The 57,671-nt window shown below is 53.2% G+C and carries 51 protein-coding genes and 1 riboswitch (2 of these 52 running past the window's edge); of the genes, 19 read left to right on the top strand and 32 right to left on the bottom strand.

Annotated features, from left to right (window positions below; all coding sequences use genetic code 11):
• Both aceE and pdhR read right to left on the bottom strand, forming a co-directional pair.
• On the bottom strand, window positions 1-1,158 hold the 5' end (the start) of the coding sequence (aceE, locus tag FE839_RS17105; protein WP_138361978.1) for a pyruvate dehydrogenase (acetyl-transferring), homodimeric type. The gene continues 1,506 nt to the left of window position 1, outside the view; only the first 1,158 of its 2,664 coding nucleotides appear in the window; it begins with the start codon at window positions 1,156-1,158; the stop codon falls past the left edge of the window.
• A gap of 240 nt (window positions 1,159-1,398) precedes the next feature.
• The gene (gene pdhR / locus FE839_RS17100; protein ID WP_138362058.1) at window positions 1,399-2,178 is read right to left on the bottom strand and encodes a pyruvate dehydrogenase complex transcriptional repressor PdhR; all 780 of its coding nucleotides are present in this window, start codon (window positions 2,176-2,178) and stop codon (window positions 1,399-1,401) included.
• A 651-nt stretch (window positions 2,179-2,829) separates the two neighbouring features.
• On the opposite strand from pdhR, the gene aroP reads away from it, so the two are divergent.
• Window positions 2,830-4,200: an aromatic amino acid transporter AroP gene (gene aroP, locus FE839_RS17090; RefSeq protein WP_171034907.1), complete on the top strand. Its 1,371-nt coding sequence runs from the start codon at window positions 2,830-2,832 to the stop codon at window positions 4,198-4,200.
• Window positions 4,201-4,276: 76 nt separating this feature from the next.
• Here the strand turns inward: aroP and ampE are convergent, their stop codons facing one another.
• Both ampE and ampD read right to left on the bottom strand, forming a co-directional pair.
• Complete coding sequence (gene ampE, locus FE839_RS17085) at window positions 4,277-5,131, bottom strand: beta-lactamase regulator AmpE (RefSeq protein ID WP_138361976.1); 855 nt, start codon at window positions 5,129-5,131, stop codon at window positions 4,277-4,279.
• A complete protein-coding gene (ampD, locus tag FE839_RS17080) occupies window positions 5,128-5,691 on the bottom strand; it encodes a 1,6-anhydro-N-acetylmuramyl-L-alanine amidase AmpD (protein ID WP_138361975.1) in 564 nt (187 codons plus the stop codon). The genes ampE and ampD overlap by 4 nt, the downstream gene beginning before the upstream one ends.
• 201 nt (window positions 5,692-5,892) lie before the next feature.
• On the opposite strand from ampD, the gene nadC reads away from it, so the two are divergent.
• The 4 genes from nadC to hofC all read left to right on the top strand — a co-directional run bounded on the left by nadC (window position 5,893) and on the right by hofC (window position 9,992).
• Complete coding sequence (gene nadC / locus FE839_RS17075; protein ID WP_138361974.1) at window positions 5,893-6,786, top strand: carboxylating nicotinate-nucleotide diphosphorylase; 894 nt, start codon at window positions 5,893-5,895, stop codon at window positions 6,784-6,786.
• Between the two features lie 183 nt (window positions 6,787-6,969).
• The gene (ppdD, locus tag FE839_RS17070) at window positions 6,970-7,401 is read left to right on the top strand and encodes a prepilin peptidase-dependent pilin (RefSeq protein ID WP_138361973.1); all 432 of its coding nucleotides are present in this window, start codon (window positions 6,970-6,972) and stop codon (window positions 7,399-7,401) included.
• A 10-nt stretch (window positions 7,402-7,411) separates the two neighbouring features.
• Window positions 7,412-8,797: a type II secretion system protein GspE gene (gene gspE / locus FE839_RS17065; RefSeq protein WP_138361972.1), complete on the top strand. Its 1,386-nt coding sequence runs from the start codon at window positions 7,412-7,414 to the stop codon at window positions 8,795-8,797.
• Window positions 8,787-9,992: a protein transport protein HofC gene (hofC, locus tag FE839_RS17060; RefSeq protein ID WP_138361971.1), complete on the top strand. Its 1,206-nt coding sequence runs from the start codon at window positions 8,787-8,789 to the stop codon at window positions 9,990-9,992. The genes gspE and hofC overlap by 11 nt, the downstream gene beginning before the upstream one ends.
• 29 nt (window positions 9,993-10,021) lie before the next feature.
• Here hofC and FE839_RS17055 read toward each other — a convergent pair whose 3' ends face one another.
• The gene (locus FE839_RS17055) at window positions 10,022-11,065 is read right to left on the bottom strand and encodes a GMP reductase (protein ID WP_138361970.1); all 1,044 of its coding nucleotides are present in this window, start codon (window positions 11,063-11,065) and stop codon (window positions 10,022-10,024) included.
• Window positions 11,066-11,410: 345 nt separating this feature from the next.
• Between FE839_RS17055 and coaE the strand changes: the two genes are divergently transcribed.
• From coaE to yacG, 3 genes are read left to right on the top strand one after another with little or no spacing between them, the layout of a single operon-like run.
• Window positions 11,411-12,034: a dephospho-CoA kinase gene (gene coaE / locus FE839_RS17050; RefSeq protein ID WP_138361969.1), complete on the top strand. Its 624-nt coding sequence runs from the start codon at window positions 11,411-11,413 to the stop codon at window positions 12,032-12,034.
• Window positions 12,034-12,777, top strand: a complete 744-nt coding sequence (zapD, locus tag FE839_RS17045; protein WP_138361968.1) for a cell division protein ZapD — start codon at window positions 12,034-12,036, stop codon at window positions 12,775-12,777. The genes coaE and zapD overlap by 1 nt, the downstream gene beginning before the upstream one ends.
• 12 nt (window positions 12,778-12,789) lie before the next feature.
• On the top strand, window positions 12,790-12,984 hold the full coding sequence (gene yacG / locus FE839_RS17040; protein WP_138361967.1) for a DNA gyrase inhibitor YacG: 195 nt from the start codon (window positions 12,790-12,792) through the stop codon (window positions 12,982-12,984).
• A 54-nt stretch (window positions 12,985-13,038) separates the two neighbouring features.
• Here the strand turns inward: yacG and mutT are convergent, their stop codons facing one another.
• From mutT to FE839_RS24685, 24 genes are all read right to left on the bottom strand, one after another.
• Window positions 13,039-13,440, bottom strand: coding sequence for an 8-oxo-dGTP diphosphatase MutT (mutT, locus tag FE839_RS17035; RefSeq protein WP_138361966.1), 402 nt, complete (start codon window positions 13,438-13,440; stop codon window positions 13,039-13,041).
• Between the two features lie 60 nt (window positions 13,441-13,500).
• Entirely contained in the window at window positions 13,501-16,206 is a 2,706-nt protein-coding gene (gene secA, locus FE839_RS17030; protein WP_138361965.1) for a preprotein translocase subunit SecA, read from the bottom strand.
• A gap of 60 nt (window positions 16,207-16,266) precedes the next feature.
• Window positions 16,267-16,776 carry a secA translation cis-regulator SecM gene (gene secM / locus FE839_RS17025; RefSeq protein WP_206665978.1) on the bottom strand — a complete coding sequence of 170 codons (510 nt, stop codon included), beginning with the start codon at window positions 16,774-16,776 and terminating at the stop codon, window positions 16,267-16,269.
• Between the two features lie 245 nt (window positions 16,777-17,021).
• Window positions 17,022-17,939, bottom strand: a complete 918-nt coding sequence (gene lpxC, locus FE839_RS17020) for a UDP-3-O-acyl-N-acetylglucosamine deacetylase (protein ID WP_138361963.1) — start codon at window positions 17,937-17,939, stop codon at window positions 17,022-17,024.
• Between the two features lie 110 nt (window positions 17,940-18,049).
• Window positions 18,050-19,201 carry a cell division protein FtsZ gene (ftsZ, locus tag FE839_RS17015; RefSeq protein ID WP_138361962.1) on the bottom strand — a complete coding sequence of 384 codons (1,152 nt, stop codon included), beginning with the start codon at window positions 19,199-19,201 and terminating at the stop codon, window positions 18,050-18,052.
• Window positions 19,202-19,389: 188 nt separating this feature from the next.
• Window positions 19,390-20,646, bottom strand: coding sequence for a cell division protein FtsA (gene ftsA, locus FE839_RS17010; RefSeq protein WP_138361961.1), 1,257 nt, complete (start codon window positions 20,644-20,646; stop codon window positions 19,390-19,392).
• The gene (ftsQ, locus tag FE839_RS17005; RefSeq protein ID WP_138361960.1) at window positions 20,643-21,476 is read right to left on the bottom strand and encodes a cell division protein FtsQ; all 834 of its coding nucleotides are present in this window, start codon (window positions 21,474-21,476) and stop codon (window positions 20,643-20,645) included. Before ftsQ ends, ftsA begins: the two co-directional genes overlap by 4 nt.
• Window position 21,477: 1 nt before the next feature.
• The gene (locus tag FE839_RS17000) at window positions 21,478-22,398 is read right to left on the bottom strand and encodes a D-alanine--D-alanine ligase (RefSeq protein ID WP_138361959.1); all 921 of its coding nucleotides are present in this window, start codon (window positions 22,396-22,398) and stop codon (window positions 21,478-21,480) included.
• The gene (gene murC, locus FE839_RS16995) at window positions 22,391-23,866 is read right to left on the bottom strand and encodes a UDP-N-acetylmuramate--L-alanine ligase (RefSeq protein ID WP_138361958.1); all 1,476 of its coding nucleotides are present in this window, start codon (window positions 23,864-23,866) and stop codon (window positions 22,391-22,393) included. Before murC ends, FE839_RS17000 begins: the two co-directional genes overlap by 8 nt.
• Before the next feature lie 47 nt (window positions 23,867-23,913).
• Window positions 23,914-24,984, bottom strand: a complete 1,071-nt coding sequence (gene murG, locus FE839_RS16990) for an undecaprenyldiphospho-muramoylpentapeptide beta-N-acetylglucosaminyltransferase (RefSeq protein WP_138361957.1) — start codon at window positions 24,982-24,984, stop codon at window positions 23,914-23,916.
• Window positions 24,981-26,231, bottom strand: coding sequence for a cell division protein FtsW (gene ftsW, locus FE839_RS16985; RefSeq protein WP_138361956.1), 1,251 nt, complete (start codon window positions 26,229-26,231; stop codon window positions 24,981-24,983). Before ftsW ends, murG begins: the two co-directional genes overlap by 4 nt.
• Window positions 26,231-27,547, bottom strand: coding sequence for a UDP-N-acetylmuramoyl-L-alanine--D-glutamate ligase (gene murD, locus FE839_RS16980; RefSeq protein WP_138361955.1), 1,317 nt, complete (start codon window positions 27,545-27,547; stop codon window positions 26,231-26,233). The genes ftsW and murD overlap by 1 nt, the downstream gene beginning before the upstream one ends.
• 2 nt (window positions 27,548-27,549) lie before the next feature.
• A complete protein-coding gene (mraY, locus tag FE839_RS16975; RefSeq protein WP_138361954.1) occupies window positions 27,550-28,632 on the bottom strand; it encodes a phospho-N-acetylmuramoyl-pentapeptide-transferase in 1,083 nt (360 codons plus the stop codon).
• Entirely contained in the window at window positions 28,626-29,984 is a 1,359-nt protein-coding gene (gene murF / locus FE839_RS16970; protein WP_138361953.1) for a UDP-N-acetylmuramoyl-tripeptide--D-alanyl-D-alanine ligase, read from the bottom strand. The genes mraY and murF overlap by 7 nt, the downstream gene beginning before the upstream one ends.
• Window positions 29,981-31,468, bottom strand: a complete 1,488-nt coding sequence (gene murE / locus FE839_RS16965; RefSeq protein ID WP_138361952.1) for a UDP-N-acetylmuramoyl-L-alanyl-D-glutamate--2,6-diaminopimelate ligase — start codon at window positions 31,466-31,468, stop codon at window positions 29,981-29,983. The genes murF and murE overlap by 4 nt, the downstream gene beginning before the upstream one ends.
• Entirely contained in the window at window positions 31,455-33,221 is a 1,767-nt protein-coding gene (locus FE839_RS16960) for a peptidoglycan glycosyltransferase FtsI (protein ID WP_138361951.1), read from the bottom strand. Before FE839_RS16960 ends, murE begins: the two co-directional genes overlap by 14 nt.
• A 15-nt stretch (window positions 33,222-33,236) precedes the next feature.
• Window positions 33,237-33,602 (bottom strand): cell division protein FtsL, encoded by a 366-nt coding sequence (gene ftsL, locus FE839_RS16955; protein ID WP_138361950.1) that lies wholly within the window; start codon window positions 33,600-33,602, stop codon window positions 33,237-33,239.
• Window positions 33,599-34,540 (bottom strand): 16S rRNA (cytosine(1402)-N(4))-methyltransferase RsmH, encoded by a 942-nt coding sequence (rsmH, locus tag FE839_RS16950; protein ID WP_138361949.1) that lies wholly within the window; start codon window positions 34,538-34,540, stop codon window positions 33,599-33,601. Before rsmH ends, ftsL begins: the two co-directional genes overlap by 4 nt.
• Window positions 34,541-34,999, bottom strand: a complete 459-nt coding sequence (gene mraZ, locus FE839_RS16945; RefSeq protein ID WP_138361948.1) for a division/cell wall cluster transcriptional repressor MraZ — start codon at window positions 34,997-34,999, stop codon at window positions 34,541-34,543.
• Between the two features lie 640 nt (window positions 35,000-35,639).
• On the bottom strand, window positions 35,640-36,644 hold the full coding sequence (gene cra / locus FE839_RS16940) for a catabolite repressor/activator (protein ID WP_138361947.1): 1,005 nt from the start codon (window positions 36,642-36,644) through the stop codon (window positions 35,640-35,642).
• A gap of 180 nt (window positions 36,645-36,824) precedes the next feature.
• Window positions 36,825-37,316, bottom strand: a complete 492-nt coding sequence (ilvN, locus tag FE839_RS16935; protein WP_138361946.1) for an acetolactate synthase small subunit — start codon at window positions 37,314-37,316, stop codon at window positions 36,825-36,827.
• A 2-nt stretch (window positions 37,317-37,318) separates the two neighbouring features.
• Window positions 37,319-39,043: an acetolactate synthase 3 large subunit gene (gene ilvI, locus FE839_RS16930; protein ID WP_138361945.1), complete on the bottom strand. Its 1,725-nt coding sequence runs from the start codon at window positions 39,041-39,043 to the stop codon at window positions 37,319-37,321.
• Window positions 39,044-39,431: 388 nt separating this feature from the next.
• Window positions 39,432-40,382, bottom strand: coding sequence for a transcriptional regulator LeuO (gene leuO / locus FE839_RS16925; RefSeq protein ID WP_138361944.1), 951 nt, complete (start codon window positions 40,380-40,382; stop codon window positions 39,432-39,434).
• Window positions 40,383-40,935: 553 nt separating this feature from the next.
• Window positions 40,936-41,109 carry a hypothetical protein gene (locus FE839_RS24685; RefSeq protein WP_171034906.1) on the bottom strand — a complete coding sequence of 58 codons (174 nt, stop codon included), beginning with the start codon at window positions 41,107-41,109 and terminating at the stop codon, window positions 40,936-40,938.
• 208 nt (window positions 41,110-41,317) lie between these two features.
• Between FE839_RS24685 and leuA the strand changes: the two genes are divergently transcribed.
• The 8 genes from leuA (at window position 41,318) to aroD (ending at window position 51,326) form a co-directional block, all read left to right on the top strand.
• A complete protein-coding gene (gene leuA, locus FE839_RS16915) occupies window positions 41,318-42,889 on the top strand; it encodes a 2-isopropylmalate synthase (protein WP_138361943.1) in 1,572 nt (523 codons plus the stop codon).
• Window positions 42,889-43,980 carry a 3-isopropylmalate dehydrogenase gene (leuB, locus tag FE839_RS16910; protein WP_138361942.1) on the top strand — a complete coding sequence of 364 codons (1,092 nt, stop codon included), beginning with the start codon at window positions 42,889-42,891 and terminating at the stop codon, window positions 43,978-43,980. Before leuA ends, leuB begins: the two co-directional genes overlap by 1 nt.
• A 2-nt stretch (window positions 43,981-43,982) precedes the next feature.
• On the top strand, window positions 43,983-45,383 hold the full coding sequence (gene leuC / locus FE839_RS16905) for a 3-isopropylmalate dehydratase large subunit (RefSeq protein ID WP_138361941.1): 1,401 nt from the start codon (window positions 43,983-43,985) through the stop codon (window positions 45,381-45,383).
• Between the two features lie 10 nt (window positions 45,384-45,393).
• A complete protein-coding gene (gene leuD / locus FE839_RS16900; RefSeq protein WP_138361940.1) occupies window positions 45,394-45,999 on the top strand; it encodes a 3-isopropylmalate dehydratase small subunit in 606 nt (201 codons plus the stop codon).
• Window positions 46,000-46,405: 406 nt separating this feature from the next.
• Complete coding sequence (locus FE839_RS16895; RefSeq protein ID WP_138361939.1) at window positions 46,406-48,442, top strand: oxidoreductase; 2,037 nt, start codon at window positions 46,406-46,408, stop codon at window positions 48,440-48,442.
• A gap of 10 nt (window positions 48,443-48,452) precedes the next feature.
• Window positions 48,453-49,316 carry a shikimate dehydrogenase gene (locus FE839_RS16890; protein ID WP_138361938.1) on the top strand — a complete coding sequence of 288 codons (864 nt, stop codon included), beginning with the start codon at window positions 48,453-48,455 and terminating at the stop codon, window positions 49,314-49,316.
• A 12-nt stretch (window positions 49,317-49,328) separates the two neighbouring features.
• Window positions 49,329-50,540: an MFS transporter gene (locus FE839_RS16885; protein WP_138361937.1), complete on the top strand. Its 1,212-nt coding sequence runs from the start codon at window positions 49,329-49,331 to the stop codon at window positions 50,538-50,540.
• Window positions 50,541-50,570: 30 nt separating this feature from the next.
• Window positions 50,571-51,326 (top strand): type I 3-dehydroquinate dehydratase, encoded by a 756-nt coding sequence (gene aroD, locus FE839_RS16880; protein ID WP_138361936.1) that lies wholly within the window; start codon window positions 50,571-50,573, stop codon window positions 51,324-51,326.
• A gap of 37 nt (window positions 51,327-51,363) precedes the next feature.
• Here aroD and FE839_RS16875 read toward each other — a convergent pair whose 3' ends face one another.
• Window positions 51,364-52,260, bottom strand: a complete 897-nt coding sequence (locus FE839_RS16875; protein ID WP_138361935.1) for a LysR family transcriptional regulator — start codon at window positions 52,258-52,260, stop codon at window positions 51,364-51,366.
• Between the two features lie 222 nt (window positions 52,261-52,482).
• Between FE839_RS16875 and FE839_RS16870 the strand changes: the two genes are divergently transcribed.
• Window positions 52,483-53,793 (top strand): MFS transporter, encoded by a 1,311-nt coding sequence (locus FE839_RS16870; RefSeq protein WP_138361934.1) that lies wholly within the window; start codon window positions 52,483-52,485, stop codon window positions 53,791-53,793.
• A gap of 45 nt (window positions 53,794-53,838) precedes the next feature.
• On the opposite strand, the gene FE839_RS16865 is transcribed toward FE839_RS16870, so the two are convergent.
• Together FE839_RS16865 and sgrT are read right to left on the bottom strand one after the other, a co-directional pair.
• Window positions 53,839-55,023, bottom strand: coding sequence for a sugar efflux transporter (locus FE839_RS16865; protein ID WP_138361933.1), 1,185 nt, complete (start codon window positions 55,021-55,023; stop codon window positions 53,839-53,841).
• 261 nt (window positions 55,024-55,284) lie between these two features.
• Window positions 55,285-55,437, bottom strand: a complete 153-nt coding sequence (gene sgrT, locus FE839_RS16860; protein WP_138361932.1) for a glucose uptake inhibitor SgrT — start codon at window positions 55,435-55,437, stop codon at window positions 55,285-55,287.
• An 87-nt stretch (window positions 55,438-55,524) separates the two neighbouring features.
• Here sgrT and sgrR point away from each other — a divergent pair, with 87 nt between their 5' ends.
• Window positions 55,525-57,180 carry an HTH-type transcriptional regulator SgrR gene (gene sgrR / locus FE839_RS16855; RefSeq protein WP_138361931.1) on the top strand — a complete coding sequence of 552 codons (1,656 nt, stop codon included), beginning with the start codon at window positions 55,525-55,527 and terminating at the stop codon, window positions 57,178-57,180.
• A 37-nt stretch (window positions 57,181-57,217) separates the two neighbouring features.
• Window positions 57,218-57,381: riboswitch (TPP riboswitch) on the top strand.
• Window positions 57,382-57,412: 31 nt separating this feature from the next.
• A protein-coding gene (thiB, locus tag FE839_RS16850) for a thiamine ABC transporter substrate binding subunit (RefSeq protein WP_138361930.1) crosses the window boundary here: on the top strand, window positions 57,413-57,671 show its beginning. The gene runs 725 nt beyond the window's last position; 259 of the gene's 984 nt are visible here — the first part of the coding sequence; its start codon is at window positions 57,413-57,415; its stop codon lies off the right edge, out of view.

The raw sequence follows: 57,671 nt of genomic DNA, 5'->3' as shown, positions 1-57,671 counted from the left end.
GACGGTTGCTTTTCCTTTGGTTTCCTGCGCTTTTTTCAGTGCAGCGTAAACTTTCTTCGGATCGTGGCCGCCACGGTTCAGCGCCCAGATCTGTTCGTCAGTCCAGTCAGCCACCAGGGCGGCGGTTTCCGGATATTTACCGAAGAAGTGCTCACGCACGTAGGCGCCATCTTTGGATTTGAAGGTCTGATAATCGCCGTCAACGGTTTCTTCCATCAACTGGATCAGTTTACCGCTGGTGTCTTTACGCAGCAGTTCATCCCAGCGACCACCCCAGATAACCTTGATAACGTTCCAGCCAGCACCGCCAAAGATGCCTTCCAGCTCGTTAATGATTTTGCCATTACCGGTAACCGGGCCGTCAAGGCGCTGCAGGTTACAGTTGATAACGAAGACCAGGTTGTCCAGCTTTTCACGGGTGGCAATGGTGATCGCCCCTTTGGATTCCGGCTCGTCCATCTCGCCGTCGCCGAGGAAAGCGTAAACGGTCTGTTTTGACGTGTCTTTCAGACCGCGGTGTTCCAGATATTTCAGGAACTTAGCCTGGTAGATCGCACCGATTGGGCCCAGACCCATGGAAACGGTCGGGAACTGCCAGAATTCCGGCATCAGTTTCGGGTGCGGGTAAGAGGAGAGGCCTTTACCGTGGACTTCCTGACGGAAGTTGTTCATCTGCTCTTCAGTCAGACGACCTTCCAGGAAGGCGCGCGCATATACGCCCGGAGAGATGTGGCCCTGGAAGTAAACCAGATCGCCGCCATCCTGCTCGTTGCGGGCGCGGAAGAAGTGGTTAAAGCACACTTCATAGAAGGTTGCAGAAGACTGGAAGGAAGCCATATGGCCGCCCAGTTCAAGATCTTTTTTCGATGCGCGCAGAACGGTCATAATGGCGTTCCAGCGGATCGCAGAACGGATACGACGTTCCAGATCCAGATTACCCGGATATTCGGGTTCATCTTCAACGGCAATAGTGTTCACGTAACCGCCAGTCGATGTGCCAGCAGCCACTTTCACCCCGCCTTTGCGGGCTTCAGAAAGGAGTTGGTCAATCAGATACTGAGCACGCTCAACACCTTCTTCACGGATGACCGATTCGATCGCCTGTAGCCAGTCGCGAGTTTCGATCGGATCCACGTCATTTGGTAAACGTTCTGACATGGGGGTATTCCTTATCTATCTAATCGTTGATTAATCTGGAACCTGTCCCATTGCGCTCTTTGTTCTTCATCTTGCTTTCCGGTGATATCCGGCCTGGCAATACCGCCTCCCCTGACACATAGTTCACTATGTTTTGGGGGTCAGTCACTTGCCGTCGTGATACATCGAAAAGTATTTTGAACAACTAAAAGTGCAATAAGACAGGTTCTGCGTTTAGTTGCCGCGCTCTAAAAGTGGCGCTTAAGAACCGGAGTTCTCATCCTTTCTTTGCTGTAAACGACGCAATGAGCGTTCACGACGGCTCTGCTCACGGCTACGATCCAGCAAGATTTCCTCAATAAACGCCAGGTGACGGTGCGAAGCTTCACGCGCCTGCTCCGGCTGCCCGGCGATGATCGCCTCGAAAATTCGAGTACGATGATTGCTGACCTGCGGGAGCATCTCCCGACGGGCATACAACAATTCAAAATTCTGGCGAACGTTCTGGGCCAGCATGGGCTCCATACAGCGTAGTAGATGGAGCAACACCACATTGTGCGCCGCTTCAGTCACGGCAATTTGATACTGGAGAACCGCGTCGGATTCGGCGTCCAAATCGCCGGACTGTTGCGCAAGCTCGATGGCATGATGAAGTTCACGAATGCGGGTTTTGTCTTCATCCGTGCTACGTAACGCCGCGTAATAAGCGGCGATGCCTTCCAGCGCGTGGCGGGTTTCCAGCAGATCAAATTGGGATTCAGGGTGGTCGGACAGTAGCTCAACCAGCGGATCGCTGAAGCTCTGCCATAAGCGGCTCTGTACAAACGTTCCGCCGCCCTGGCGACGAAGCAACAATCCCTTGGCTTCGAGGCGTTGAATCGCCTCACGCAGCGAGGGACGGGAAACGTCGAACTGCTTTGCCAGTTCACGTTCGGGCGGAAGCTTTTCTCCGGGGCGCAACGTCCCCTCAAGGATTAAAAACTCCAGTTGCTGCTCTATCACATCGGATAATTTTGGTTGGCGGATCTTGCTGTAGGCCATATTCCCTGTCTCTGCCATTAGCCCGGAGTCAATTGGTCTTACCAATTTATAATTCGTATCGCTAAAGTAACAAAGTATTCACCTTCTGTCCATACAGGTTTTGATTGAAATCATTAATGCAGGCATGTTTTAACAACCTTACAGAAATAACATTTCAAAAATGTAACTATGCACAAATGTTGCGTTTACCAGCAAAACAGGGGAATTAACTTAATCGAAACGAAAAACTACGCTATCTGAACCGATTCAAACCCTCACTTAATGAATATAAATTCATTAAATGTGAATAGCTAAATGAGTGACAACAAATGTTAAATTGCGGGGCATCATTTACAAATGGTTTCTTTTTGTTCGCTTCGCCTTCATCCCTTCACAAAGCAGGTGCATTCCCCGGCACTTACCACTATTCTCGATGATACGAAAGGCTTTTACATGAATTACTACCAGGCCTTAAGTAAAGAAATGAGTACAAAAACGGAATTCCATAATTACACAAACACAACAATATGTGCGTTACATCACTCTGGGCGAAACGGACCGCAGACTGACTGACTCGTCGCTGACGATGCGCCCGCCAGCGACGAAAAGAAAAGAGGTCACCTGAAGGATGACGCGTACAAACATAATAACCATAACCACACACGAGGTTTCATGATGGAAGGTCAACAGCATGGCGATCGGCTAAAGCGCGGCCTTAAAAACCGCCATATTCAGCTTATTGCGCTAGGAGGGGCTATCGGTACCGGCCTGTTCCTGGGTAGCGCATCCGTCATCCAAAATGCAGGTCCCGGTATTATTCTGGGCTATGCGATTGCCGGTTTTATCGCCTTTCTTATCATGCGTCAACTGGGCGAAATGGTCGTAGAAGAGCCGGTAGCAGGTTCATTTAGTCACTTCGCTTACAAATACTGGGGCGGCTTTGCGGGCTTCGCATCCGGCTGGAACTACTGGGTGCTTTATGTCCTGGTGGCGATGGCCGAGCTGACTGCCGTCGGGAAATACGTTCAGTTCTGGTGGCCGGAGATCCCAACCTGGGTATCTGCTGCCGTTTTCTTTATTGTCATCAACGCCATCAACCTGACCAACGTCAAAGTGTTTGGCGAGCTGGAATTCTGGTTCGCGATCATTAAAGTTGTCGCCGTTGTGGCGATGATCCTGTTCGGCGGCTGGCTGCTGTTCAGCGGCAATGGCGGCCCGCAGGCCACCGTGCGCAACTTGTGGGAGCAAGGTGGATTTCTGCCGCACGGATTCTCCGGGCTGGTGATGATGATGGCGATTATTATGTTCTCGTTTGGCGGCCTGGAGCTGGTGGGTATCACCGCAGCAGAAGCTGACAACCCGGAACAAAGCATTCCCAGAGCCACCAACCAGGTTATCTACCGCATCCTGATTTTCTATGTGGGATCACTGGCGGTGTTGCTCTCCCTGCTGCCGTGGAGCCGCGTGACCGCAGATACCAGCCCGTTCGTCCTGATCTTCCATGAGTTGGGCGATAACCTGGTGGCCAATGCCCTGAATATCGTGGTATTAACCGCCGCGCTTTCCGTTTACAACAGCTGCGTTTACTGCAATAGCCGTATGCTGTTTGGCCTCGCCCAACAGGGTAACGCGCCAAAAGCGCTGATGAGCGTTGATAAACGCGGTGTGCCGGTCAACACTATCCTCGTCTCCGCAGTGATCACCGCGCTGTGCGTACTGATTAACTACTTTGCCCCGGAATCAGCGTTTGGTCTGCTGATGGCGCTGGTGGTTTCTGCCCTGGTAATCAACTGGGCAATGATTAGCCTGGCGCACATCAAATTCCGTCGCGCCAAACAGCAGCAGGGCGTAGTGACTCGCTTTCCCGCGCTGTTTTATCCGCTAGGAAACTGGATTTGCCTGCTGTTTATGGTGGGTGTACTGGTTATCATGCTGATGACTCCAGGCATGGCCATTTCCGTCTACCTGATCCCGGTATGGATTGCCGTTCTCGGCGTCGGCTATCTGTTTAAACAGAAAACCGCAAGTGCGATAAAGGCATAACATACCAAGACTCTGTGCCCGCCTGTACGGTGGGCGGGCGCAGAGCATTTGATGTGTTCGAAAGACGGAAAACGGATTAAATCAGCGTCCCGTAAATCGTCAGCAGCGCCATAATCACCACTACCACCAGCGATGTTTTTTTCGCCATTGAGACCGCCGCTTTCGGCGTAGCCACATTATCCACGTGCGGCTCACGCGCCAGAGAATACTGCGCCAGGCGTGTCAGCACCTGATACTGAGAAGCGTGCAAATCGCCCAGCGACGCAAACCAGGCCGGTAAGGCTTTTTCTCCATGTCCCACCAGAGCATAGACCACGCCGACCAGACGTACCGGAACCCAGTCGACCACGTGCAGGATAGCGTCAATCCCCGCCTGTAAACGATGGCGCGGCGTCTGGTAACGTGCGAGCCATGTCTGCCAGGCTCGCAGTGTACAGTAGGCAATAAGCGTTAACGGCCCCCATGCGCCACCGACAACAAACCAAAACAGCGGAGCAAGATAGTAGCGATAGTTAATCCACAACAACGCATTTTGCAGTTCGCTCAGATACTCACGCTGATCGCACCCTGGCGGCACGCCATGAATCAGGGTCAGTTCGCTGGCCATAGCATCGCAGGCACGGCTGTCACCACGGGAGGCGGCTTTCAGGTAAGCATGATAGTGCAAACGGACCTTACCCGCGCCGATACACAACAGGCCAAGCAGGATCCAAAACACCAGCAGCGGAACATTAAACAACTGCCCTTGCAACAGACGCTGAATAATAAAAACGACCACCACCGCTGCGACCACCATCGATACAGTGCTCAAGAGGGAATAATGCTTCACACGGCGAAATAACACTTCCAGCCGGTGATCGAGCTGCCAGTGTTCGCCCAGCTTAAACAAACGCTCAGCAATCAGGACTAGCAGCGTAGTAAACAACGTCATAGCCTCTCCTTATCGGACATCGGGGTCAACAGACCGCGAAACCTTGCCCAGTCAAAGGCCGGGCCGGGATCCGTTTTACGTACTGGCGCAATATCGCTATGGCCAGTGATATTGTCAGCAATCGCTGGATAGCGCGCAACCAGCGACCGGGTAACAGCCGCCAGTTGCTGATACTGCGCATCGGTATAGGCCAGTGTATCGGTCCCTTCCAGCTCAATACCTATCGAAAAGTCATTGCAACGCTCACGCCCGTGGTAGCAGGAAACGCCTGCGTGCCACGCGCGCTTATCGAAAGGCACATACTGCACGATTTCGCCGTCGCGACGAATCAGACAATGCGCCGAAACACGCAGATGCGCTATCTCAGCAAAGAAAGGGTGTGCATCAGGATCAAGCTTGCCGGTGAACAGCGCATCAATCCATGGACCACCAAATTCACCTGGCGGCAGGCTAATATTATGCACCACCAACAAAGAAGGAATTTCATTATCCGGGCGGTTATCGTGATGGGGTGAAGGAACCCGACGCACATCCACCAGCCATCCCCCGTTCAACTGCATGTTGAGTCTCCTTTTACTAACTTATGCACCTGCAGCATTGTGGCCAAAGCATACCTGCCGCCATACGCACTCTCATTCATCCCTCTGGAGCTAAAGCCCCGGCGCTGAAACAGCCTGCAAAATGAAGTGGATGTGGTACGGAAACGTTGTTCAGGTTAGCATGTTTCCTACTTCTGAATCTTATCTATCTGGAGCTTTATCATGTCGCCTCGTCGCTACAATCCCGACCTCCGCCGTGACGCGCTGCTGGAACGTATTAATCTTGATATTACCGATGCCGTCGCCCAATCCCTGCGGGAAGATCTGGGCGGTGAAGTGGATGCGAACAATGACATCAGCGCCCAATTGTTGCCGCAAGAGGCGCGTTCCCATGCAGTGGTGATCACCCGTGAGGATGGCGTATTTTGCGGTAAGCGCTGGGTAGAAGAAGTGTTTATTCAACTGGCGGGAGATGACGTCAACCTCACGTGGCATATTGCCGACGGCGACGTGGTGAAGGCAAATCAGCAGTTATTCGAACTGGAAGGCCCCTCACGAATCCTGCTCACCGGAGAGCGTACCGCGCTTAATTTCGTACAGACGCTATCCGGCGTGGCGAGCGAAGTCCGTCGCTATGTTGATCTGCTGGCAGGTACGAAAACCCAACTGCTTGATACGCGTAAAACGCTACCCGGCCTGCGCACGGCGCTGAAGTACGCGGTCTTATGCGGCGGCGGCACCAATCATCGTCTGGGCCTGTCCGATGCTTTCCTGATTAAAGAGAACCACATTATCGCTTCCGGCTCGGTACGGCAGGCGGTAGAAAAGGCGTTCTGGCTGCATCCGGATGTCCCGGTCGAAGTTGAAGTCGAAACGCTTGATGAACTAGAGGAAGCACTGAAAGCCGGTGCCGACATCATTATGCTCGACAATTTCACTACCGACCTGATGCGTGAAGCGGTTAAACGCACTCATGGGCAGGCTGCGCTGGAAGTATCCGGTAATGTCACCTTTGATACCATCCGCGAATTCGCCGAGACCGGCGTCGATTACATCTCCGTAGGCGCGCTGACCAAACACGTTCACGCTCTCGACCTCTCTATGCGTTTCCGCTAACCGCCCTTCCCCGGCAGATGCGTCATGCCGGGGCTCTCTTTTACGAGCCGATTCGCATCCCTGTAGCCATTCAGTGCAATCGGCTGAAAAAGCCAGGGATCCGGCTTCACAGCCGACAATCCCCTGCTCGCATCATCTTCTGCTGCCCGGCACAGTGCTCCCGAAGATAACAAGGAGCAACATATGGACAAACAACGCGGCTTTACGCTAATCGAACTGATGGTGGTTATCGGGATCATCGCCATTCTCAGCGCTATCGGCATTCCCGCTTATCAGAACTACCTGCGAAAAGCGGCCCTCACCGACATGCTACAAACCTTCGTGCCTTTTCGCACCGCGATTGAGCTATGCGCGCTGGAGCACGGCGGATTAACCACCTGTGATGGCGGCAGCAACGGGATCCCGGAGCCCGCAACCACCCGCTATATTTCAGCGATGAATGTAGCCACAGGCGTTGTAACGCTCACCGGTCAGGAAAGCCTCAATGGTTTAAGCGTCACCATGACCCCGGGCTGGGATAACGCCAGCGGCATCACCGGCTGGCAGCGCGTATGTAGCATTTCCGGAGACAGCGCGCTTAAGCAGGCCTGCGAAGACGTGTTCCGTTTTAATTGAGGGCCATACCGTGAACACTGAACAATTAACCCCTCTCTGCCAACGCTACCAGGCGCTGCTACTCGACAGCGATGATTCCACCATGACTATCGCCGTCGTTGATGCGCCAGCACCGGAGTTGATGGAAGCATTACGTTTCTCTACCCGGAAACGGATCGACATCGAGTGCTGGAGCCAGGAGCAGATGGACAAGCGGCTACAGGCTCCGGGAACAGCGCTGGCCTCACTCCACAGCGAAACGTCAGTCAATGTAATTGACCAGGTTAATCACATTCTGGAGCAAGCGCTACGCCAACGCGCATCCGATATCCATATTGAACCCAGTGAAAATCACCTGAGAATTCGTCTACGTGTCGATGGCGTCCTTCAACCGCTGGTGCCGCTTGCTCCGGAGCTCGCCGCTCCCGTCACCGCCCGGCTTAAGGTGCTCGGCAATCTGGACATTGCCGAACACCGCATACCACAGGACGGCCAGTTTACGCTGACACTGGCAGATCGCCCGATCTCTTTCCGTATCGCCACACTACCCTGTCGCGGTGGGGAAAAAATCGTTCTTCGCTTATTGCACCAGGTCAAACAAGCTCTGGATATTGAGGCGTTGGGGCTCTCATCTCAGCAGCTTGCTCTCTTCCATTCGGCGCTTAATCAGCCGCAGGGGCTTTTGCTGGTCACCGGCCCGACGGGAAGCGGAAAAACCGTCACTTTATATAGTGCGCTACAGGTGCGAAATCGTGATGAAGTCAACATCTGCAGCGTAGAGGATCCGCTGGAGATCCCGATTTTGGGCATGAATCAAACGCAGATTAACCCAAAGGCCGGTTTGACCTTCCATAGCGTGCTGCGCGCCCTGCTACGTCAGGATCCTGATATCATCATGGTCGGTGAAATACGCGACGCGGAAACCGCTGAAATAGCCATAAAAGCGGCACAAACCGGGCACCTGGTTCTCTCCACTCTGCACACCAATTCGACCAGCGAAACCCTGCTCCGCCTGCAGCAAATGGGCGTTGCGCGCTGGATGATCTCATCTGCGCTGTCACTGGTTATTGCTCAACGTCTGGTACGCAAACTGTGTCCACACTGTCGTCGGGAAACCGACAGCGTAACCGAGATACCGCACAATCTCTGGCCACGGGCGCTTCCGCGTTGGGAAACCCCGGGTTGCCAGCACTGCTATCACGGTTACTATGGTCGCCTGGCGCTATTTGAACTTTTACCCGTCAATAGTGCGCTACGCCAGGCGATTACTCAGGGCTTTAGCGCCACGGAGATTGAGTCCCTGGCACGAGGCGCCGGAATGATAACGCTCTTTGAAAGCGGGTGTCTGGCCGTGGAGCAAGGAATGACCACATCGGAAGAAGTGATTCGCGTTTTAGGGCTCCCCCATGGCGACTAAACGACTCTGGCGCTGGCGCGGTATCAACCTTCAGGGCATCCCCTGCCAGGGAACACTCTGGCGTGATAATCGCTCGCAGGCAGTGCAAATGTTACAGCAGGAACGCATCATCCCGCTTTCGCTACGCCGCTGCAGCGTCCAAAACAGCCTCTGGCATCCCCGCCACAGCGGCGAAATCATCCGCCAGTTAGCCACGCTGCTGCAGGCTGGCCTCCCTCTGTCGGAAGGGCTGGAATTGCTGGCACAACAGCAACCTCAAGCACAATGGCAGGCGCTTCTGCAAACGCTGGCGGAGGATCTGGCGCAAGGCGTTTCGCTTTCCAGCTCGCTGGAAAAATGGCCAGAAGTATTCCCCCCACTGTATCTGGCCATGATCCGTACCGGTGAACTGACCGGTAAACTGGAACGTTGCTGCACCCAGTTGGCACAGCAGCAGCGAGAGCAGTTACTTCTTACCGAGAAAGTGAAAAAAGCGCTACGCTATCCGGGCATTATTTTATCCCTGGCGCTACTGGTGATTATGGGAATGCTGTACTTCGTTTTGCCAGAATTTGCCGCTATTTATCAGACTTTTAATACTCCGCTGCCGCTACTGACCCGTGCGGTCATGCGCGCTGGCGCAGGGCTAACCCACTCCTGGCCGTTGCTCGTTGCATCAGGCATTTTACCGATCGTTCTCAACAGGGTCATTCGCCAGAGACCAGACTGGTTGCTCCGCCGTCAAAAACTGCTGCACTCACTCCCGGTATTTGGAAAATTGCTATCCGGGCAACGACTTAGCCAAATTTTTACCGTACTCGCCTTAACGCAAAGCGCAGGTATTAGCTTTTTACAAGGCCTGCAAAGCGTAGAGGAAACCTTAAGCTGCCCGCTGTGGCGACAAAGGCTACAGCAGGCCTGCCTGCACATTACTCACGGCGATCCCATCTGGCAGGCGCTCACCCGCAGCGGAGGTTTTACACCGCTTTGTCTGCAACTGATTCGTACCGGTGAAGCCTCGGGATCGCTGGATACCATGCTGGAGAATCTGGCTCGCCATCACAGTGAGCAGACACATCAGCAGGCAGATAACCTGGCAACCATACTGGAACCCGTCTTACTGATCGTCACCGGAACGCTTGTCGGCTTACTGGTAGTGGCAATGTATTTACCCATTTTTCATCTCGGCGACGCCATTAGCGGGATGGGGGGATAGCGCTGGCGCCCACGCGCCAGCGCGCAGTATCACAGTGTGTTAAACACGCGATTCTCTTGTTCCTGTACGCGAATGAAAGTCGTGCGTTTGGTTAGCTCTTTGAGGCGTGATGCGCCAACGTAAGTGCAGGCGGAGCGCAAACCGCCAAGTATGTCGCGCACGGTGTTATCCACCGGGCCGCGCAGAGGCAGCTTAACGGTCTTGCCTTCCGCCGCACGGTACCCGGCGACACCGCCAACGTGACGTGTCATCGCCGACTCTGAGCTCATACCGTAGAACAGCATGAATTTTTCGCCATTCTCTTCGACTACAGCGCCACCACTTTCTTCATGGCCCGCCAGCATACCGCCAAGCATAACGAAATCCGCGCCGCCACCGAACGCTTTAGCCACATCCCCAGGCATAGTACAGCCACCGTCGCTGATGATCTGTCCTCCCAGACCATGCGCCGCATCCGCACATTCAATCACGGCGGAAAGCTGCGGATATCCCACGCCGGTTTTCACGCGAGTCGTACATACCGAACCGGGACCAATCCCTACTTTCACAATATCAGCGCCAGAAAGAATCAACTCTTCACACATTTCACCGGTGACAACGTTACCTGCGATAATGGTTTTTTGTGGCCAGGCTTCGCGGGCTTTGGCGACAAACTGCACAAAATGCTCCGAATAACCATTCGCAACATCAATACACACAAAGTTAATCTGTGGGCTCTGCGTCAGAATCTGTTCCGTTTTGGCAAAGTCCGCATCGGAAGTACCGGTAGAAACCATCACGTAGCGTAGTACATCTGCAGATACGCTTTGTACAAACGCCTGCCATTGTTCAGCGCTGTAATGCTTGTGTACCGCAGTCAGAACGCCAAAAGCGGCAAGGGCTTTCGCCATAGCAAAGGTGCCGACGGTGTCCATATTGGCCGCGATAATCGGCACGCCGGACCAGGTCTGATCTGAATGTATGAAAGTGAATTCACGTTCCAGCTGTACGTCAGAACGGCTTTTGAGGGTAGAGCGTTTCGGGCGGATAAGAACGTCTTTAAAACCAAGCTTCAAATCTTCTTCAATACGCATGAGCGAATTCCTGGGGTTAATTGCATTATTGTGAGAGCACAACTCCAGTAACGTTATCATACGCATGAATCATAGCCGCGCAAGACTGCGATTTTCGCTTTTTTTACGCTACAATTGTATAAATTTACCTGGTGAATAGCCAAAGCGAATACGCGGTAGCGACTCGCCAGCGAATTATCTTTAACCATTTGATTTACATGCACCCAAAAATCAGAATGCGTGGTGACAACAGTTTGTCGGTTTGATATCACATCGATAAAATCACTGCCGCAGAGTCGTTGTGCTGTAAATAACGGTCCTGTTTATTAAACAATATGCATGTAGTCAGTTTCAGGATTGAGGTGTATGACCTACACAGTGGCGTTAACAGGCGGAATCGGCAGTGGTAAAAGTACCGTAGCCGACGCATTTGCACGCCTCGGAGTTAACGTTATTGATGCAGACATCATCGCGCGCCAGGTTGTCGAGCCCGGCACGCCGGCGCTCGACGCAATTGCTGAACGCTTCGGCCCGCAGATACTCAACAACGAAGATGGCACTCTGAACCGTCGCGTTCTGCGTGAACGCATCTTTGCCCACGTCGAGGATAAGCGCTGGCTGAATGCACTGCTGCACCCGCAAATTCAACGGGAAACGCATCGGCAGATGCAACTTGCCACCTCGCCTTATCTTCTCTGGGTTGTGCCGTTACTGGTCGAAAATCGTTTGTCCGCCAAAGCCGATCGCGTGCTGGTTGTCGATGTGCCGCAAGAGACGCAAATAGAGCGCACGATGCTTCGCGACCGGGTAAGCCGCCAACATGCGGAACATATTCTTGCCGCACAGGCAACGCGCGAACAGCGCCTTGCCGTTGCGGATGATGTTATTGAAAATATGGGCTCACCTGATGCCATCGCTTCGGATGTTGCCCGCCTGCATGCAAAGTATCAACTGCTGGCATCGCAGGGCGTCTCACAGGAAAAAACGTAATGCATACCGCTGTTCTGTTTGAACATCCGCTTAATGAAAAAATGCGCACCTGGCTACGTATTGAATTTTTGCTACAGCAACTGTCCGTATATCCGGCCATTACCAGCCATGCGGATGCGCTGCATTTTTTCCGCAATATCGGCGATCTTTTAGATGTTTTTGAGCGCGGTGAAGTCCGTACCGATCTGCTGAAAGAGCTTGAGCGCCAGCAGCGCAAGCTGCAATCGTGGGCGGAAGTTCCAGGGGTTGATCAGGATCGTATCGACACGCTTCGCCAGCAACTGAAACAATCGGGCAGCACATTAATGTCCGCCCCGCGTATCGGCCAATATCTGCGAGAAGATCGCCTGATTGGGCTGGTGCGCCAGCGCCTAAGTATTCCGGGCGGCTGCTGTAACTTTGATCTCCCGACGCTGCATCTCTGGTTGCATATACCGCAGGAACATCGGGATGAGCAGGTCTCGACATGGCTGACCAGCCTTGACCCTCTATCGCAATCGCTGACGCTTATTCTCGATCTGATTCGCAACTCAGCCACATTCCGCAAGCAAACCAGCCTGAATGGCTTTTATCAGGATAACAGTGAGGATGCCGATCTGCTGCGCCTGCGTCTGGACCTTGCCAGCCAGCTCTATCCACAAATTTCAGGCCATAAGAGCCGTTTTGCCATTCGTTTTTTACCGCAGGACAGCGAACACGGCATCATCCCGCAGCGGTTTGATTTTGAACTGGCCTGCTGTTAAGGAGTCAAGAACATGTCAGAAGAGATAACCGTCAACTGCCCGACCTGCGGCAAACTTGTGGTCTGGAACGAACTGAGCCGCCACCGTCCGTTTTGTTCCAGACGCTGCCAGCTTATTGATTTAGGCGAATGGGCTGCGGAAGAAAAACGCATCCCAAGCAGCAGCGACCTGTCCGACAGCGACGGCTGGAGCGAAAAGGAAGCGTAAGTTCATCAAAGGCGGATACGCGTTGCGCAGCCGCCACAATTCACCAAAGTTACCTTATTCTGCCTGAACCTGCTGAACTAACTTCGCAATCACGGATGCATTTGCTGGAGGGAAATCGGCGGCAGTCAGCGCACGCTGTGCGATCCAGCGCCCCGGTTGCCCTTCTTTGCCCCACGGCTCGCCTTCCCACTCCTCCACCAGCCAAAACCACAGCGTAATATGACGGTCAGGAAACTGATGTTGCAGTTGCTCAAACAGGCGGGATGATTTTACCGTAATTCCCACTTCTTCCTGCAGTTCGCGAACCAAAGCCTGCTCAGCCGACTCACCCGTTTCTATTTTTCCACCGGGGAATTCGAGTTTATTCGCCATATGCGCGTCGGCAGCCCGCTGGGTAATAAAGATCTCCCCTTGCGAATTACGGATAATGCCCACTGAAATTTGCAGATTTTTCATTGTACTTATTCCATAAAAAAGGCGCAGATATCTGCGCCTTTATACTCAATTTTATCAAGCTTAGCTCAGACGTCCATGGCACTGTTTATATTTTTTGCCGGAACCGCATGGGCAAGGATCGTTACGCCCTACTTTACGATCGCCGGTTTGCCCGGCCAGCGCTGCGGCAGCGGCGGCGTCATCATCCTGATGGCTCAGGCGTTGCATCTGCGCCAGACGCTCGGCTTCTTCGCGACGCTGCTGTTCCATCGCTTCAACCTCTTCCGGCATCCGCACCTGAACTTTACTCAGCGTACTGATCACTTCATATTTCAGCGACTCCAGCATCGAAGCAAACATGGAAAAAGATTCACGCTTATACTCCTGCTTCGGATCTTTCTGCGCATAACCGCGCAGATGGATACCCTGACGCAAGTAGTCCATTGCGGCCAGGTGCTCTTTCCACAACGAGTCCAGAGTCTGCAGCATGACGCCTTTTTCGAAATGACGCATCATCTCAGCGCCAACCACTTCTTCCTTACTATGATAAGTTTCGATGGCGCTCTGCAAAATACGCTCGCGAAGAGTTTCTTCGTGCAGCTCTGGCTCTTTATCCAGCCACTCTTTGATCGGTAGATCAAGATCGAAGTCATTTTTCAGACGTTCCTGCAAACCTTCGACATCCCACATCTCTTCCAGCGACTGAGGAGGAATATGCGCATCAATGGTCACTTTGAACACGTCTTCACGAATACTGTTAATCGTTTCGCTAACATCAGTCACATCAAGCAGTTCATTACGCTGGGTATAAATAGCGCGGCGCTGGTCGTTGGCCACGTCATCATATTCCAGCAGTTGCTTACGAATATCAAAGTTGCGGCTTTCAACTTTGCGCTGGGCATTGGCGATCGCCTTGGTCACCCACGGGTGCTCAATCGCCTCACCAGGCTTCATACCCAGTTTACGCATCATGCCGGACACGCGGTCAGAAGCGAAGATACGCATCAGGGCATCTTCCATCGACAGATAGAAACGGGAAGAACCGGGATCCCCCTGACGACCAGAACGACCACGCAACTGGTTATCGATACGACGAGACTCATGGCGCTCAGTACCGATAATATGCAGACCGCCAGCAGCCAGAACCGCATCGTGACGTACCTGCCAGTCGGCTTTGATCTGCGCGATCTGTTCCGGGGTCGGGTCTTCCAGTTGGGCGACTTCAGCCTGCCAGCTCCCCCCCAGCATAATGTCCGTACCACGACCAGCCATGTTAGTCGCAATGGTCACCGCGGACGGATAACCAGCCTGAGCAACGATATCCGCTTCGCTGGCGTGGAACTTCGCGTTCAGCACGTTGTGCTTGATACCCGCTTTAGTCAATTGATGAGAGACCACTTCCGATTTTTCGATAGAAATAGTCCCCACCAGAACCGGCTGACCCGCAGCGGTACGCTCTTTAATATCTTCAATAATGGCCTGAATTTTTTCCGCTTCGGTCATATAGACCAGATCCGCCATATCTTTACGAATCATCGGACGGTTGGTCGGTACCACCACGGTATCCAGCTTGTAAATCGAGCTAAACTCAAACGCTTCGGTATCCGCAGTACCGGTCATCCCCGCCAGCTTCTCATACAAGCGGAAATAGTTCTGGAAAGTAATTGATGCCAGCGTCTGGTTCTCGTTCTGGATTTCAACGCCCTCTTTCGCTTCTACGGCCTGATGTAGCCCATCAGACCAGCGGCGCCCCTGCATGGTACGGCCGGTATGTTCATCGACGATAATAACTTCACCCTCTTTCACGATATAATCAACATCGCGGGTGAACAGCGCATGCGCACGCAGCGCAGCGGTAACATGGTGCATCAGCATAATGTTAGCTGGCGAATACAAAGACTCACCTTCGTCCATAATACCTTCCTGCACCAGCAGTTCTTCAATCAATACCAGACCGCGTTCCGTCAGGTTAACCTGGCGCGCTTTCTCATCAACCGAGAAATGCCCCTCGCCGGTAAAAGTGTCGGAGTCTTCTTTCTCCTGACGCACCAGATGCGGAATAATTTTGTTCACTTTCTTATACATTTCGGAGCTGTCTTCAGCCGGGCCGGAAATGATAAGCGGAGTACGCGCTTCATCGATCAGGATGGAGTCGACCTCATCCACCAGCGCATAGTGCAGTTTGCGCTGCACGCGCTCTTCAGGACTGAACGCCATATTGTCGCGCAGATAGTCAAAACCATATTCGTTGTTGGTACCATAAGTGATATCGGCGGCGTAGGCTTCACGTTTAGCCGGTGCAGGCAAGCCGGACATGTTAATGCCTACGGTCATACCGAGGAATTCAAACAGCGGGCGGTTGTTCTCCGCGTCGCGCTGCGCCAGGTAGTCGTTGACGGTTACGACGTGAACGCCTTTGCCCGTCAGCGCATTAAGATATGCAGGCAGGGTTGCGGTCAGGGTTTTACCTTCCCCTGTACGCATTTCGGCAATGCAGCGATCGTTAAGTACCATGCCGCCCAGTAACTGGACATCGAAATGGCGCATACCAAAGACGCGTTTGCTGGCTTCACGAACAACCGCAAACGCTTCAGGGATCAGACTTTCCAGGCTTTCGCCCTTTTCCAGACGCGCACGAAACTCAGCGGTTTTCCCTTTCAACTCGTCATCAGAGAGCTTCTCCATGGCCGGTTCCATGGCATTGATAACGTTGACAGTTTTGCGCATACGACGCAGCGTACGGTCGTTACGGCTACCGAACACTTTAGTTAATAACTTGATTAGCATAATAAAATCTCAAACGCCCCGCGATGCGGAGTCACAAAAATGGAATGGTTTATTTTTGGTTTAGCTGAGACGTTGAGGCCCGGCGCGAATACCAGCAACCTGGCTAATCCAGGTACTGACGCGAAATGCGCAGTGGGAATAAGATGGGTTATACGCCACCGGGTGAACAACGGCTGGCGGTTTGCTCTCCTGGGTTAACAGGGCGCTAAGCGTATCAAGCAGAGCCAGATGCTGGGCCTGGAGCGGCGAAGACTCTTCGGCTACTGGCAGCGTTTGCGGCGCCATCGCGAAAGAGAGATGACGAATGACCGTGCGAATCGCGTGCTGATGCCAGTAATCAACGGCAAAATTGGGCCGACGGCTGGAAGACTCCAGCAGCGCCAGCTGAGAGAAATTAACTTTAGCAGGATTATGGTTGCTGGAGGTCGTCTTTGCAGGCGATGCGCTTTCATGCTCATGACCGTTGCTAAGCGCAGGCAAACCGAGACTTGCCGCGACCATTCCTAACAGGAGATGCGGCCAGAAATATCGTCTGCCAAACTGTCGCCAGCGCGTCAGCAATCCACTCACTTGCATTACCTTTTGTTTATCGCAACCCAGAGAAAATTTTTGCGTTCAAATACTAACATTAATACGCCTTCACAGCAGCATGAATGAGGCGCCACATAAGGTAAAAACGTTTAAAAAAGGAACAAACGCGCAATAAATACGGATGAGAAATCGAAGCGGGAAACAAATATATCAAAAGAAAACGACTGGCTTCCTGGCCGGAGAGAGTACCAGGTCACCAGTCGCATTTAGCATGGACTGACTTATTACGCCAGAACCATAGTCGGCGCTCGAAACGCCAGCGGCATTTCTGCTTCGTCCTCGAAGGTCACATATTCCCAGGCTTCCTGTTTGGCCAGAACAGCCTGCAGCAATTTGTTATTTAACGCGTGACCGGATTTGTACGCCGTAAACGCGCCGATAATATTGTGCCCGCACATAAACAGATCGCCAATCGCATCCAGCATTTTGTGGCGGACAAACTCATCTTCAAAACGCAGCCCGTCTTCGTTCAAGACGCGATAATCGTCAACAACGATGGCACAATCGAAACTACCGCCCAGGCACAGACCGCGGGACTGCAGATATTCGATATCGCGCATGAAGCCAAAAGTACGTGCACGGCTAATCTGGCGCATGAACGCATCAGCCGAGAAGTTCATCGCATAGCGCTGGTTGCTGGAATCAATCGCCGGATGGTTAAAATCAATGGTGAAGTCCAGTGAAAAACCATTGTACGGTTTGAATTCAGCCCATTTATCGCCATCTTCAACGCGAACCGTCTCTTTGATACGCACAAATTTCTTCGCGCTGTTTAGCTCATCAATGCCGGCATCCAGCAGCAGATAAACGAACGGCGCTGCACTACCGTCCATAATCGGGACTTCCGGCGCATCGACTTCAATAATAATGTTGTCGATACCTAAGCCTGCCAGCGCGGCATTAAGGTGCTCGACCGTCGATATCCGTACGTCATGCTCGTTTACCAGGCAAGTACAGAGCATGGTATCACGCACAGATTTGGCATCGGCCGGGAAATCAACCGGGGGATTCAAGTCAGTGCGACGATAGATGACCCCGGTATTTGCCGGCGCAGGGCGCAACGTCAGGGTGACTTTCTTGCCGGTATGCAAACCGACGCCAGTCGCCTGAACGATACGTTTAAGTGTCCTTTGTTTGATCATCGTATAATCTCGCCAGGTTACCTATTCAACCGATAGTGTACAATACATTTAGCACATTCGGCAGAGCAGTTTAGCATAAAGAGCACAGATGCCCAACTTCCGGCCAATTCTTAATCGGCTTGCTTGCGCAGGAAGGCTGGGATATCCAGATAATCCGGCTCTTTAGCGGTTTGCGGCGTATTGTCGTTAACCACTTTAGCGACCGATTTCTGCTCTTGCGTCAATGGAGACATACCGTGCTGCTGGTAGCGATCCATTACCGGCTGCTGAACCTGCTTGTTGGTTACCAGGGTAATCTCCGGACGTTTATCCATACCGATACCGGTTGCCACAACGGTCACGCGCAGTTCGTCGTTCATATCCGGGTCCAGAGAGGTACCGATAACCACGGTCGCGTTATCCGACGCAAATGCGCGGATAGTGTTACCCACGGTTTCGAACTCATCCAGACGCAGGTCGAAGCCCGCAGTGATGTTGACCAGTACGCCGCGCGCGCCGGACAGATCGATATCTTCCAGCAGCGGAGAAGAGATTGCCATTTCCGCCGCTTCTTCCGCACGGTCTTCACCGCTCGCCACGCCGGAGCCCATCATTGCGTAGCCCATTTCAGACATCACGGTACGCACATCCGCAAAGTCAACGTTCATTAAGCCTGGGCGGGTAATCAGTTCTGCGATACCCTGCACCGCGCCTTTCAGCACGTCGTTTGCCGCGCCAAAGGCGTCGAGCAACGAAATGCCGCGGCCCAGGACTTTCAGCAGTTTGTCGTTCGGGATGGTAATCAGCGAATCGACATGTTTGGACAGCTCGGTAATACCCTGTTCAGCGAATGCCATGCGCTTCTTGCCTTCGAAATTGAAAGGCTTAGTCACGACAGCAACGGTCAGGATCCCCAAATCCTTTGCCACTTCAGCCACCACTGGCGCGGCGCCGGTGCCGGTGCCGCCGCCCATACCGGCGGCGATAAACACCATATCTGCGCCTTCAAGCGCATCACGCAGCGCTTCACGGTCTTCATCAGCGGCGTTACGACCGACTTCCGGGTTTGCGCCTGCGCCAAGACCTTTGGTAATACCGCTACCGATCTGGATTGTCTGGCCAACAGCCGTTTTACGCAACGCCTGCGCATCGGTGTTCACCGCGAAAAATTCGACACCCTCAATGCGCTCGCGCACCATGTGCTCAACGGCGTTGCCGCCGCCGCCACCGACGCCGATGACTTTAATCACCGCGTCGTTGGTTAATTCCATAGGTTCAAACATAATTTCTCTCTCCGTTTTACACTTCGCTCTTCAGGCCGCCTCTTTGTTAGCGCCTTCGTTCCTTCCCGGTCGCTTACCCATATAAGCGCCCGGAAACTCACGTCGTTGCCGACTCGATGCGACATAAATGGCTTTGTGTATTGTGCCTGTCGCCTGAGAACGCTAATTTTCTGCGTTCTCTTAAAAAATTAAAACTCTTTTCGCAACCAACTGTTGAGCCGCTTGATCCACGACCCGACCGTCACGCGTTTTTCCACTTCAGCTTCACCACTGAGATGAGATTCCTTCCCGTAGTGCAGCAGCCCAACCGCCGTTGAGTAATACGGCTCCTGGGCATAATCCGTTAATCCGGTGATGTTCAGCGGCGCCCCAATTCGTACCTGCGTATGGAACACGCGCTGCGCACAGGCGGCAAGGCCTTCGATTTGCGCCGCGCCGCCGGTTAATACAATTCCTGCCGCCAGGTGGTGCTTAACACCTTGTTGACGGAGTTGCTCCTGCAACTGCAGAATCTCTTCATTGACAAGGTTGAGCAATTCGGTATAACGCGGCTCAATCACCTCGGCCAGGGTCTGACGCTGCAGGCTACGCGGCGGACGCCCGCCAACGCTCGGAACTTCGACGTTTTCATCTTTACCGACAATGGAGCCCAGCGCGCAGCCGTGACGCACCTTAATGGCTTCCGCGTCGCTCGGCGGCGTTCCGAAGGCGTAAGCGATATCGCTGGTCACCACATTGCCCGCATACGGGATCACTTTGGTATGACGCAGCGCGCCACCGGTGTATACGGCGATGTCCATTGTACCACCGCCGATATCCACCACGCAGACCCCCAGTTCACGCTCGTCCTCCGTTAATACGGAATAGCTGGAGGCTAACCCGGCGAAAATGAGCTGATCGACTTTCAGGCCGCAGCGTTCCACCGCTTTGACAATATTTTTCGCCATATCGTTATGGCAGGTAATCAAATGCACCTTCGCCTGCATACGCACGCCAGAGAGCCCGACGGGATTTTTAATCCCCTCCTGGTAATCAATCGCGTACTCTTGCGGAATCACGTGCAGAACGCGATGCTCATCACGTACACGCACCGATTTCGCGGTGTGTACCACATTCTCGACGTCATCCTGCGTCACTTCTTCTTCCGAAATCGGCACCATACCAATTTCATTTTGACAACTGATATGCTTGCCGGAAAGCGCCAGATAGACTGACGAAATCTGGCAATCCGCCATCAGTTCAGCCTGGTCAATGGCGCGCTGTACGCATTTCACCACGGATTCCAGGTCGTTCACTCCGCCTTTATCCATACCACGCGATGGGCAACTGCCCACGCCAATGATATTAATCATACCGTCGGGCAGAACTTCCCCTACTAAAGCGGCCACCTTCGCGGTGCCGATCTCCAGTCCAACTACCAGTTTTCTGTCCGTCGCCTTGATCATTGTTGTTCTGCCTGTGCCTGATTCTGTTGTTGATTACTCTCTTCCACGGGAACCGGTGCCCAACCGACTGCTGCCCCCGAGTCATAACGCAAATCAACGTAGCTTATCCGTTTGCCGTCGGTCTGCGCCTGCTGCTGAAGAACCGGGTAGAGTTCTATAAAGCGCTGAAGCCGTTTCATGGTATCGCCCCGACCAAGGTTGAGCTTAATATCGTTATTCAGCGTCAACTGCCAGGAACGACGCGCGGTCATCGCCGCCACTTTCACCGTAAATTTATCTTTTGCCAGCGCCTGCCCCATCTCGCGGTATCCCTGCAGAACTTCGTTCTCACTGCCTTCGGGACCGTATAACATCGGTAAATTCTGTTTGCCGATGCGCTCGGCAGGCACGCTGAAAGAATTCCCGTCCGCATCGACCATATGCTGATCATTCCAGCGCGCAAACGGCACATATTCAACCAGATGAATCTTCAATTCGTCCGGCCACTGCTTTCTGACGCTCGCCTGCTTAATCCACGGCAGACGCTCAATCTGGCTTTGAATAATATTGACATCCTGAGTCATAAAGGTGCCCGGAGGCCCTAACGCAAGAATCGCCTGACGGATATCATCGTTGCGCGTATAGTGGCGCTCGCCGGTGACCACCATTTTCGACAGCGGTAAACGCTGTGCATCTTCCATCCAGCCCAGAACCATCCATCCGCTGACCAGCACGGTACACAGGACCACCAGCAGGAAGAAGATACCTGCCAGACGAGTTCCATTGCTTCGACGCGAAGAGATCCCTTCGTCCTCTTCGTGGTTCCGCGTATTCAGCGCAGCCTGCGACATATCACCCCGCCAGGTCCAAAATTCGAACAACAAGCTGCGAGAAGCTCATCCCTGCCTGGCGCGCCGCCATTGGCACCAGACTATGGCTGGTCATGCCAGGAGATGTGTTTGCTTCCAGCAGATAAAACTGACCATCGCTGTCCATCATCACGTCAATTCGCCCCCATCCGCGACAGCCAAAACTATCCCAGGCTTTTTGCGCCAGCGTCTTGATTTCGGACTCGCGGGCAGGATCTTCAAGACCAGGACAGAAATATTGTGTCTCATCAGAAAGATACTTCGCCTCATAATCATAGAAGGTTCCAGCCGCCAGGATACGTATTGACGGTAAAATGTCTTCTCCAAGGATAGCGACGGTAAATTCAGGCCCACTGAGCCATTTTTCAATTAAAACTTCGTCATCGTGCTGAAAAGCCAGCGTCAATGCGGCTTGCAATGCACAACTTTCACTCACTATCGACATACCAACGCTTGAGCCTTCCCGGCTGGGTTTAACAACCAGCGGCAGACCAAGCGCCGAAATTTGCTGTTCAACTTCAGGGGACAGCCCTGCATTAAATTGTTTTCCCGTCACGGTCACCCATGGCGCAACGGGTAAGCCAGCCCCCTGCCACAGCAATTTGCTGCGCAACTTATCCATTGAAATCGCCGAGGCCATCACGCCACTACCGGTATAAGGCAGTTGAATCAATTCCAGCAGCCCCTGCAATGTCCCATCTTCACCACCACGACCATGCAGCGCAATAAACGCTTTCTGAAATCCCATATTTTTCAATTGGGTAATATCAACATCGCGCGGATCGACAGGATACGCATCAACGCCAGCATCACGCAAAGCGGCCAGCACAGCCGAGCCTGACTTGAGCGAAACATCACGTTCAGCCGAAGTCCCACCAAAGAGAACGGCGATTCTATCAGCCATGGCGCTCCTCCGGCGTTTTCTGCGGTTGCAATTTAATTTCAGCCAGATGGCGGGCGATTTTACCGATATTTCCCGCGCCCTGAACCAGCACCAGATCGTTGCCGGTCAATACGGAAGCCAGCATTTCCGCCGCCTGGTTCGGATCTGAAACCAGAATCGGATCCACTTTCCCGCGCCCGCGAATCGTGCGGCACAGCGAACGGCTATCCGCACCTGGGATAGCGGCTTCTCCGGCTGGATAGACATCCAGCATCAGCAAAGCATCAACCTGAGTTAGCACGTTGGCGAAATCGTCGTACAGATCGCGCGTACGGGTAAAACGGTGCGGCTGAAACAGCATCACCAGATGTTTATCCGGCCAGCCCGCGCGTGCCGCTTTAATGGTAGCGTCAACTTCCGTCGGATGATGGCCATAATCATCAATCAGCATGGCGGTGCCATCTTTACCGTTCACCGCAGCTAACGGATATTCGCCAAGGAAATCAAAACGACGTCCGGTTCCCTGGAAGTTTTCCAGCGCATGCAGGATGGCGACATCGTCAATGCCCTCTTCCGTCGCAACGGCAACCGCCGCAGCCGCGTTCAGTGCGTTATGACGCCCCGGTGCGTTCAGCGTCACCTGGATAACGTCTCTGTCCTGGCGCACCAGACGGAAATGCCCCTGAGCGCCGATCTGGCGATAATCTTCAACGCGCACATCAGCATCATCGCTGAATCCGTAGGTCGTGATCTGGCGACCAACGCGCGGCAGCAGTTCACGGATAACCGGATCGTCCACGCACATCACCGCGCGTCCGTAGAACGGCAGATTGTGCAGGAAGTTAATAAACGTCTGCTTCAGATTTTCGAAGTCGCCGTGGTAAGTATCCATATGATCGGCTTCGATATTCGTCACGATAGCGACCATCGGCTGCAAATGCAGGAACGAAGCGTCGCTCTCATCCGCTTCAGCGATCAGATAACGGCTATTCCCCAGGCGCGCATGCACGCCCGCGGCTTTCACCAGTCCGCCGTTAACAAAGGTGGGATCAAGCCCCGCCTCTGCATAAATGCTCGATACCATCGCCGTCGTCGTGGTTTTTCCGTGCGTCCCGGCAATGGCAATACCGTGACGAAAACGCATCAATTCCGCCAGCATCTCGGCGCGACGAATCACCGGAATACGCGCTTCATGAGCAGCGACAATTTCCGGGTTATCCGCAGAAATCGCGCTGGAAACAACAACCACGCTCGCATCGCGCACGTTCTCAGGGCGATGGTTGAAATAAATCGTGGCGCCAAGCCGGGTCAACTGCTGGGTTACCGGGTTCGGCGCCAGATCGGAGCCGCTAATCTGATAACCTTCGTTAGCCAGAACTTCGGCAATACCGCCCATGCCGGCACCACCAATGCCAACAAAGTGAATGTGCCGGACGCGACGCATCTCGGGCACGATGGAACGGAGTTTTGCCAGATCTTGTGTATTCATTCTTTACGCCATCAACTTCTTTATTCGGACGGTGATATTCACCGCGATTAGCGCGCCAGTGCTGCGGCGCTCACTTCTTCTGCTACCCGCTCGGTAGCGTCCGGAATCGAGGCTCTACGCGCTCGCTCCGCCATATCCAGCAGCGTTTCCCGATCCCAACTGGCCAGGATCCGGGCGACGGCATCCACGGTAAACTGCGGTTGTTCAAGGATCTTTGCTGCGCCCGCTTTCTCCAGCGGCAGTGCATTCCAGTACTGCTGACGATCTTTGTGCTGAAAAGGCACAAACAGCGCCGGTAACCCCGCGGCGGCAATTTCACTCACCGTCAACGCGCCGGAACGACACACAACAACATCGGCCCAGGCATAAGCTGCCGCCATGTCATCAATAAATTCGGTCACTTTATGCTGCGGCTGGCCGGCATCGGCATATGCCTGCTGCACGGTTTCCTCGCCACCTTTGCCGCTCTGGTGCCAGATGGTCACGGCAGATCCCAGCTTCGCCGCCACCTGCGGCATCGTCTGGTTGAGCACGCGCGCGCCCTGCGAACCGCCTATCACTAATACGCGCGTCGGCCCTTGACGCCCGATCAAGCGCAGCTCCGGCAGCGGCAGCGCCAGCACATCCGTGCGCACCGGGTTACCGACGACATCGGCATGGGGAAAAGCGCCGGGAAACGCCTGCATCACCTTTTTGGCAATTTTCGCCAGCCATTTATTGGTCAACCCGGCAATACCGTTTTGCTCATGCAGCACAACCGGGATCCCCAACGACCATGCAGCCAGACCGCCAGGCCCGGAAACATATCCGCCCATGCCCAGCACCACATCCGGCTTAAAACGCTGCATAATCGCCCGAGCCTGGCGCCAGGCGTTGAAAATACGGAGCGGCGCCAGCAGTAGCGCTTTCAGACCTTTGCCTCGCAGACCAGAAATCTGAATAAAATCAATGTCAATACCGTGCTTCGGCACTAAATCCGCTTCCATACGATCCGCGGTACCCAGCCAGCGAACGTGCCAGCCCTGGTCCATTAAATGGTGCGCAACGGCCAGTCCCGGGAACACATGCCCGCCGGTACCGCCCGCCATCACCATTAACCGCTTTTCCTGACCGCTCATCTCACACCCCGTGTAAACGCCTGGGCTTTTTCCAGACGCGTTTCATAATCAATACGTAACAACAACATGATGGCCGTCGACATAATCAACAAACTCGAACCACCGTAGCTAATCAGCGGTAACGTCAGACCTTTGGTCGGCAACATACCCGCCGCCGCGCCGACATTAACCAGCGCCTGAAAGCTAAACCAGATGCCAATGGCGCAGGCCAGAAAACCGGAGAAACGATGGTCGATTTCCAGCGCTTTACGCCCAATGGACATGGCGCGAAAAGCGACGAAGAATACCATTAAAAGCGCAAGAACCACACCGATATAACCGAGTTCTTCACCGATAATGGCGAAGATGAAATCGGTATGCGCTTCAGGCAAATACTCCAGTTTCTGTACTGAGTTGCCGAGGCCCTGCCCCCACATCTCACCACGACCAAAAGCCATCAGCGACTGAGTTAACTGGTAACCGCTGCCGAACGGATCTTCCCACGGATTCCAGAAAGAGGTGACACGGCGAATACGATACGGCTCGGCGAGGATCAGCAGCACCACTGCAGAAATGCCCATACCAATAATCGCGATAAACTGCCACAGCTTGGCGCCCGCAAGAAACAGCATGGCCAGAGTGGTCACAAACAGCACGACGACTGTACCGAGATCGGGCTGCGCCAGCAGCAAAATCGCCAGCACAAAAATCACGCCCATCGGCTTGAGGAAGCCGCGCAGATTATTACGAACTTCATCAGCCTTACGCACCAGGTAGTTGGCGATGTAGCAGAACAGTGACAGCTTGGTAAACTCCGCAGGCTGAATACGTAACGGCCCCAGTGCAATCCAGCGCGACGCGCCGTTAACCGAGCTGCCGACCACTAAAACGATCAACAGCATCACGATAGAGGCGATCAGCATCGCGGTACTGTAGCGCTGCCAAAACTCCATTGGCAGGCGCAGCGTCACCATCGCCAGCCCCAACGCCAGCAGAATGTATAAACCATCACGTTTGGCAAACAGAAACGGATCGTTGGCCAGACGCTGTCCTACCGGCATCGAGGCCGAGGTCACCATAATGAAACCGATTGCCGCCAGGCCAAAGGTCAGCCACAGCAGCACGCGATCGTACATCACCAGGCTATCGCTGTCCTTCGGACGCGAACCCATCACCCACCCTTTCAGCGCGGCGAACAGCCAGGCGAAAATAGACATTCCCGGCAGTCTCAGTCGCGGTATTTTCAGGCGCGGGAGTGATAAACGCATCAGCCTAACTCCTTCGCCAGACGGGCAAAAACATCGCCGCGTTGTTCAAAGTTCTTAAACTGATCGAGGCTGGCGCACGCCGGCGACAGCAGCACCATATCGCCGGCAACGACCTGAGGAGCGATCAGGCGCATTGCCTGTTCCATGGTTTCCGTCTGCACAGCAACCTCCGGGCGCAGCGCCGCCAGCTGCGCGCCATCGCGGCCAAAGCAGTACAGCCGGATATTTTCCCCTGTCAGATAGCGGCTTAACGGAGTGAAATCGGCGGATTTCCCATCGCCCCCCAGCAACAGATACAGCGTGCCATCGATATGCAGGCCATTGAGCGCCGCTTCGGTACTGCCGACGTTAGTGGCTTTGGAATCATTGATCCAGCGCACGCCGTTATGTTCCAGCGCCAGTTGAAAGCGATGCGCCAGCCCGGTAAATGTGGTCAACGCTTTCAGGCTGCTGGCGCGCGGCAGGCCTGCGGCATCGGCCAGCGCTAATGCCGCCAGGGCATTGCTGTAATTGTGTTGACCGCTAATTTTCATCTCTTTAACGTTGAGTACTTTCTCACCTTTTACGCGCAGCCAGGTTTCTCCCTGCTGGCGGTTCAGATGATAATCGCCAACGTCAACGCCGAAGCTGATGCAGCGCTCATCAGCGCCGCGTACCGGCATGGTTAAGGCATCATCAGCATTAACGATGCAGGCCCGGGCATGCTCATAAATGCCCAACTTAGCGGCACGGTACTGCTGCAGCCCCAACGGATAGCGGTCCATATGATCTTCGGTAACGTTGAGGATCGTCGCCGCTACCGCCCGCAGACTGAAGGTGGTTTCCAGTTGGAAACTGGAAAGTTCCAGTACATACAGTTCACGTTCAGGGGCCAACAGCATCAGCGCAGGGAGACCAATATTGCCCCCTACACCGACATTGACGCCCGCCGCTTTCGCCATTTCGCCGACCAGAGTGGTCACGGTACTTTTGCCATTAGAGCCGGTAATCGCGACGATTGGCGCCTGCGCCTCACGGCAGAACAGTTCGATATCGCCGACGATCTCCACCCCAGCATCTGCCGCAGCACTCAGGGAAGGATGCGCCAGCGCGATGCCAGGGCTGGCGACAATCAGGTCCGCCGCCAGCAGCCAGTCATCGTTCAGACCGCCGACATAGCGCTCAACGGCTTCCGGCAGTTTATCCAGCCCGGCAGGCGCGACACGGGTATCCATTACCCGCGGCGTCACGCCGCGAGACATGAAAAAGTCCACGCACGACAGGCCGGTCATGCCCAGCCCAATAATGACGACTTTTTTACCCTGATAATCTGCCATGTTTAACGTACCTTCAGCGTCGCCAGGCCAATCAGCACCAGCATCAGCGAAATAATCCAGAAGCGCACAATAACGCGCGGTTCCGGCCAGCCTTTCAATTCATAGTGATGGTGAATCGGCGCCATACGGAAGATGCGCTGACCGCGCAGCTTGAAGGAGCCGACCTGCAGAATCACCGACAATGTTTCAACGACGAAAACGCCCCCCATAATCACCAGCAAGAACTCCTGGCGCAGCAGCACAGCGATAATCCCCAGTGCGCCGCCCAGCGCCAGCGACCCAACGTCTCCCATAAAGACCTGCGCCGGATAGGTGTTAAACCAAAGAAAACCGAGACCGGCGCCGACAATTGCCGTACAGACAATCACCAGCTCACCGGCGTGACGCAAATAGGGAATATGCAGATAGTTAGCAAAGTTCATGTTACCGGTGGCCCAGGCCACCAGCGCGAACCCGGCGGCAACAAATACGGTCGGCATAATCGCCAGCCCGTCGAGACCATCGGTCAGGTTGACCGCGTTGCCGGTACCGACGATGACAAAATAGGCCAGCAGGATATAGAACAGCCCCAACTGCGGCATCACGTCTTTAAAGAATGGCACCACCAGTTGCGTGGCGGGCGTCTCTTTACCCGCCATATACAGCGCGAAGGCGACGCCTAACGCAATCACCGACATCCAGAAGTATTTCCAGCGGGCGATCAGACCCTTGGTGTCTTTACGCACCACTTTGCGATAGTCATCAACGAAACCGATAACGCCGTAGCCGACCAGTACCGTCAGCACACACCAGACATAAGGATTGGATGGATAGGCCCACAGCAGAACGGAAACGACAATGGCGGTCAGGATCATGATCCCGCCCATGGTTGGCGTGCCGCGCTTGCTAAAGTGTGATTCCGGGCCATCGTTACGCACCACCTGGCCGAAAGAGAGTTTTTGCAGACGGGCGATCATCCGCGGGCCCATCCACAAAGAGATGAACAGCGCGGTCAGCAGGCTGACAATGGCACGAAACGTCAGGTAGGAAAAGACGTTAAAGCCGGAATAATATTTGACCAGATGCTCGGCCAGCCATACTAACATGTTCCGTTCTCCTGTAATGCGCGTACTACCTCTTCCATGGCGGCACTACGTGAACCCTTCACTAAAATGGTCATAATTTTGTGTTCTGACATCAATTCTTGTAGTCGCGTCACCAGCTGCGTTTTATCGCTAACGTGTTCGCCGACGCCGCTGGCGTCGCTAATGGCTGCGCTCAATGTACCAACGCTTAATACGCGATCGATCCCGCCCGCTTTCGCCGCCTCACCGACCTGACGATGGCAGGCCTGACTTTCCGCACCGAGTTCGGCCATATCGCCAACGACCAGCACCCGATAACCCGGCATCTCTGACAGCACCTGTACCGCGGCGGTCATTGAGCCGACGTTGGCGTTGTAGGAGTCATCCAGCAGAAGCTGGCTATCGGTCAACGCGATCGGGAATAATCTTCCCGGCACCGCTTTCAGCCCCTGCAAACCGGCTTTAATCGCCGCATGGGTCGCCCCCACCGCCATCGAGAGCGCGGCGGCAGCCAGCGCATTGGCAATGTTGTGACGTCCCGGCAATGGCAGCAGGACATCAACGCTGCCCGTTGGAGTGCACACGGTAAATTCTGTACCGCGTGAGGTCACGCGAACGTTCGTCGCGGTGAAATCGCTATTGGCGGCGTTCGGCGAGAAGCGCCAGGTCTTACGTTCGCCAATCACGCTTTGCCAGTTCAGCCAGTCATTGTTATCGGCGTTCATAATGGCAATACCGTTGACGGGCAGACCGGTGTAAATTTCGCCCTTGGCCTTCGCAACACCTTCCAGCGAGCCGAAACCTTCAAGATGCGCGGCGGCCAGGTTATTGACTAACGCCGCTTCAGGTCGCGTCAGGCTAACGGTCCAGGCAATTTCGCCCTGGTGATTGGCACCTAGCTCGATAACCGCATAATCATGGTCTTTAGTCAGACGCAGCAGCGTCATTGGCACGCCGATATCATTGTTCAGGTTGCCTGCGGTATACAGCGTATTGCCGCACTGGCTCAGAATCGCGGCGGTCATCTCTTTGACCGAGGTTTTACCGGAAGAACCGGTCAGCGCGACGACCCTCGCGGGAACCTGCTGACGCACCCATGCCGCCAGTTCGCCGAAGGCCTGTCGGGTATCCTTCACCACCACCTGCGGCAAATCGCACGCCAGTTGACGGCTGACCAGCAATGCCCCGGTGCCAGCGGCTTTTGCCTGGTCGGCAAAATCATGGGCATCAAAGCGCTCACCTTTCAGTGCCACAAACAGGCAGCCAGCCGTGATCTTACGGGTATCCGACGTGACCTCATCAATCGCCACATCGCCGCCGTGCAGTTCGCCGCGCGTAATGTCGGCAAGCTGGCTGAGAGTCAAGCGAATCATGCGACCGTCCCCAGCAGACGCGCAACGGTGACGCGGTCAGAATAATCAAGCCGGCGATTGCCAACGATCTGGTAATCTTCGTGGCCTTTTCCCGCCACCAGCACCACATCGCTTTCTTTCGCCTGCATCACCGCACTGGTTACCGCTTCGGCACGCCCCTCAACCGCTTTAGCACGCCCCGCGTCGAGCATACCGGCGAGGATGTCGTTAATAATCGCCCGCGGCTCTTCGGTGCGCGGGTTGTCATCGGTGACCACAACAATGTCGGCGAATTCTTCCGCGATAGCGCCCATCAGCGGGCGTTTGCCTTTGTCGCGGTCCCCGCCGCAGCCAAACACACACCACAGTTTACCGGCGCAGTGCAGACGCGCCGCCTGTAGCGCTTTTTCCAGCGCATCGGGCGTGTGGGCGTAATCGACCACTACTGTCGGTTTTCCCGGCGCGCTGAACACTTCCATTCGCCCGCAAACCGGCTGCAGGCGAGGAGCCGTTTTCAATAGCTCAGCCAACGGATAACCCAGCGCCAGCAGCGTCGCCAACGCCAGTAACAGATTACTGACGTTAAAGGCGCCCATCAGGCGGCTTTCGATCTCCCCCTTGCCCCAGGTGGAGTCAAACTGAATGGTCGCGCCGCCGTCGTGATAGTTTACGGCGGTTGCTTTGAGCCAGCGTCCCCGGCAGTTCGGATTAATGTGTTCTCCCATTGATACAGCAACCGCATCCGGCAGTTTCGCTAACCAGCGGCGGCCGACTTCATCGTCCGCATTGACGATAGCCTGACCAAAATGGTGGGTTGAATAGAGCAGCCATTTCGCCGCTTCGTAATGCTCCATATCGCCATGATAATCAAGGTGATCCCGGCTCAGGTTGGTAAAGATCGATGCAGCAAACTTCAGCGCGGCGACGCGGTGCTGTACCAGACCGTGAGAGGAAACCTCCATCGCGGCAAAGGTCGCGCCCTGCGACGCCAGGCGGGAAAGCACCTGTTGAACATCGACTGCCGAACCGGTGGTATTTTCCGTCGGGATGATTTTATCCAGCAGGCCATTCCCGACTGTGCCCATTACCGCACTGGTTTCGCCGAGTAGCTTCGCCCATTGCGCCAGCAGTTGAGTGGTGGTGGTCTTGCCGTTCGTCCCGGTTACGCCGACCAGGCGCAGTTGCTCCGAAGGTTGATGGTAAAAGCGCCCGGCCAGCGCAGATAAACGCTCATTGAGCTGGCTCAGATAAATGACCGGTACGCCGTGCATTTCACGGATTTCACCGTCGTTAGCCTCATCTTTGGCCTCAGCAATAATGGCAGCAACACCTTGCGCTATCGCCTGCGGGATATAACGACGCCCGTCCGCCTGATGACCTAAAACCGCAATGAAAAGATCGCCAGAAGCCGCCACCCGGCTGTCCAGCGTCATTTCTCGCAGAATTCGCTCCGGCGCGCCAGGCACCCACGGAGCGAGAAGGTCGCGCAAATTACGATCTGCCACCTGTCCCCTCGCCTTTATTAATCACTAATTCACTTTTTTCGGCCGTTGCTAACGCATCCGGTTCAATGTTCATGGTACGCAACACGCCTCCCATGATGGCACCGAAGACCGGCGCGGAAACGGCGCCGCCGTAGTATTTACCCGCCTGCGGATCGTTGATCACCACCACCAGCGCGAAGCGTGGGTGACTGGCGGGCGCAACGCCTGCGGTGTAAGCAATATATTTATTGATATAGTGGCCATCCGGCCCGACTTTTTTCGCCGTACCGGTTTTAATGGCGATGCGATAGCCTTTGATGGCCGCCTTCACGCCGCCGCCGCCTGGCAGCGCCACGCTTTCCATCATATGAACAACGGTACGCACGATGGATTCCGGGAACACGCGCTCTCCGGGAACCGGGGGATCAACTTTGGTAATCGACAGCGGGCGATAAATGCCATAACTGCCGATCGTCGCATAGACTCGCGCTAACTGTAACGGGGTTACCATTAGCCCATAGCCGAAAGAAAAGGTGGCCCTCTCTATGTCAGACCACCGTTGTTTTTGAGGGTATAAGCCACTGCGTTCTCCGACCAACCCCAAATTGGTCGCTTTTCCAAGTCCAAAACGTGAGTAAGTATCCACTAACGCTGAGGACGGCATCGCTAACGCCAGCTTAGAAACACCGACGTTACTCGACTTCTGTAGTACCCCGGTCAGGGTTAATTCGCTATAGCGCGCCACGTCTTTAATTTCGTGACCGTTAATTCGATAAGGAATCGTATTCAGCACGCTATTTTCGTTAACAATACCGCGCTGAAGCGCCGTCATCACTACCATCGGCTTCACCGTTGAACCCGGCTCAAACACGTCGGTAATGGCGCGATTACGCATGGCATCTTTGGCGGTTCCGGAGAAATTGTTAGGGTTATAGGATGGGCTATTAGCCATCGCCAGCACTTCACCGGTGTTAACATCCACCAGTACCGCGCTTCCCGACTCCGCTTTGTTAAACGCCACGGCGTTGTTCAGCTCGCGATACACCAGCGCCTGCAAACGCTCGTCAATGCTTAGCGCGAGGTTATGCGCCGCCTGGCTATCGGTAGAGGAGATATCCTCAATCACACGACCATAGCGGTCTTTACGCACAATACGTTCGCCAGGCTGACCGGTGAGCCACTTATCAAAGCTCTTTTCAACGCCTTCGATCCCCTGGCTGTCGACGTTGGTGAAACCAATAAGGTGAGCGGTTACTTCGCCTGACGGATAGTAACGGCGGGACTCTTCGCGCAGATGAATCCCCGGCAACTTCAGCTTACGGATGTAATCGGCCATATCAGGATTAACCTGGCGCGCCAGATAGATAAAGCGCATCCGTGGATTGGTATTGATACGCGAAGCCAGCTGATCCAACGGCATATTCAGCACATCTGCCAGCGCCTTCCAACGGTTGTCCAGCGTGACGCCGCCGGCATCATGCAACTCTTTCGGATCGGCCCAAATCGCTTTCACCGGCACACTCACTGCCAGCGGACGACCGGAGCGATCGGTTATCATCCCACGTGCGGTGGACACTTCCTGCACACGCAGCGAACGCATATCGCCCTGACGCACCAGCATGTCGGGACTAATCACCTGTAGCCAGGCCACGCGGCCCAGCAGAAAACCCAGCGCCAACAGAATACAGCCGCATAACAACGCAAAACGCCAACTAACAAAGTTGGCCTGTTCTTCCTGACGTTTTGCTTTTAACGTTTTCGGCGCTGCTTTCATGCGTCGCAATAATCCTTATTTCTGTACAACGATATTTTCTTGTGATGGATCGACGTGTTGCATATGTAATTTCTCCGTCGCAATCCGCTCAACCCGGCTGTGATCGCCCAGCGCGTTCTCTTCAAGGATCAGGTTGCGCCATTCAATATCCAGCGCATCACGCTCCAGAACCAGCTGTTCGCGCTGCGCAGTTAACAGGCGCGTATGATGCGCCGTCGTCACCACCGTAATCGCCGTGATAATGATGCAAATGAACAGGCAGAGTGGCAGTTTCCCAAACCGCAGAAGATCGTCTCCGATCACGCCAGGCAAAGCATGGCGCTCGTTGCTTCCTATCGATCCTTTAACCTTACTGAGGGCTTCTGTCACTCTGCCGATCATGCGTTCGTCCTCTCTGCAATACGCAGCACTGAACTACGGGCCCGTGGATTTTCCGCCACTTCTTCTTCGCCCGGCATCAACTTGCCTAATGCTCTTAGCTCACGGCCGCCCAGTTTTTTGAGCTGCTCTTCCGTCATCGGCAACCCCGCGGGAACCTGCGGACCGCGGCTTTGCTCACGCATAAAACGCTTCACAATACGGTCTTCCAGCGAGTGGAAACTGATGATGGAAAGCCGCCCTCCCGGGGCCAGCACGCTGAGCGAGCTTTTTAGCGCCTGCTCTATCTCCTCCAGTTCACTGTTCACCCAAATGCGCACCGCCTGGAAGGTACGGGTCGCGGGATGTTTGAATTTGTCTTTTACCGGCGTTGCCGCCGCCACCACTTCCGCCAGTTCTTTGGTTCGCGTCATCGGCTCAATACGGTTACGCTCGACAATCGCACGCGCAATGCGTTTGCCAAAACGCTCTTCGCCAAAGGTTTTTATCACCCAGGCGATATCGGCTTCATCGGCGGTTTGTAACCACTCAGCGGCTGACTGGCCGCGAGTCGGATCCATACGCATATCCAGCGGGCCATCGCGCATAAACGAAAAACCACGTTCCGCATCATCCAGTTGCGGTGATGAGACGCCAAGATCGAGCAAAATACCGTCGATCTTACCGGTAAGATTGCGCTCGCCAACATAGTCAGCCAGCAGTGAAAAAGGACCATGAACGATGGAAAAACGAGGATCATCAATGGTTTTTGCCACGGCAATAGCCTGCGGGTCACGATCGATTGCCAGCAGGCGTCCTTCCGCTCCCAGCCGGGAGAGAATCAGACGCGAGTGACCACCGCGTCCAAAAGTGCCATCAATGTAGATACCGTTCGGACGAATATTCAGACCATTGACGGCTTCATCCAGAAGGACCGTAGTATGTTTAAAATTTTCCATCATTTACAAAGACAAATCCTGCAGGCGCTCCGACAGTTCCCCGGAAGCGGACTGCTCAGCGTCAATATCTTCCTTGACCCGTTGATACCAGGTCGTTTCGTCCCACAGTTCAAACTTGTTGAACTGCCCGACCAGCATCACTTCTTTTGTCAGCCCGGCATGTTGCCGCAGCACCGGCGCTATCAACAGGCGCCCGGCGTTATCCATCTGACATTCGCTGGCATGCCCCAGAAGCAGACGCTGTACGCGCCGCTCAGCGGGATTCATGCTCGATAAACGCGACAATTTTTGCTCGATGATTTCCCATTCAGGCAAGGGGTAAAGCAGCAGGCATGGGTGATGGAGGTCAATGGTACATACCAGTTGACCGGAAGCGCCCTCGATCAGCCCGTCGCGATAGCGCGTCGGGATAGCCATACGGCCTTTACTGTCGAGATTGACTAACGTTGCCCCACGGAACATGCCAGCCTCACCTCTTTTCGCCACTTTATCCCACAAATTCCCACAAGAAGGAGTTTACGGAGCGGAGGAAAAGCTTGTCAAGCTAGCACGAATACCAACGGAGCCTAAAAACCCATTATTTACAGCCGATATTCGCCCTGACGAAAAATCAACCAACAAACGAGGCAAATTAACGCTATGAATATCGGTAAGAAAATAACCAACAAACGTGTAACAGTTAAAAGCTGCAAAATATCTTCGGCAGGAAAATATTAAAGTGTCAGTTTGCGACGCGAGCGGCATTTTAGGTCATTCTGATGCGGGTTAACAGCATCAGTTAGCGCCTGAGAGGGCCTTTTACAGCGTGAGGCAGGGTTCGTGGCCAGCATAATAGTGAGAAAACGAGGATTAATTCAGCAACGCGCCGATTGAGTGTAACAAAATAATACAAACAGTTTAGCCAATCCATTTAGCGAGTAATAAAAGCGCAAAATAATTGGCCGTAAGAATAAAATTAAAAAAGGTGGCAGAAAGATTAAGGATTTATCTGAAAGATGCTTCACCCTGCCATTTTTACACCATTCATCCGAATTATCGCCAGACGCGCATCGGTCTGGCGAACGCTTTACGCATAATCCTGGTAACCTATTAGCGCAAATGCTCAGCGGCGGTTTAGCGTGCCGCGACGATACAAATTACGCCGGATACGGCTCAAGCCCGGTTTCGGTTTACGGGGTTCATCCAGGCTGGCCAGCACGATCTCCAGAACGCGTTCCGCAACATCGCGATGGCGCTGAGCAACGGCTAACACCGGACACTGGAGAAAATCCAGCAGTTCATTATCGCCAAAAGTGGCAATCGCCAGCTCAGAAGGCAATTTCCCTTCCCGGCGCAGCGCAACATCCATTACGCCCTGCAGCAGCGGAAACGAAGTCGTAAACAGCGCCTGTGGCATAGGATGGGTCTCCAGCCACTTTTCGAACAGTTGCGCCGCCGCTTCACGTTCGTAACTGTTTGCATAGAGGAAATGCACCTCTCGTGGATCGTCCTTCCACGCGGTACGAAATCCCTGCTCACGCAGGAAGCTCACCGAAAGCTCCGGCAATGCGCCAAGATACAGTACCGTTTCCGCCGGAAATTTGCGTAATTCCGCCGCGAGCATTTCAGCGTCATCCTGATCGGCGCCAACGACACTGGTAAAGTGTTCGCGATCGAGCGCGCGGTCAAGGGCAACAATCGGGAACGAATCGTTGGCCCAGCGCTGGTAGAACGGATGCTCAGGCGGTAACGAAGTGGAGACGATAATCGCATCGACCTGGCGCTGCAGCAGATGCTCAATACAGCGCATCTCGTTATCCGGTTGATCCTCGGAACAGGCAATGAGCAGTTGATAACCACGCTGACGCGCCTGGCGCTCCAGGTAATTGGCGATACGCGTATAGCTGGTGTTCTCCAGATCCGGAATAACCAGACCAATAGAGCGCGTACGTCCTGCACGCAAGCCGGCAGCGACCGCATTCGGATGATAGTTATGCTCACGAACAACCGCCATCACCTTTTCAACAGTCTTATCGCTAACGCGATACTGCTTCGCTTTACCATTAATCACATAGCTGGCGGTGGTTCGCGAGACACCGGCCAGCCGGGCGATTTCATCCAGTTTCACAATTGCCCCTTGGGTAATAAGTACAAAACATAACCATTCTTCAGGTATGGCTTCATTTTTATAACATCTAAACGCAGAAAAGTTAGCACAGCAACCGCTTTAGTCTACAGTTCCCACCGATTTCGCAAAAAAATAGCCCGACAAGCTGTGCCGGGCTATTTTTACATCAATTTCAGGGGATCAGCGCATGATTTTGTCGCCACGGGACAATCCAACGACCCCCGAGCGGGCCACTTCGACAATTCGTGCGACATCACGCAAAGAAGCCAAAAACGCATCCAGCTTGTCGCTGGTTCCGGCCAGTTGCACGGTATAGATAGAGGGCGTCACATCGATAATCTGCCCACGGAAAATTTCCGTATTACGCTTCACCTCGTCACGTCCGTAACCGCTGGCCTGCACTTTCACCAGCATAATTTCACGCTCAACATGCGCGCCCTGGCCAAGCTCGTTAACGCGTAAGACGTCCACCAGCTTGTGCAGTTGCTTTTCTATCTGCTCAATCACTTTCTCATCGCCGACGGTCTGAATTGTCATTCTGGAAAGCGTCGGATCGTCGGTCGGCGCGACCGTAAGGCTTTCAATATTATAACCACGCTGCGAAAAGAGGCCGATTACACGGGATAATGCCCCCGATTCGTTCTCCAGTAATACTGATAATATCCGGCGCATAATCAGGTCCTCTCCGTTTTGCTCAACCACATTTCATCCATACCGCCACCGCGAATCTGCATCGGATAGACATGCTCGCTGCCATCAACCGCCACATCAACGAAAACCAGACGGTTATTGCGCACCTGTTCCAGTGCCTGAGCGAGTTTCTCCTCCAGCTCCTGGGGGTCGCTAATACGAATCCCGACATGGCCATAAGCTTCCGCCACGCGGGCAAAGTCGGGCAGCGACGCCATATAGGATTGTGAATGGCGACCAGAATAGAGCATGTCCTGCCACTGTTTAACCATTCCGAGATAGCGGTTGTTCAGATTCAGAACCAGTACCGGCAATTCGTATTGCAGCGCGGTAGAGAGTTCCTGAATATTCATCTGGATACTGCCATCGCCGGTCACACAGATAACCATTTCGTCCGGCAGCGCCATTTTGACGCCAAGGGCGGCAGGCAAACCGAATCCCATCGTGCCCAGGCCACCGGAATTAATCCAGCGCCTCGGTTTATCGAAAGGATAATAGAGTGCGGCGAACATCTGATGCTGGCCGACATCGGACGCGACATACGCATCGCCGTTGGTCAGACGCCAGATCGTTTCAATCACCGCCTGCGGCTTAATCTTGTCGCTTTGCGTGTCGTATTTCAGGCAATGGCGCGCACGCCACTGTTCAATCTGCCGCCACCAGTCACGGATGTCATCCAGCGGCTGCTGAGAGTCATCAGATGCGAGCAACTCCAGCATTTGTTCCAGCACCAGACGGGCATCGCCCACGATAGGCACATCAGCAGACACGGTTTTTGAAATAGACGTGGGATCAATATCAATATGCAGCACCGTGGCGTTCGGACAGTATTTTGCCAGATTGTTCGTCGTACGATCGTCAAAGCGCACGCCGACGGCGAAAATCACGTCGGAATGGTGCATGGTCATATTAGCTTCATAAGTGCCATGCATGCCCAGCATCCCTAATGCCTGCTGGTGCGATGCAGGAAAAGCCCCCAGCCCCATCAGCGAAGAAACCACCGGCAGCTTCAACTTCTCAACCAGCGTGTATAACGGGGATTCGCATTGCGCGTTAATCGCGCCACCGCCGACATAAACCACCGGTTTTTTTGCCGTCATCAGCGTTTGCAGCGCACGTTTGATCTGCCCTTTATGGCCCATCGTCGTCGGGTTATAAGAGCGCATGCTAACCGTGTCCGGCCAGCTATAAGGCAGTTTTTTAGCCGGGTTCAGAATATCTTTCGGTAAATCGACGACAACCGGGCCAGGACGCCCGCTGGCCGCCAGCCAGAAGGCTTTTTTCAGCACGCCGGGAATATCCTCAGTTTGCTTCACCAGGAAACTGTGTTTCACCACCGGTCGGGAGATCCCTACCATGTCACACTCCTGGAAAGCATCGTAGCCGATTAATGACGTTGCCACCTGCCCGGACAGGATCACCAGCGGAATGGAGTCCATATAGGCCGTCGCAATACCGGTAATCGCGTTCGTTGCCCCGGGGCCGGACGTGACCAGCACAACGCCAACTTCGCCCGTCGCACGAGCAAGGCCATCGGCCATATGCACGGCAGCCTGCTCATGGCGAACCAGAATGTGATCGATGCCACCAAGGGTGTGTAACGCATCATAGATATCGAGGACTGCGCCCCCGGGATAACCGAACACTTGCTTGACGCCCTGATCGACCAGCGACTGGACGACCATCTCGGCTCCTGACAACATCTCCATGATTTGCCTCCCGGCTTATTGTTTTTAACGACAGCGGAATCCGATTTCCGCGCGCTCGCACAAGACGGAGCACAACGGCTCCGCATTGAGGTGAATAGACTGCATGGCGTTACCATAACTGCTCACTAACGGGCAGGCAATTGGTGACCGTCGGCGCAAGAGACGCATAAAAAGAAGAAAAGATAGAATCCGGAGCAAAAGACGGTGAAAAACTTCAGATATAAGAAAATATGATAGCCAATGCTCGGAGAAAATAACTAACTACAGGAAATCATCCATTTTTTATCTGATACAGAGAGCATGTGATAAATGCAAACAGCATAAAATGCTGCATTTTGTGATTTTTATCACACAAAGAAGGAGCCGAGGCCCCCCTTTGTACACGCTGTTAACGTTGGCAAATACTCACCAGCAGTTCTTCCATCCATTGATGACCTTTATCACGCCCGGCCGCTTCATGCCAGGAAAGATAGCAAGTCCGGCTATTCACTTTCAGCGGTAGAGGCAATATTTTTAGGTCCAGCTTATCGGCGAATTCACCCGCCAGCCAGCGTGGCGCAATAGCAACCATGTTGGTTTTGGCAACCACATTTAATACACTTATCATCGCATTACCTTGATAAGCAATACGGGATTGTTTATCAACCGTGTCATACCATGGCTGACTAAATGATGCATAACTATCAAGCGCGACGACGGCGTGCTCTTCCTGATAAATATCACTCCCCGCCAACGGCCCGAAAATTCGTGGATGTTTCCGACTCGCCACCATCACCATTTCATCTTTAAATAAGGGGACACAGGCAAACTCAGGACGACGAAACTCTTCATAACCAATAACAAATTCGATTTCCTGATAACGTAATTGATGCTCAGTATTCTTATTCAAGGCAGATTTAAAAACTAAATGAATGTTCGGCGCAATCTCAGCTACTTTATTAAAGATAACTGAAGTCAGGTAGTTATCCAGCGGACTGCAAACGCATAAATTAAATACCCGCTCGCTGCTGAGTGGCTCAAAGCCAGAGCCGGGTAATTCATTTTGTACCAGCTGCAATGCCTGACGAACGGCTCCAAATAGCTGAAAAGCCCTTGCTGTTGGCTGAATGCCGCGCCCATAACGAACAAACAGCTCATCATTAAACATCACTTTCAGACGCGATACGGCATTACTGACCGCTGGCTGCGACATCCCCAGAGAATGCGCCGCACGCGTAATATTTTGTTCCTGCATTACCGCATCAAATACGGTCAACAGATTGAGATCCACCATGCGTAACTGAGGTTTTTTGTTTTCTCCCTCAGAAACAGATTTATATTCAGTACCTTTATTTAACATATCTAACTCCCCTGTTACACTAAAATCCTTTTACCGAAATACATTAATTAATTCAGAGAATATCATTTATCATGCATATGACACTGACAAAAGGGTCGGAATCGATTTTAGGAATATATCAAGATTATGAATACCGACAGAAATCGAACAATTTGACAGCATCTGTATTCAATAAATCTCTATCTTTTATTTGCTAGTATTAAGTGTCACATAAAGATTAAGAGCCTATCCCATTAGGGCTATTTTGCTTGTCATTTTGAACCTGGGCAGTGCTCAGAATCCTCACGTACTACGTGTACGCTCCGGTTCTTCCGCGCTGGCCGTGTTCAAACTGTCGGCGCCAATAACGCCTGGTGGGATAGGTTCTAAAAATGAATAAAAACAGATAACGCTAACCACGACATGGGTTTTATTATACGATATGTTTACCCCTTTTTAATTTACATATCATTATCATTCACAACACCCAACCCACACATAAATAACAGCCGTAAAACAAATGGCTATACAGATATCGTTACCTGATGGACCCGGAGCTTAATTGAAGATCCCTCTACATCACGATATCAAAGTCACTCAGCAAGCGGCCCGGCTGATAGCACAAAACGATCGTCGTAAAAAAAGCGCAGTCGCCAGCATAATACGCTGACGACTCTTTTTGGTAAAAAGCCGTTTTCTTCTCTCGGGGGTTGACATCAAAAGCCATATCCAGTAACTCTAAAGGCATAACGATTTCATCTGGAGCATGACGTAATGATTCGCAGCATTCGCTTACTCAGCCTACTACTACTAAACGCATCCATTTTGCGCGGTAGGCTGTTGGGCGACGTTCATCGTTAAGTCATCTTCCAGCAAGACGATAAAACCCGCGCCAATGCGCGGGTTTTTTTATGCTCGCGAGCAAGGCGCCAGGACACAGACCAAGGATCTAAACCATGAGCCAGCAAGTCATTATTTTCGATACGACCTTACGCGACGGAGAACAAGCGTTACAAGCCAGCCTGAGCGTGAAAGAGAAACTGCAGATTGCCCTGGCCCTGGAGCGTATGGGCGTTGACGTGATGGAAGTCGGCTTTCCGGTCTCATCTCCGGGCGACTTTGAATCCGTGCAAACCATCGCGCGCACGGTTAAAAACAGCCGCGTTTGCGCCCTGGCACGCTGTGTCGAAAAAGATATTGATGTGGCAGCAGAATCACTGAAAGTCGCGGAAGCGTTCCGCATCCACACCTTTATCGCCACCTCGCCAATGCATATTGCGACCAAGCTGCGCAGTAACCTGGATGAGGTGATTGAACGGGCGATCTATATGGTTAAACGCGCACGTAATTACACCGACGATGTTGAGTTTTCCTGTGAAGATGCCGGCCGTACGCCAATTGCCGATCTGGCTCGCGTCGTCGAGGCCGCCATCAACGCGGGGGCGACCACGATCAATATCCCCGATACTGTCGGTTACACCATGCCGTTCGAGTTCGCCAACATCATTACCGGCCTGTACCAACAGGTTCCTAACATCGACAAAGCGGTTATCTCCGTCCATACCCATGACGATTTAGGCATCGCGGTCGGTAACGCCATTGCTGCGGTTCACGCTGGTGCTCGCCAGGTGGAAGGCGCGATGAACGGTATCGGCGAACGCGCGGGCAACTGTGCGCTGGAAGAAGTGATCATGGCTATCAAAGTGCGCAAAGACATTATGGATGTGCACACCCGCATTAATCACAATGAAATCTGGCGCACCAGCCAAACTGTCAGCCAGATTTGTAATATGCCTATCCCTGCCAACAAAGCCATCGTCGGCACCGGGGCTTTCGCGCACTCATCCGGTATCCACCAGGACGGTGTGCTGAAAAATCGTGAAAACTACGAAATCATGACGCCGGAATCCATCGGTCTGAACCAGGTACAACTGAACCTGACCTCCCGCTCCGGCCGTGCCGCGGTGAAACACCGCATGGAAGAGATGGGCTACAAAGATACCGACTATAATATGGATCACTTGTACGACGCCTTCCTGAAGCTGGCGGACAAAAAAGGCCAGGTCTTCGATTATGACCTGGAAGCACTGGCATTCATCAACAAACAGCAGGAAGAGCCGGAACATTTCCGCCTCGATTACTTCAGCGTGCAGTCAGGCTCCAGCGATATCGCAACCGCGTCCGTGAAACTGGCCTGCGGCGAAGAGACCAAAGCCGAAGCCGCCAACGGCAACGGCCCGGTTGATGCGATTTATCAGGCAATTAACCGTATTACCGGCTATGACGTTGAGCTGGTCAAATATGACCTGAACGCCAAAGGCCAGGGCAAAGACGCGCTGGGTCAGGTAGACATCGTCGCTAACTACAATGGCCGTCGTTTCCACGGAGTGGGTCTGGCAACGGATATCGTGGAATCGTCCGCGAAAGCGATGGTTCACGTCCTGAACAACATCTGGCGCGCCGCAGAAGTCGAAAAAGAGCTGCAACGCAAAGCTCAAAATAAAGAGAACAATAAGGAAACCGTGTAATGTCGAAGAATTACCATATCGCTGTCTTACCAGGTGATGGTATTGGCCCGGAAGTCATGAGCCAGGCGATGAAAGTACTGGAAGCCGTTCGTCATCGTTTTGATATGCGTATTACCACCAGCCAGCATGACGTTGGCGGCATCGCCATCGACCATCAGGGTACCCCGCTGCCGCAGGCCACCATTGAGGGCTGCGAGCAGGCCGACGCCATTCTGTTCGGCTCCGTTGGCGGGCCGAAATGGGAACACCTGCCCCCCGCAGAGCAGCCGGAGCGTGGCGCGCTGCTGCCGCTGCGTAAGCACTTTAAATTATTCAGCAACCTGCGTCCGGCTAAGCTGTATCAGGGGCTGGAAGAGTTTTGCCCGCTGCGTGCGGATATTGCCGCCAGTGGCTTTGATATTCTGTGCGTCCGCGAACTGACCGGCGGCATCTACTTCGGCCAGCCGAAAGGCCGCGAGGGTAGCGGTCAGCATGAGAAAGCGTTTGATACCGAGGTCTATCACCGCTTTGAGATTGAGCGCATCGCTCACATCGCTTTCGAATCCGCCCGCAAACGCCGTCGCAAAGTCACCTCTATCGATAAAGCCAACGTGCTGCAGTCTTCTATTTTGTGGCGCGAAATCGTGAGCGAAATTGGTAAGCAGTACCCTGACGTTGAACTGGCGCATATGTACATCGACAACGCCACCATGCAGCTGATTAAAGATCCGTCCCAGTTCGACGTACTGCTGTGTTCCAACCTGTTTGGCGACATCCTGTCTGACGAGTGCGCGATGATCACCGGCTCAATGGGGATGCTGCCGTCCGCCAGCCTCAATGAACAAGGCTTCGGTCTGTATGAACCCGCTGGTGGCTCCGCCCCGGATATCGCCGGCAAAAATATCGCCAACCCGATCGCGCAAATCCTGTCGCTTGCGCTGCTGCTGCGCTATAGTCTGGATGCGGATAACGCGGCGACGGCTATCGAAAATGCAATCAACCGTGCGTTAGAAGAAGGCGTACGTACCGGCGATTTGGCGCGCGGCGCGGCGGCGGTGAGTACCGATGAAATGGGTGATATCATTGCCCGCTATGTCGCTGAAGGGGTGTAATCATGGCGAAGACGTTATACGAAAAATTGTTTGATGCTCATGTGGTTTATGAGGCGCCTGACGAAACTCCGCTGCTGTATATCGACCGTCATCTGGTGCATGAAGTGACGTCACCGCAAGCCTTCGATGGCCTGCGCGTTCACAACCGCCCGGTGCGCCAGCCAGGCAAAACTTTCGCCACGATGGATCACAACGTTTCGACGCAGACCAAAGACATTAATGCCTCCGGCGAAATGGCACGCATCCAGATGCAGGAACTGATTAAAAACTGCAAAGAGTTTGGCGTCGAACTGTATGACCTGAATCACCCGTACCAGGGGATTGTTCATGTCATGGGCCCGGAACAGGGCGTGACGCTGCCTGGGATGACCATTGTCTGCGGCGACTCCCACACGGCGACGCATGGCGCATTCGGCGCGCTGGCCTTCGGTATCGGTACATCCGAGGTTGAACACGTGCTGGCGACCCAGACGTTGAAGCAAGGGCGTGCTAAAACCATGAAGATCGAAGTCATGGGTAAAGCCGCGCCGGGCATCACCGCCAAAGACATCGTCCTGGCGATCATCGGTAAAACCGGCAGCGCTGGCGGCACCGGTTACGTTGTGGAATTCTGCGGCGAAGCCATTCGTGATTTAAGCATGGAAGGCCGCATGACCCTGTGCAATATGGCTATCGAGTTAGGCGCGAAAGCGGGCCTGGTTGCACCGGATGAAACCACCTTTAATTACGTAAAAGGCCGTCTGCACGCGCCGAAGGGCAAGGATTTTGACGATGCCGTCGCATACTGGAAGACCCTGAGCACCGATGATGATGCCACTTTTGACCGTATTGTGACTCTGCAGGCGGAAGACATTTCCCCGCAGGTAACCTGGGGAACGAACCCCGGTCAGGTGATCTCCGTCACCGATACCATCCCGGACCCGGCATCCTTCGCTGACCCGGTCGAGCGGGCAAGCGCGGAAAAAGCGCTGGCCTACATGGGCCTGAAATCTGGCGTACCGTTAACCGAAGTGGCGATTGATAAGGTCTTTATCGGCTCCTGCACCAACTCGCGCATCGAAGATTTACGTGCCGCAGCGGAAATCGCCAAAGGCCGCAAAGTCGCGCCGGGCGTCCAGGCGCTGGTGGTGCCAGGATCTGGTCCGGTGAAAGCCCAGGCCGAGGCGGAAGGCCTGGATAAAATCTTTATTGAAGCTGGTTTTGAATGGCGTCTGCCGGGCTGCTCCATGTGCCTGGCGATGAACAATGACCGTCTGAATCCGGGCGAGCGCTGTGCATCCACCAGCAACCGTAACTTTGAAGGCCGTCAGGGCCGCGGTGGCCGTACTCATCTGGTCAGCCCGGCAATGGCCGCCGCGGCAGCCGTTACCGGCCATTTCGCCGACATCCGTAGCTTGAAATAAGGAAACCATTATGGCAGAGAAATTTATCCAACATACCGGCCTGGTGGTTCCGCTGGATGCTGCGAACGTGGATACCGATGCAATCATTCCCAAGCAATTCTTGCAGAAAGTCACACGTACCGGCTTTGGCGCGCACCTGTTTAACGACTGGCGCTTCCTGGATGACAAAGGCGAACAGCCCAACCCGGACTTCGTGCTGAATTTCCCTGAATATAAAGGGGCATCCATTCTGCTGGCGCGGGAAAACTTTGGCTGCGGATCCTCGCGGGAACATGCGCCCTGGGCGCTGACCGACTACGGCTTTAAAGTGGTTATTGCCCCCAGCTTCGCTGATATCTTCTACGGCAACAGCTTTAACAACCAGTTGCTGCCGGTAACCCTGAGCGAAGAACAGGTCGATGAGCTGTTTAAGCTGGTCCTGTCACAGCCCGGCATTAAATTTGAAGTCGACCTTGAAGCTGAAGTCGTCAAAGCGGGAGATAAATCCTATCCCTTTAAAATTGACGCCTTCCGCCGTCACTGCATGCTTAACGGTCTGGACAGTATTGGCCTGACTCTGCAGCATGAAGAGGCAATCTCAGCCTATGAGAACAAGCAGCCGGCCTTTATGGGGTAAAGCGGCCAGAAGTGTATATCTCAGCCCGGACGTGAGTTCGGGCTTTTTTTCTTCCCGCGAAAATGAGACCTGACGCACATATACTCATATTGGCCATTATGCCAGACAGGAATATTTGAATCTTTAAAAATAAGTCATTATCAATTGGGCATCTATTCAATCATTCCGCGACCTGTTTTGTGTCAATTCACATGGACAAGTAAACAATCGATTGAAATATTTAAGATAAAAACATCAACGCGTGAATGAAATGTTAATCCTATAGAATTCCCCTATAGCTCAACGTAAAAAAAAGCATTATTTTTCCATTTCGTGCCTCGTTATCTTCCCCCACAGAGAGAGATTAACTTTGGATCGGCCAGGACACCGTATAGCGTCTGCCTGGCATCCCGTGGAGAGAGAGTATATGAGCCACTACCCCCATCTTTTTTCCCCGTTGACCATCAACGGGATGACCATCAAAAACCGTATCATCATGCCGCCGATGGGGTCCAACATGGCGAGTCTGAACGGTGAAGTCACCCAGGAGCAGATTGAATACTATGAGTTACGCGCGCGGGGCGGCACCGGGCTTATCACTATTGAAAATATTTGTATCGATTTTCCTTTTGCGTCTAACGGTACCACGCAGTTGCGCATCGATAACGATCAATATATCCCGCGACTGTTCAAATTAACCGAGACTTTGCATAAACACGGCGCCTGCGTCAGTATTCAATTAAATCATGCGGGCGCTTCAGCCTATGCATATCGCCTGAATGGGGAAATGCCGCTTTCATCCTCCAGCACACCGTCAAAAAAGAACGGAAATATTCCCCGGCCGATGACACATGAGGAAATTTATCATGTGGTGAATAAATTTGGCGATGCGGCGGAACGCGTACGCCGGGCCGGATTTGACTGCGTGGAAATTCACGCGGGCCACTCCTATTTAATTAGCCAGTTTTTATCGCCGCTATTTAATAAACGCACGGATGAATTTGGCGGCAGTATAGAGAATCGCACCAGAATATTAACCTTAATTGTGGATAAAATACGCGCCTGCGTCGGCCCGCGTTTCCCGATCAGTCTGCGTATTAGCGCTGATGATTTCCAGAAAGGCGGCAATACGCTCGAAGACTCTCTGCGTATCCTCGAACTGTGCCAGGACAAAGTCGATATTATCAACGTCTCCGCCGCACAAAACGATAACCTGAATTTCCAGATTGACCAGATGTCACTGGAAGATGGCTGGAAACGCTACCTCTCGCGGGCGGTTCGCGAAAAATTCCATAAGCCGACGGTGATTGCCGGCAACATTCGGTCGCCGAAGGTCGCCGAAGACATTATCGCCAGCGGCGATGCCGACCTGATTGCCATTGGCCGCGGGCTTATCGCCGAACCAGAATGGGTACAGAAAGTGCAGAGCGGTAATGAACGCCTGATGCGCAAATGCATCTCCTGCAACATCGGCTGTGCGGATCACCGTATTGCCCGTTCCCGCCCTCTGCGTTGCTCTATTAACCCGGATATTATCCACGGTGACGCCTACAAACAGCGGCGCGTAAACCGTGATGTCAACGTCGTCGTTATCGGTGCCGGGACGGCGGGCATGGAAGCGGCCTGCACCGCGGCTGAAGTCGGCTGCCATACCTGGTTGCTTGAGGAGAAACACAATATCGGCGGGCTGGCCAGCGAGATTTCGCTGCTGCCGGAGAAAAAACGTATCGCCGATTTCCCGCAGTTTATGAAAAACCGTATCGCCTCGCTTGATAACCTGATGTTGCAGGTCGGTAAGCGCGCCAGTGTCGAATCGGTTGCCGCGCTGCGCCCGGATCTAATCGTCAATGCCACCGGTTCTGTTCCCTTGCTGCCGCCGATTGAGGGACTGCGCGAGAACATCGATGTCGTCGGCGGCAGCGTCTTTTCGATTACCCATATGCTGCATAATCTGGATCGATTTGCCGATGCCGCGGGTAAACGTATCGCCGTCGTCGGCGCGGGAGCCGTCGGTCTGGATGTGATTGAATATTTTTCCACTCGCGGCGTCAACGCCGTACTTATCGAAATGCAGGATGCCCCTGGCCGCGACCTGGACATTATTACCAAAAACGCCATGTTGACCATGCTTAATGAGCATCGCGTGGAACAGCACATGGGTACACAGTTAGTGGCCGTTACCCCAACCCATTTCACCGTTAAAAACGCAGATGGCACCTTTGATATTCCGTTTGATTACGGCTTCGTCTGTCTGGGAATGCGCGCCAATACCCGTGGCCTCAATGAGATTGAACAATGGGCCAGAGACAATAACGTAAAAGTGATGAACATCGGCGACAGCCTGATGGCCCGGCGAATCATTGATGGCGTACGCGAAGGACGCAACGTACTGGACATCCTTGAAGACATGGGTGCTCTGGGGGGCAATCTCGAATCAACAAAAATTCCATTTCTAACATATTGAGGGTTTTATCATGGCAGAACGTATTACCGGGCATACTGAGCTGATTGGTCTGATTGCCACCCCGATTCGCCACAGCATGTCGCCAACCATGCATAACGAAGCCTTTGCTTATCTGGGGCTGGACTATGTTTACCTGGCATTCGAGGTGGGTAATAAGGAATTAAAAGATGTCGTACAGGGCTTTCGAGGGTTAAAGCTGCGGGGCTGGAACGTCTCAATGCCGAACAAAACTGATATTTGCCAGTATCTGGATAAACTCTCTCCGGCGGCGGAACTGGTCGGCGCGGTAAATACCGTAGTGAACGACGATGGCGTGCTGACTGGCCACATCACCGATGGCACCGGCTATATGCGCGCCCTGTCTGAAGCGGGCATCGACATTATTGGCAAAAAAATGACCGTGTTAGGCGCTGGTGGCGCGGCTACCGCGATCTGCGTACAGGCGGCGCTGGATGGCGTAAAAGAGATCGCTATTTTTAACCAGAAAGACAAATTCTTCCCCAACGCGGAAGAAACTGTCGCCAAGATCCGCCGCAACACCGACTGCGAGATCCACCTGTACGATATTGCCGACCACAATAAACTGCGCGCCGAGATCGACAGTAGCGTCATTCTGACCAACGCCACCGGCGTGGGCATGAAACCGTTTGAAGGCCAGATGTTACTGCCTGACGACAGCTTCCTGCGACCGGACCTGATTGTTTCCGATGTCGTCTACAACCCGCGCAAAACCTATCTGCTCGAAGTCGCTGAGAAAAAAGGCTGCCGTACTTTAAACGGCCTTGGAATGATGCTCTGGCAGGGGGCGAAAGCTTTCGAAATCTGGACCGGAAAAGAGATGCCGGTTGAACACGTCAAAAGTATCCTTTTTTAAGGATGGGGCGCGATGAAAAATAAATATGTTCCAACGGCAGCCGGGCTATACCTCAACTACATGATCCACGGCATGGGGGTTTTGTTAATTACCCTCAATATGGCGAATTTACAGACACAGTGGGGAACTGATGCTGCCGGCGTCTCCATTGTTATCTCGTCGCTTGGTATCGGTAAGCTCGCCACGATCGTGACAGGGTTCCTGTCCGACCGCTTTGGCCGCAAACCCTTTGTTTATCTCGGGATAGCCAGCTATCTGGTCTTCTTTATCGGTATATTGATGACGAAGAACATCTATCTGGCCTACTTCTGCGGTATTATGGCGGGCCTGGCGAACAGCTTCCTCGACTCCGGAACCTACCCGGCGCTGATGGAATCTTTTCCTGACTCTGCCAGCCGCGCGAATGTGCTGATCAAAGCCTTTATCTCTGCCGGGCAGTTCTTGTTGCCATTTATCATTAGTTTTCTGATATGGGCAAATCTGTGGTTTGGCTGGTCGTTTATCATTGCCGCCGCGCTGTTCGTTATCAGCGGTCTCTATCTGCTGAAAATGCCGTTCCCGGACCAGCAGACGAAAAAGGAGAGCGTCGCAAAAGTACAGGTGACCCCAGCGCCGGAGAGCAACGCCAACAAGCTTGATATGATCGTATTTACTCTGTACGGCTACATCAGCATGGCCACGTTCTATCTGGTCAGCCAGTGGCTCGCACAGTATGGTCAGTTTGTTGCCGGGATCCCTTACGCATCAGCCATCAAACTGCTGAGTATCTATACCATGGGCTCGCTGACGTGCGTATTCGTCACCGCCGCGCTTGTCAGAGGCGTCGTCAGTTCGGCAGTTGCGATGATGATATATACCTGTCTGTCGATGATTTCGCTGCTGATCGTCTGCCTGTTCCCCACGCCAATGATAGTTACCGGTTTCGCTTTTGTTTTTGGCTTCTCCGCCGCCGGCGGGGTGATGCAAATAGGGGCGACCATTATGGCTATGAGTTTCCCGGACGGGAAAGGCAAAGCTACCGGGATTTTCTACACTGCAGGGAGTGTGGCCAGCTTTACGATCCCGTTGATCACGGCAAAACTCTCGAAGATCGGCATCGCCAGCATTATGTGGTTTGATTTCTTTATCGCCATCATTGGTTTTGTGATTGCGCTGTACATCGGTTATCGTCAGTTTCAGACTCGCGCCGCGGCAAAAACCGCGCATGTCGCGGCAACCCTCTGATAGTCGCTGACAAAAAGAATGGATACCCACATGACGAACGCAGTAACAGTAAAAAACATTACCTTCCGGGAAGGGGAAACCTTAATTTGCGTGCCGCTGATCGGCAAAACGCTTGAGGAGCTGCAAGACAATGCCTGCGCGCTGGCAACGGCCGGAGCCGACATTATCGAATGGCGCGTCGATCACTTCACGCAGGTTAGAGAGACGGAGCAGGTACTGCTGGCACTGAGTGAAATTCGCCAGCGGCTAAAAAATATGCCGCTGCTGTTCACCTTCCGCAGTAAAAAAGAGGGAGGAGAAACGGAAATCAGCGATGAAGCCTATTTCGAGCTGAATCGCCAGGCGGTCAACAGTGGTCTGGCCGACGTCATTGATATTGAGTTGTTCAACGACGAAGCGCAAATTCGCTCGCTGGTAAACGATGCGCACTCTGCTGGTGTAAAAGTCATCATGAGTAATCATGATTTTCATAAAACACCGGCTCAGGAAGATATCATCTACCGTTTGCGCCGTATGCAGGACCTGGGTGCCGACCTGCCGAAGATCGCGGTTATGCCGCAGTCACCGCAGGATGTACTAACGCTGCTCTCTGCGACCCTGACCATGAAAGAAAAATATGCCACTCGCCCATTAATCACCATGTCGATGGGAAAATCCGGCGGCGTTAGCCGGGTAACAGGTCGCCTGTTCGGTTCGGCAATGACTTTCGGTACCGTGGGCCACGCCTCGGCACCGGGACAAATCGCCATTAGCCAACTGCGTGAGCTTATGGACATTCTCTCCTGAGAATGAGGTTGCCCGGAGAATCTCTCCGGGCATCTGTTCAACTGATTTTTTGGCTGTCATTGATAATGACTTCTTTAAATGACTGAATTGCCGGGGAAAACACCCTTTCTTTCATCGTTGCCAGATAAATATAACGAGGAGGAATCGCATTTTTTATCGTCAGGATATGCACGTTATAATATGAGAGTGCGGAAATTCGCGGCATGATCGCAATACCATAATCAATACTGACCAGTCCCGCCATCGCCGTATCCTCTTCCACATAGCAGGCAATATCCGGCACCAGTTTTTGTTGCATAAAGACATTATCAATAAAAGGTCGTAGTCCGCTGTTTTCTGAAAAATAGATATAGGGATAATGAATCGTTTCCGCCAGATCGACTTCATTTTCATACAATCTGGCCAGAGGATGATCTTTCGCCGTCACGACCACCAGCTCTTGCTGAATAATGGGAATAAAATCAATATCCGGTTCATCAGCAATATAGGAACAAATAACCAGGTCGCTTTTCCCGGCCTTAAGATCCTGCAATAAACTTAGCGAGGTACCCTGAGTAAAAGAAAATGTCACATTGTGACGAGAGGGTGAAAGTGAGTACTTATGGATTAACCGTGGAACAACATGCTCTCCCATGGTGTAAATAAACGCGATGCGAATGTTTTCTTTGTTCTCTGAGTTATTTTTTTGCAACGTCATACGGCCATTTTCTAAAGAGGCCAGCGCATCCTCGACATAGGGCAGAAAGCGTTTGCCATTCTGCGTGATCTTAACATTGCGCCCTTTTCTGGCGAACAGCGCGACGCCCAGCTCTTTCTCCAGTTCAGAAATAGCATGGCTCAGGGAGGGTTGGGTGATAAAAAGACTGGAGGCTGCTTCCGTGTAATGCTCCGTTTCCGCCAGTCTCTTAAAATAATAAAGTTGCTTCAGGTTCATTATTTTTTCTCGTATAATATAAAAATAGATCTAATATACCATACAAGCCATCGCTGATAAGCCATAAAAGAGAAATACCAGGGCTATATCAAATATTATTTTGTTATTTAATGCCAGCGACGCATACGGTATTGCCGATGATCGATGTATCGGTCCTGCAACAGAGTATTTTTGCATGCCTGTAGTCATGCAAAAATATTTTAAACTTTAAAGGAATTCTATATGAGGACGATAAATGCTGAGGAACGGCCGATTCTGCCGTCGGCCACACAGAAACGAAGCAAAACGCGAATTGTCATTCTACTGTTACTCTCTATTGGGACGATGATAAATTATCTCGATCGTACCATTTTGGGTATTGTTGCACCCAGTTTAACCCGCGAAATACATATCGACCCGACGATGATGGGTATCGTTTTTTCCGCTTTCGCCTGGACTTATGCGCTGGCTCAAATTCCTGGCGGGATGTTTTTAGATCGTTTTGGCAATAAATTAACCTATGCCCTGTCAATTTTTTTCTGGTCCACCTTTACCCTATTACAAAGCTTTAGCGTGGGGTTGAAATCCCTACTGCTGCTGCGTTTAGGGTTAGGTATCAGCGAAGCGCCCTGTTTCCCGGTCAACAGCCGGGTTGTCAGTAAATGGTTTCCACAGCATGAACGCGCGCGCGCAACGGCGACCTACACCGTCGGAGAATATATTGGCCTGGCCGCTTTTTCTCCATTGCTCTTTTTAATTCTTGAACATCATGGCTGGAGAACATTATTTTTTATTACCGGTGGATTAGGTATTGTATTTACCTTTGTGTGGTGGAAGTTTTATCATGAACCTCATGAGTCAAAAACCGCAAATCAAGCCGAACTGGAATATATCGGCGCAGAAAATACCGCACAACCCAATGAAAATATTCCCTTTAACTGGCCTGATGCGAAACGCCTGCTGTGCTGCCGACAAATCATTGGCGCCAGCCTGGGGCAATATGCCGGTAACACGACGCTGGTTTTCTTTTTGACCTGGTTCCCGACCTATCTCGCGAACGAGCGTCATTTACCGTGGCTTCACGTTGGTTTCTTTGCTTCCTGGCCCTTTCTGGCAGCGGCCATCGGCATTATTTTCGGCGGCTGGATATCGGATAAAATATTAAAAAAGACATGTTCAGTAAATATTAGCAGAAAACTCCCGATTATTTCCGGACTATTACTTTCCGGCACAATAATTACCGCTAACTGGGTGGATAGTAACACCGCCGTTATTATCATCATGTCAATTGCCTTTTTTGGCCAGGGCATGGTCGGGCTAGGCTGGACATTGATCTCAGATATAGCGCCGAAGAATATGGCCGGGCTTACCGGGGGGATTTTTAATTTTTGTGCAAATATGGCGTCAATCATTACCCCATTAATCATTGGCGTTATCATCTCAATGACCGGTAATTTCTTCTACGCGCTCATTTATATCGGTGTGACCGCGTTGATTGGCGTTATTGCGTATATCTTCATTATCGGCGATATCAAACGAATTGTATTGAAATAACGCATGACGGACAGTGCTCCGGCAGGCTGCCGGAGCACTCAGGCGCTAAATATTCTTAACCCTGCTGGTCATAAACAGCGTCACCAGCGAAATCGCCGTAATCATCCAGTAAACGCTGGTATGCCCATAGCTTTGCGACAGCGCGCCCTGAATGACGCCTGCCAGAATGACCCCGGTGGAGATACTGTTGGTAAATAGCGTCGTTGCCGCCCCTGCTCGTCCGGGCATCAGATCCTGAAACCACAGCATGCCAATCCCGGCGATAATACCGATAAACACCGCATTAAACAGCTGTAAAACCAGCAGCGCCACGCGGCCGTGAAACAGAATCAGGCCAATATAAAACAGCACGCCCGCGGCAACCGCCGCCACCATCATATTGCGCTTGCCCCAGCGCTTAACGAAGTAACCCGCCAGAATCATCGCCGGAATCTCCAGTCCGGCGGCCGTCCCCATCAGGACTCCGGCGAGGCTGTCCGGCAGTCCGAGATCGCTACTGATCCACAGTGGCATATCAATGATATACATAGTGTTGCAGGTCCACATCAGCGTGGAGGCGATAAACAGCATACGGACATTTTTATCGTGCCATCCCCCGACCTGCCTCAGCACTCCCCCCTCCTCCGAGGGTTGTTCAACACGGGCGACCGACGGGAGCCTGAAAGCGATGAGCGCCAGACTGATGACAAAGATCCCCGCCGCTATCGAAAACATGGTCGTGAAGCCATAATTAAGCGCCAGCATAAAGGCCAGCGGAGGACCGATCACCCATGCCAGCGAGAGCTGAGCACGCATTATCGAACTGAACATCACCACTTCACGGGCCGAGCTATCGGCGTATTCCCGCGCCAGCGCAAAAAGCTGCGGCATCGCGGCGTTCGCCACCGAGGCCAGCATCACGCCACCGGTGATCAGCGTCAGATAATGACGATTAAACGCAAACAGCAGCGCGTTTCCTACCGCCATCAGGCAGCAGAACATGATCAGGCGTCGACGATCGCCCCGGCTATCCGAGCGCTTAGCCAGCGCCAGGCTGACCAGAATGCCGGCAATCGCGTTAACCGTATAGAACAGTCCCACCCAAAAGGGTTGCACGCCCACTTCGCGACTAAGGAATAAACTGAGCGTCGGCGCCTGCAGCGCGCCTGCAATACCGATCATAAACGCGACCAGCATAAAAGCGGCGTACACGCCGTTAAGACGGCGCCCCATCGTCATTAACCACAGCATCACATATCCTTTAGCGCGCGAAAAAAAGAAAAAAGCCAGCAGAAGATTTCTGCTGGCGGGTGATTCTATACTCTATGAATTTCGAGTTGCAGGACAATAACTATACAAAGGTTACTGAACAGCGCTTACCCTGGCTCACCAGAGGAGGGACCCAGGCTGAATCATGCAGCCAGACTGTCAATCTCTGGCGACACAGATAACTGCAGCTTGAAAAACGGGCGAATATAACACCAATACTCAGTCACACATGATGTCTGCAAGTCAATGAACCGAGGTCTGCGACGTCACTCCCCACTGCATCAGTTCGCCGAGCATTTTCTGCTGTCTTCCTGCCATCAGGCGGGCCAGCCAGGACGCATCCTGCGTCGCAGAAAAGTAGCGTTGGTAGAACTGTTGTGTGGTAGACCTCATCATATTCACCTCCTCACTTCATCGAAGGTGATTATTGACTTAATATAGGAAGTCATAAATTGCTGAGTTTTTATCAGGAGTTCCCCTTTTATGTCTTCCAGCCGTTTACAACAGCAGTTCATCCGCTTATGGCAGTGCTGCGACGGTAAGTCGCAGGAGACGACGCTTAATGAACTGGCAGATATGCTGAGCTGCTCGCGCCGCCATATGCGCACCTTACTGAATATGATGGAAGAGCGTGGCTGGCTGACCTGGCAGGCGGAAGCCGGACGCGGTAAGCGTTCCCGACTGGCTTTTCTCTATACCGGTCTGGCCCTGCAGCAGCAAAGAGCGGAAGATCTGCTGGAACAGGACAGGATCGATCAGCTGGTACAGTTAGTCGGTGATAAAGCCGCCGTCCGACAGATGCTGATCTCCCATCTTGGCCGCAGCTTCCGCCAGGGTCGGCATATTCTGCGCGTGCTCTACTATCGACCGATGAAAAATCTGCTGCCAGGCAGCGCGCTGCGCCGCTCAGAAACGCACATCGTGCGGCAGATTTTTAGCGCGCTGACGCGAGTAAATGAGGAAAATGGGGAACTGGAAGCGGATATTGCTCACCATTGGCAGCAGATCACCGCCACTCACTGGCGTTTTTTTCTTCGTCCGGGCATACATTTTCATCATGGTCGGGAACTGGAGATGGCGGATGTCATCTCTTCCTTACAGCGTAGCAACACGCTGCCGCTCTTCTCCCATATTGAGCGTATCGACTCCCCCACCGCATGGACCCTGGATATTCATCTTAGTCAGCCCGACCGCTGGCTACCGTGGTTACTCAGCCAGGTTCAGGCGATGATCCTGCCCCAGGAGTGGCGGTCGATGGAAAAATTCGCCAGCACGCCCATTGGCACCGGCCCTTACTCGGTTGTGCGTAATAACCAGAATCAACTTAAAATTCACGCTTTCGACGACTATTTCGGCTACCGGGCGCTAATTGATGAAGTCAACGTCTGGGTACTGCCGGAAATTGGTGAAGAGTCCAACGGCGGGTTAACGCTTCAGGGAAGTACGGAGAGTGAAAAAGCGGTAGAAAGCCGCCTTGAAGAAGGCTGCTATTACCTGCTGTTCGACTCCCGCAGCCCGCTCGGCGGTAATACGGCGGTACGCCAGTGGTTAAGTTATCTGTTCCAGCCCGCTAACCTGCTCTATCACGCTGGTGAACACTACCAGGGCAACTGGTTTCCAGCCTATGGCCTGCTGCCCCGCTGGCATCATGCGCGCAGCCATGCCTGTGAAAAACCGCCAGGTCTGGAAACGGTCAGGCTGACCTACTATCAGGAGCACGTCGAACATCGCGTCATGGGCAAGATCATGGCGACGCTGCTGGCTGAACATCAGGTGAAGCTGGAGATTCAGGAACTGGAATACGAAGAGTGGCATCGCGGAGAGGTAGTGAGTGACGTGTGGCTCAACAGCGCCAACTTTACGCTGCCGATCGATTTTTCCCTGTTTGCCTGGCTGTATGAAGTCCCGCTGATTCGCAAATGTATTCCCATTGACTGGGAGCGCGATGCCGGCCGCTGGCGCGCGGGAGAGCTTAATCCGGCGGCCTGGAGCCAGCAGTTGCTCACCACGCAAACTATCGTGCCGCTCATTCACCACTGGCTGATGATCCAGGGGCAACGCAGTATGCGCGGCGTGCGAATGAACACCCTTGGCTGGTTTGACTTTAAGTCAGCCTGGTTTGCGCCGCCGGAGCCGTAACGCTTTTCGTTAGCAGATAAAATCATTACACTAACTGCCGTTCTCAACGGGGTGCTAATAAACATACACAATATCATTCGAGTTGCATCGACGCGCGGTTAGCCCGGAAGCAACCAGAAAGATAAAGCGTATGGGCTGAGAAAATACCCGTCGAACCTGATCCGGATAACGCCGGCGAAGGGATTTGAGGCCCACTCAAAATCCTTTGCCCCCCCTTCTTCTGAGGTGCAAAGTGTTAAAAAAATTACTTCCCCTGCTGGCGCTGGTCGCCGCGCCGGTTTTTGCCAAACCCACCCTGACCGTTTATACCTACGACTCCTTCGCCGCCGACTGGGGGCCAGGCCCGGCGGTCAAAAAAGCCTTTGAAGCGGACTGCGACTGCGAACTGAAGTTCGTGGCGCTGGAAGATGGCGTCTCGCTGCTCAATCGTCTGCGAATGGAAGGCAAAAACAGCAAAGCCGATGTGGTGATTGGACTGGATAACAACCTGC

This window comes from Klebsiella indica, from assembly GCF_005860775.1.
Classification (GTDB): Bacteria; Pseudomonadota; Gammaproteobacteria; order Enterobacterales; family Enterobacteriaceae; genus Klebsiella; species Klebsiella indica.
Note: the sequence above shows the minus strand (reverse complement) of the source record. Positions and strands in the feature narration are given on the sequence as shown.

Coding starts and splice junctions, on each gene's coding strand:
- FE839_RS17055 (WP_138361970.1), bottom strand. CDS start 11,065: ATGCGTATTGAAGAAGATTTGAAGCTTGGTTTTAAAGACGTTCTTATC.
- nadC (WP_138361974.1), top strand. CDS start 5,893: ATGTCGCCTCGTCGCTACAATCCCGACCTCCGCCGTGACGCGCTGCTG.
- rsmH (WP_138361949.1), bottom strand. CDS start 34,540: ATGATGGAAAATTTTAAACATACTACGGTCCTTCTGGATGAAGCCGTC.
- FE839_RS16875 (WP_138361935.1), bottom strand. CDS start 52,260: ATGAACCTGAAGCAACTTTATTATTTTAAGAGACTGGCGGAAACGGAG.
- FE839_RS16870 (WP_138361934.1), top strand. CDS start 52,483: ATGAGGACGATAAATGCTGAGGAACGGCCGATTCTGCCGTCGGCCACA.
- murD (WP_138361955.1), bottom strand. CDS start 27,547: ATGGCAGATTATCAGGGTAAAAAAGTCGTCATTATTGGGCTGGGCATG.
- FE839_RS16885 (WP_138361937.1), top strand. CDS start 49,329: ATGAAAAATAAATATGTTCCAACGGCAGCCGGGCTATACCTCAACTAC.
- aroD (WP_138361936.1), top strand. CDS start 50,571: ATGACGAACGCAGTAACAGTAAAAAACATTACCTTCCGGGAAGGGGAA.
- pdhR (WP_138362058.1), bottom strand. CDS start 2,178: ATGGCCTACAGCAAGATCCGCCAACCAAAATTATCCGATGTGATAGAG.
- FE839_RS16865 (WP_138361933.1), bottom strand. CDS start 55,023: ATGCTGTGGTTAATGACGATGGGGCGCCGTCTTAACGGCGTGTACGCC.
- sgrT (WP_138361932.1), bottom strand. CDS start 55,437: ATGATGAGGTCTACCACACAACAGTTCTACCAACGCTACTTTTCTGCG.
- hofC (WP_138361971.1), top strand. CDS start 8,787: ATGGCGACTAAACGACTCTGGCGCTGGCGCGGTATCAACCTTCAGGGC.
- FE839_RS24685 (WP_171034906.1), bottom strand. CDS start 41,109: ATGCCTTTAGAGTTACTGGATATGGCTTTTGATGTCAACCCCCGAGAG.
- leuD (WP_138361940.1), top strand. CDS start 45,394: ATGGCAGAGAAATTTATCCAACATACCGGCCTGGTGGTTCCGCTGGAT.
- coaE (WP_138361969.1), top strand. CDS start 11,411: ATGACCTACACAGTGGCGTTAACAGGCGGAATCGGCAGTGGTAAAAGT.
- ftsQ (WP_138361960.1), bottom strand. CDS start 21,476: ATGTCGCAGGCTGCGCTGAATACGCGGAACCACGAAGAGGACGAAGGG.
- ppdD (WP_138361973.1), top strand. CDS start 6,970: ATGGACAAACAACGCGGCTTTACGCTAATCGAACTGATGGTGGTTATC.
- ampD (WP_138361975.1), bottom strand. CDS start 5,691: ATGCAGTTGAACGGGGGATGGCTGGTGGATGTGCGTCGGGTTCCTTCA.
- ftsL (WP_138361950.1), bottom strand. CDS start 33,602: ATGATCGGCAGAGTGACAGAAGCCCTCAGTAAGGTTAAAGGATCGATA.
- mraY (WP_138361954.1), bottom strand. CDS start 28,632: ATGTTAGTATGGCTGGCCGAGCATCTGGTCAAATATTATTCCGGCTTT.
- ampE (WP_138361976.1), bottom strand. CDS start 5,131: ATGACGTTGTTTACTACGCTGCTAGTCCTGATTGCTGAGCGTTTGTTT.
- lpxC (WP_138361963.1), bottom strand. CDS start 17,939: ATGATCAAACAAAGGACACTTAAACGTATCGTTCAGGCGACTGGCGTC.
- FE839_RS17000 (WP_138361959.1), bottom strand. CDS start 22,398: ATGGCTGATAGAATCGCCGTTCTCTTTGGTGGGACTTCGGCTGAACGT.
- FE839_RS16895 (WP_138361939.1), top strand. CDS start 46,406: ATGAGCCACTACCCCCATCTTTTTTCCCCGTTGACCATCAACGGGATG.
- leuO (WP_138361944.1), bottom strand. CDS start 40,382: ATGTTAAATAAAGGTACTGAATATAAATCTGTTTCTGAGGGAGAAAAC.
- murF (WP_138361953.1), bottom strand. CDS start 29,984: ATGATTCGCTTGACTCTCAGCCAGCTTGCCGACATTACGCGCGGCGAA.
- ilvI (WP_138361945.1), bottom strand. CDS start 39,043: ATGGAGATGTTGTCAGGAGCCGAGATGGTCGTCCAGTCGCTGGTCGAT.
- ftsA (WP_138361961.1), bottom strand. CDS start 20,646: ATGATCAAGGCGACGGACAGAAAACTGGTAGTTGGACTGGAGATCGGC.
- zapD (WP_138361968.1), top strand. CDS start 12,034: ATGCATACCGCTGTTCTGTTTGAACATCCGCTTAATGAAAAAATGCGC.
- secA (WP_138361965.1), bottom strand. CDS start 16,206: ATGCTAATCAAGTTATTAACTAAAGTGTTCGGTAGCCGTAACGACCGT.
- FE839_RS16890 (WP_138361938.1), top strand. CDS start 48,453: ATGGCAGAACGTATTACCGGGCATACTGAGCTGATTGGTCTGATTGCC.
- sgrR (WP_138361931.1), top strand. CDS start 55,525: ATGTCTTCCAGCCGTTTACAACAGCAGTTCATCCGCTTATGGCAGTGC.
- yacG (WP_138361967.1), top strand. CDS start 12,790: ATGTCAGAAGAGATAACCGTCAACTGCCCGACCTGCGGCAAACTTGTG.
- mutT (WP_138361966.1), bottom strand. CDS start 13,440: ATGAAAAATCTGCAAATTTCAGTGGGCATTATCCGTAATTCGCAAGGG.
- aroP (WP_171034907.1), top strand. CDS start 2,830: ATGATGGAAGGTCAACAGCATGGCGATCGGCTAAAGCGCGGCCTTAAA.
- ftsZ (WP_138361962.1), bottom strand. CDS start 19,201: ATGTTTGAACCTATGGAATTAACCAACGACGCGGTGATTAAAGTCATC.
- leuB (WP_138361942.1), top strand. CDS start 42,889: ATGTCGAAGAATTACCATATCGCTGTCTTACCAGGTGATGGTATTGGC.
- leuC (WP_138361941.1), top strand. CDS start 43,983: ATGGCGAAGACGTTATACGAAAAATTGTTTGATGCTCATGTGGTTTAT.
- FE839_RS16960 (WP_138361951.1), bottom strand. CDS start 33,221: ATGAAAGCAGCGCCGAAAACGTTAAAAGCAAAACGTCAGGAAGAACAG.
- ftsW (WP_138361956.1), bottom strand. CDS start 26,231: ATGCGTTTATCACTCCCGCGCCTGAAAATACCGCGACTGAGACTGCCG.
- ilvN (WP_138361946.1), bottom strand. CDS start 37,316: ATGCGCCGGATATTATCAGTATTACTGGAGAACGAATCGGGGGCATTA.
- murG (WP_138361957.1), bottom strand. CDS start 24,984: ATGAGCGGTCAGGAAAAGCGGTTAATGGTGATGGCGGGCGGTACCGGC.
- murC (WP_138361958.1), bottom strand. CDS start 23,866: ATGAATACACAAGATCTGGCAAAACTCCGTTCCATCGTGCCCGAGATG.
- leuA (WP_138361943.1), top strand. CDS start 41,318: ATGAGCCAGCAAGTCATTATTTTCGATACGACCTTACGCGACGGAGAA.
- mraZ (WP_138361948.1), bottom strand. CDS start 34,999: ATGTTCCGTGGGGCAACGTTAGTCAATCTCGACAGTAAAGGCCGTATG.